This is a genomic window from Actinophytocola oryzae, assembly GCF_004364325.1.
GTDB classification, from domain to species: Bacteria; Actinomycetota; Actinomycetes; order Mycobacteriales; family Pseudonocardiaceae; genus Actinophytocola; species Actinophytocola oryzae.
The window spans coordinates 1-55,259 of the sequence record NZ_SOCP01000011.1 but is presented as its reverse complement, the minus strand read 5'-3'; the positions used below and the strand labels follow the sequence as shown (position 1 = coordinate 55,259).

At 70.4% G+C, this 55,259-nt stretch carries 58 protein-coding genes and 1 pseudogene (1 of these 59 running past the window's edge); 27 read left to right on the top strand and 32 right to left on the bottom strand.

The window, feature by feature from the left end:
• Positions 1–461, top strand: partial view of a dihydrolipoyl dehydrogenase family protein gene (locus tag CLV71_RS27550; RefSeq protein ID WP_133905771.1) — the final stretch only. 919 nt of this gene lie to the left of the window's left edge; only the last 461 of its 1,380 coding nucleotides appear in the window; its start codon lies off the left edge, out of view; its stop codon occupies positions 459–461.
• A 102-nt stretch (positions 462–563) separates the two neighbouring features.
• Here CLV71_RS27550 and CLV71_RS27545 read toward each other — a convergent pair whose 3' ends face one another.
• Genes CLV71_RS27545 through CLV71_RS27520 form a run of 6 tightly spaced genes read right to left on the bottom strand, consistent with a single transcriptional unit; the run spans position 564 to position 6,150 of the window.
• Positions 564–1,640 (bottom strand): Gfo/Idh/MocA family protein, encoded by a 1,077-nt coding sequence (locus CLV71_RS27545; protein WP_133905770.1) that lies wholly within the window; start codon positions 1,638–1,640, stop codon positions 564–566.
• Positions 1,625–2,266, bottom strand: coding sequence for a ThuA domain-containing protein (locus tag CLV71_RS27540; protein WP_208297783.1), 642 nt, complete (start codon positions 2,264–2,266; stop codon positions 1,625–1,627). Before CLV71_RS27540 ends, CLV71_RS27545 begins: the two co-directional genes overlap by 16 nt.
• A 6-nt stretch (positions 2,267–2,272) precedes the next feature.
• Positions 2,273–3,085, bottom strand: a complete 813-nt coding sequence (locus tag CLV71_RS27535; RefSeq protein WP_133905769.1) for an NAD-dependent epimerase/dehydratase family protein — start codon at positions 3,083–3,085, stop codon at positions 2,273–2,275.
• 4 nt (positions 3,086–3,089) lie between these two features.
• The gene (locus CLV71_RS27530; protein WP_208297782.1) at positions 3,090–3,902 is read right to left on the bottom strand and encodes a carbohydrate ABC transporter permease; all 813 of its coding nucleotides are present in this window, start codon (positions 3,900–3,902) and stop codon (positions 3,090–3,092) included.
• Positions 3,899–4,816: a carbohydrate ABC transporter permease gene (locus CLV71_RS27525; protein ID WP_133905768.1), complete on the bottom strand. Its 918-nt coding sequence runs from the start codon at positions 4,814–4,816 to the stop codon at positions 3,899–3,901. Before CLV71_RS27525 ends, CLV71_RS27530 begins: the two co-directional genes overlap by 4 nt.
• Positions 4,804–6,150 carry an ABC transporter substrate-binding protein gene (locus tag CLV71_RS27520; protein ID WP_133905767.1) on the bottom strand — a complete coding sequence of 449 codons (1,347 nt, stop codon included), beginning with the start codon at positions 6,148–6,150 and terminating at the stop codon, positions 4,804–4,806. Before CLV71_RS27520 ends, CLV71_RS27525 begins: the two co-directional genes overlap by 13 nt.
• Positions 6,151–6,260: 110 nt before the next feature.
• Between CLV71_RS27520 and CLV71_RS27515 the strand changes: the two genes are divergently transcribed.
• A complete protein-coding gene (locus CLV71_RS27515) occupies positions 6,261–7,370 on the top strand; it encodes a LacI family DNA-binding transcriptional regulator (protein WP_133905766.1) in 1,110 nt (369 codons plus the stop codon).
• Positions 7,371–7,453: 83 nt separating this feature from the next.
• Complete coding sequence (locus CLV71_RS27510) at positions 7,454–8,656, top strand: glycoside hydrolase family 99 protein (RefSeq protein WP_133905765.1); 1,203 nt, start codon at positions 7,454–7,456, stop codon at positions 8,654–8,656.
• 87 nt (positions 8,657–8,743) lie between these two features.
• Here the strand turns inward: CLV71_RS27510 and CLV71_RS27505 are convergent, their stop codons facing one another.
• Positions 8,744–9,526 carry a metal-dependent hydrolase gene (locus tag CLV71_RS27505; RefSeq protein WP_133905764.1) on the bottom strand — a complete coding sequence of 261 codons (783 nt, stop codon included), beginning with the start codon at positions 9,524–9,526 and terminating at the stop codon, positions 8,744–8,746.
• Positions 9,527–9,644: 118 nt separating this feature from the next.
• Here CLV71_RS27505 and CLV71_RS27500 point away from each other — a divergent pair, with 118 nt between their 5' ends.
• A complete protein-coding gene (locus CLV71_RS27500; RefSeq protein ID WP_133905763.1) occupies positions 9,645–10,883 on the top strand; it encodes a pyroglutamyl-peptidase I in 1,239 nt (412 codons plus the stop codon).
• Here CLV71_RS27500 and CLV71_RS27495 read toward each other — a convergent pair.
• The 5 genes from CLV71_RS27495 to CLV71_RS27475 form a co-directional block, all read right to left on the bottom strand.
• Entirely contained in the window at positions 10,878–11,447 is a 570-nt protein-coding gene (locus tag CLV71_RS27495) for a hypothetical protein (protein ID WP_133905762.1), read from the bottom strand. The two genes, CLV71_RS27500 and CLV71_RS27495, sit on opposite strands and share 6 nt — an antisense overlap.
• On the bottom strand, positions 11,444–12,349 hold the full coding sequence (locus CLV71_RS27490) for an LLM class F420-dependent oxidoreductase (RefSeq protein ID WP_133905761.1): 906 nt from the start codon (positions 12,347–12,349) through the stop codon (positions 11,444–11,446). Before CLV71_RS27490 ends, CLV71_RS27495 begins: the two co-directional genes overlap by 4 nt.
• 19 nt (positions 12,350–12,368) lie before the next feature.
• On the bottom strand, positions 12,369–12,629 hold the full coding sequence (locus tag CLV71_RS27485) for a DUF3040 domain-containing protein (RefSeq protein ID WP_133905760.1): 261 nt from the start codon (positions 12,627–12,629) through the stop codon (positions 12,369–12,371).
• A gap of 133 nt (positions 12,630–12,762) precedes the next feature.
• Positions 12,763–13,104 carry an STAS domain-containing protein gene (locus CLV71_RS27480; protein WP_133905759.1) on the bottom strand — a complete coding sequence of 114 codons (342 nt, stop codon included), beginning with the start codon at positions 13,102–13,104 and terminating at the stop codon, positions 12,763–12,765.
• Between the two features lie 20 nt (positions 13,105–13,124).
• Positions 13,125–15,095, bottom strand: coding sequence for a SpoIIE family protein phosphatase (locus tag CLV71_RS27475; protein ID WP_166664282.1), 1,971 nt, complete (start codon positions 15,093–15,095; stop codon positions 13,125–13,127).
• Between the two features lie 134 nt (positions 15,096–15,229).
• Here CLV71_RS27475 and CLV71_RS27470 point away from each other — a divergent pair, with 134 nt between their 5' ends.
• The 3 genes from CLV71_RS27470 to CLV71_RS27460 are packed head-to-tail and all read left to right on the top strand — an operon-like array spanning position 15,230 to position 20,566.
• Positions 15,230–19,558: a HAMP domain-containing protein gene (locus CLV71_RS27470; RefSeq protein ID WP_133905757.1), complete on the top strand. Its 4,329-nt coding sequence runs from the start codon at positions 15,230–15,232 to the stop codon at positions 19,556–19,558.
• Positions 19,531–20,085 carry a response regulator gene (locus CLV71_RS27465; RefSeq protein ID WP_243866740.1) on the top strand — a complete coding sequence of 185 codons (555 nt, stop codon included), beginning with the start codon at positions 19,531–19,533 and terminating at the stop codon, positions 20,083–20,085. The genes CLV71_RS27470 and CLV71_RS27465 overlap by 28 nt, the downstream gene beginning before the upstream one ends.
• A gap of 19 nt (positions 20,086–20,104) precedes the next feature.
• Positions 20,105–20,566: a DUF1707 SHOCT-like domain-containing protein gene (locus CLV71_RS27460; protein ID WP_133905756.1), complete on the top strand. Its 462-nt coding sequence runs from the start codon at positions 20,105–20,107 to the stop codon at positions 20,564–20,566.
• 38 nt (positions 20,567–20,604) lie between these two features.
• Here the strand turns inward: CLV71_RS27460 and CLV71_RS27455 are convergent, their stop codons facing one another.
• Together CLV71_RS27455 and CLV71_RS27450 are read right to left on the bottom strand one after the other, a co-directional pair.
• Entirely contained in the window at positions 20,605–21,759 is a 1,155-nt protein-coding gene (locus tag CLV71_RS27455; RefSeq protein WP_133905755.1) for a hypothetical protein, read from the bottom strand.
• Entirely contained in the window at positions 21,756–22,322 is a 567-nt protein-coding gene (locus CLV71_RS27450) for an RNA polymerase sigma factor (protein WP_208297781.1), read from the bottom strand. Before CLV71_RS27450 ends, CLV71_RS27455 begins: the two co-directional genes overlap by 4 nt.
• Positions 22,323–22,438: 116 nt before the next feature.
• On the opposite strand from CLV71_RS27450, the gene CLV71_RS27445 reads away from it, so the two are divergent.
• Entirely contained in the window at positions 22,439–22,807 is a 369-nt protein-coding gene (locus tag CLV71_RS27445) for an STAS domain-containing protein (RefSeq protein ID WP_133905753.1), read from the top strand.
• A gap of 10 nt (positions 22,808–22,817) precedes the next feature.
• On the opposite strand, the gene CLV71_RS27440 is transcribed toward CLV71_RS27445, so the two are convergent.
• Positions 22,818–23,291 carry an ATP-binding protein gene (locus CLV71_RS27440; RefSeq protein ID WP_166664281.1) on the bottom strand — a complete coding sequence of 158 codons (474 nt, stop codon included), beginning with the start codon at positions 23,289–23,291 and terminating at the stop codon, positions 22,818–22,820.
• 25 nt (positions 23,292–23,316) lie between these two features.
• A complete protein-coding gene (locus CLV71_RS27435) occupies positions 23,317–23,739 on the bottom strand; it encodes an anti-sigma factor antagonist (protein ID WP_166664280.1) in 423 nt (140 codons plus the stop codon).
• Between the two features lie 33 nt (positions 23,740–23,772).
• On the opposite strand from CLV71_RS27435, the gene CLV71_RS27430 reads away from it, so the two are divergent.
• Entirely contained in the window at positions 23,773–24,438 is a 666-nt protein-coding gene (locus CLV71_RS27430) for an HAD family hydrolase (RefSeq protein WP_133905750.1), read from the top strand.
• 65 nt (positions 24,439–24,503) lie between these two features.
• Positions 24,504–24,767 carry a GlsB/YeaQ/YmgE family stress response membrane protein gene (locus tag CLV71_RS27425; RefSeq protein ID WP_133905749.1) on the top strand — a complete coding sequence of 88 codons (264 nt, stop codon included), beginning with the start codon at positions 24,504–24,506 and terminating at the stop codon, positions 24,765–24,767.
• Here the strand turns inward: CLV71_RS27425 and CLV71_RS27420 are convergent.
• From CLV71_RS27420 to CLV71_RS27395, 6 genes are read right to left on the bottom strand one after another with little or no spacing between them, the layout of a single operon-like run.
• Positions 24,756–25,721 (bottom strand): zinc-binding dehydrogenase, encoded by a 966-nt coding sequence (locus CLV71_RS27420; protein ID WP_133905748.1) that lies wholly within the window; start codon positions 25,719–25,721, stop codon positions 24,756–24,758. The two genes, CLV71_RS27425 and CLV71_RS27420, sit on opposite strands and share 12 nt — an antisense overlap.
• On the bottom strand, positions 25,718–26,080 hold the full coding sequence (locus CLV71_RS27415; RefSeq protein WP_133905747.1) for a hypothetical protein: 363 nt from the start codon (positions 26,078–26,080) through the stop codon (positions 25,718–25,720). The genes CLV71_RS27420 and CLV71_RS27415 overlap by 4 nt, the downstream gene beginning before the upstream one ends.
• Positions 26,077–26,943: a DODA-type extradiol aromatic ring-opening family dioxygenase gene (locus CLV71_RS27410; protein WP_133905746.1), complete on the bottom strand. Its 867-nt coding sequence runs from the start codon at positions 26,941–26,943 to the stop codon at positions 26,077–26,079. Before CLV71_RS27410 ends, CLV71_RS27415 begins: the two co-directional genes overlap by 4 nt.
• Positions 26,936–27,733: a citryl-CoA lyase gene (locus CLV71_RS27405; protein WP_133905745.1), complete on the bottom strand. Its 798-nt coding sequence runs from the start codon at positions 27,731–27,733 to the stop codon at positions 26,936–26,938. Before CLV71_RS27405 ends, CLV71_RS27410 begins: the two co-directional genes overlap by 8 nt.
• Positions 27,726–28,871, bottom strand: coding sequence for a CaiB/BaiF CoA transferase family protein (locus tag CLV71_RS27400; RefSeq protein WP_133905744.1), 1,146 nt, complete (start codon positions 28,869–28,871; stop codon positions 27,726–27,728). Before CLV71_RS27400 ends, CLV71_RS27405 begins: the two co-directional genes overlap by 8 nt.
• Before the next feature lie 59 nt (positions 28,872–28,930).
• Positions 28,931–29,740, bottom strand: coding sequence for an IclR family transcriptional regulator domain-containing protein (locus CLV71_RS27395; protein ID WP_133905743.1), 810 nt, complete (start codon positions 29,738–29,740; stop codon positions 28,931–28,933).
• Positions 29,741–29,840: 100 nt separating this feature from the next.
• Here CLV71_RS27395 and CLV71_RS27390 point away from each other — a divergent pair, with 100 nt between their 5' ends.
• Positions 29,841–31,250 (top strand): amidohydrolase family protein, encoded by a 1,410-nt coding sequence (locus tag CLV71_RS27390; RefSeq protein ID WP_133905742.1) that lies wholly within the window; start codon positions 29,841–29,843, stop codon positions 31,248–31,250.
• A 68-nt stretch (positions 31,251–31,318) separates the two neighbouring features.
• Here the strand turns inward: CLV71_RS27390 and CLV71_RS27385 are convergent, their stop codons facing one another.
• Together CLV71_RS27385 and CLV71_RS27380 are read right to left on the bottom strand one after the other, a co-directional pair.
• A complete protein-coding gene (locus CLV71_RS27385) occupies positions 31,319–31,759 on the bottom strand; it encodes a hypothetical protein (protein ID WP_133905741.1) in 441 nt (146 codons plus the stop codon).
• 86 nt (positions 31,760–31,845) lie between these two features.
• Complete coding sequence (locus CLV71_RS27380; RefSeq protein ID WP_133905740.1) at positions 31,846–33,288, bottom strand: MFS transporter; 1,443 nt, start codon at positions 33,286–33,288, stop codon at positions 31,846–31,848.
• Between the two features lie 129 nt (positions 33,289–33,417).
• Here CLV71_RS27380 and CLV71_RS27375 point away from each other — a divergent pair, with 129 nt between their 5' ends.
• From CLV71_RS27375 to CLV71_RS27355, 5 genes are read left to right on the top strand one after another with little or no spacing between them, the layout of a single operon-like run.
• Positions 33,418–34,596: a cytochrome P450 gene (locus CLV71_RS27375; protein WP_133906041.1), complete on the top strand. Its 1,179-nt coding sequence runs from the start codon at positions 33,418–33,420 to the stop codon at positions 34,594–34,596.
• A gap of 7 nt (positions 34,597–34,603) precedes the next feature.
• The gene (locus CLV71_RS27370) at positions 34,604–35,284 is read left to right on the top strand and encodes a TetR/AcrR family transcriptional regulator (protein ID WP_133905739.1); all 681 of its coding nucleotides are present in this window, start codon (positions 34,604–34,606) and stop codon (positions 35,282–35,284) included.
• Positions 35,281–35,481, top strand: coding sequence for a ferredoxin (locus CLV71_RS27365; protein WP_133905738.1), 201 nt, complete (start codon positions 35,281–35,283; stop codon positions 35,479–35,481). Before CLV71_RS27370 ends, CLV71_RS27365 begins: the two co-directional genes overlap by 4 nt.
• A complete protein-coding gene (locus CLV71_RS27360) occupies positions 35,478–36,659 on the top strand; it encodes an NAD(P)/FAD-dependent oxidoreductase (protein WP_243866739.1) in 1,182 nt (393 codons plus the stop codon). The genes CLV71_RS27365 and CLV71_RS27360 overlap by 4 nt, the downstream gene beginning before the upstream one ends.
• Positions 36,656–37,858, top strand: a complete 1,203-nt coding sequence (locus CLV71_RS27355) for a cytochrome P450 (protein ID WP_133905737.1) — start codon at positions 36,656–36,658, stop codon at positions 37,856–37,858. Before CLV71_RS27360 ends, CLV71_RS27355 begins: the two co-directional genes overlap by 4 nt.
• A gap of 1 nt (position 37,859) precedes the next feature.
• Here the strand turns inward: CLV71_RS27355 and CLV71_RS47965 are convergent, their stop codons facing one another.
• The gene (locus CLV71_RS47965) at positions 37,860–38,021 is read right to left on the bottom strand and encodes a hypothetical protein (RefSeq protein WP_166664279.1); all 162 of its coding nucleotides are present in this window, start codon (positions 38,019–38,021) and stop codon (positions 37,860–37,862) included.
• A 189-nt stretch (positions 38,022–38,210) separates the two neighbouring features.
• On the opposite strand from CLV71_RS47965, the gene CLV71_RS27350 reads away from it, so the two are divergent.
• Positions 38,211–38,792, top strand: a complete 582-nt coding sequence (locus CLV71_RS27350) for a TetR/AcrR family transcriptional regulator (protein WP_133905736.1) — start codon at positions 38,211–38,213, stop codon at positions 38,790–38,792.
• Here the strand turns inward: CLV71_RS27350 and CLV71_RS27345 are convergent.
• On the bottom strand, positions 38,789–39,346 hold the full coding sequence (locus CLV71_RS27345) for an NADPH-dependent F420 reductase (RefSeq protein WP_243866738.1): 558 nt from the start codon (positions 39,344–39,346) through the stop codon (positions 38,789–38,791). The two genes, CLV71_RS27350 and CLV71_RS27345, sit on opposite strands and share 4 nt — an antisense overlap.
• A gap of 57 nt (positions 39,347–39,403) precedes the next feature.
• Between CLV71_RS27345 and CLV71_RS27340 the strand changes: the two genes are divergently transcribed.
• On the top strand, positions 39,404–39,727 hold the full coding sequence (locus tag CLV71_RS27340; protein ID WP_133905735.1) for a winged helix-turn-helix transcriptional regulator: 324 nt from the start codon (positions 39,404–39,406) through the stop codon (positions 39,725–39,727).
• Here CLV71_RS27340 and CLV71_RS27335 read toward each other — a convergent pair.
• From CLV71_RS27335 to CLV71_RS27325, 3 genes are all read right to left on the bottom strand, one after another.
• The gene (locus tag CLV71_RS27335) at positions 39,724–41,037 is read right to left on the bottom strand and encodes an MFS transporter (RefSeq protein ID WP_133905734.1); all 1,314 of its coding nucleotides are present in this window, start codon (positions 41,035–41,037) and stop codon (positions 39,724–39,726) included. The genes CLV71_RS27340 and CLV71_RS27335 overlap by 4 nt on opposite strands.
• A gap of 116 nt (positions 41,038–41,153) precedes the next feature.
• A complete protein-coding gene (locus CLV71_RS27330) occupies positions 41,154–41,741 on the bottom strand; it encodes a GrpB family protein (protein WP_208297780.1) in 588 nt (195 codons plus the stop codon).
• Positions 41,742–41,763: 22 nt separating this feature from the next.
• On the bottom strand, positions 41,764–42,150 hold the full coding sequence (locus CLV71_RS27325; protein WP_133905732.1) for a tautomerase family protein: 387 nt from the start codon (positions 42,148–42,150) through the stop codon (positions 41,764–41,766).
• Between the two features lie 103 nt (positions 42,151–42,253).
• On the opposite strand from CLV71_RS27325, the gene CLV71_RS27320 reads away from it, so the two are divergent.
• From CLV71_RS27320 to CLV71_RS27300, 5 genes are all read left to right on the top strand, one after another.
• On the top strand, positions 42,254–42,664 hold the full coding sequence (locus CLV71_RS27320; RefSeq protein WP_133906038.1) for a MarR family transcriptional regulator: 411 nt from the start codon (positions 42,254–42,256) through the stop codon (positions 42,662–42,664).
• A gap of 105 nt (positions 42,665–42,769) precedes the next feature.
• A complete protein-coding gene (locus CLV71_RS27315) occupies positions 42,770–43,222 on the top strand; it encodes a chorismate mutase (RefSeq protein WP_243866737.1) in 453 nt (150 codons plus the stop codon).
• A gap of 122 nt (positions 43,223–43,344) precedes the next feature.
• On the top strand, positions 43,345–45,129 hold the full coding sequence (locus tag CLV71_RS27310; protein WP_166664278.1) for a toll/interleukin-1 receptor domain-containing protein: 1,785 nt from the start codon (positions 43,345–43,347) through the stop codon (positions 45,127–45,129).
• Positions 45,126–46,772, top strand: coding sequence for a hypothetical protein (locus CLV71_RS27305; RefSeq protein ID WP_133905730.1), 1,647 nt, complete (start codon positions 45,126–45,128; stop codon positions 46,770–46,772). Before CLV71_RS27310 ends, CLV71_RS27305 begins: the two co-directional genes overlap by 4 nt.
• 108 nt (positions 46,773–46,880) lie before the next feature.
• Positions 46,881–47,318, top strand: coding sequence for a DoxX family protein (locus CLV71_RS27300; RefSeq protein WP_133905729.1), 438 nt, complete (start codon positions 46,881–46,883; stop codon positions 47,316–47,318).
• A 387-nt stretch (positions 47,319–47,705) separates the two neighbouring features.
• Here CLV71_RS27300 and CLV71_RS27295 read toward each other — a convergent pair whose 3' ends face one another.
• Complete coding sequence (locus tag CLV71_RS27295) at positions 47,706–49,184, bottom strand: FAD-dependent monooxygenase (RefSeq protein WP_133905728.1); 1,479 nt, start codon at positions 49,182–49,184, stop codon at positions 47,706–47,708.
• A 48-nt stretch (positions 49,185–49,232) separates the two neighbouring features.
• Between CLV71_RS27295 and CLV71_RS27290 the strand changes: the two genes are divergently transcribed.
• Positions 49,233–49,829 (top strand): TetR/AcrR family transcriptional regulator, encoded by a 597-nt coding sequence (locus tag CLV71_RS27290; RefSeq protein WP_208297779.1) that lies wholly within the window; start codon positions 49,233–49,235, stop codon positions 49,827–49,829.
• Positions 49,826–50,713, top strand: coding sequence for an alpha/beta fold hydrolase (locus tag CLV71_RS27285; RefSeq protein WP_133905726.1), 888 nt, complete (start codon positions 49,826–49,828; stop codon positions 50,711–50,713). The genes CLV71_RS27290 and CLV71_RS27285 overlap by 4 nt, the downstream gene beginning before the upstream one ends.
• A gap of 57 nt (positions 50,714–50,770) precedes the next feature.
• On the opposite strand, the pseudogene rho reads toward CLV71_RS27285, so the two are convergent.
• Both rho and CLV71_RS27275 read right to left on the bottom strand, forming a co-directional pair.
• A pseudogene (rho, locus tag CLV71_RS27280) lies at positions 50,771–51,817 on the bottom strand (transcription termination factor Rho); the annotation flags it as partial.
• Positions 51,818–52,002: 185 nt separating this feature from the next.
• Positions 52,003–52,581 (bottom strand): TetR/AcrR family transcriptional regulator, encoded by a 579-nt coding sequence (locus CLV71_RS27275; RefSeq protein WP_133905724.1) that lies wholly within the window; start codon positions 52,579–52,581, stop codon positions 52,003–52,005.
• A gap of 151 nt (positions 52,582–52,732) precedes the next feature.
• Here CLV71_RS27275 and CLV71_RS27270 point away from each other — a divergent pair, with 151 nt between their 5' ends.
• The gene (locus CLV71_RS27270) at positions 52,733–54,397 is read left to right on the top strand and encodes an MFS transporter (protein ID WP_133905723.1); all 1,665 of its coding nucleotides are present in this window, start codon (positions 52,733–52,735) and stop codon (positions 54,395–54,397) included.
• On the top strand, positions 54,394–55,161 hold the full coding sequence (locus CLV71_RS27265) for an MSCRAMM family protein (protein WP_133905722.1): 768 nt from the start codon (positions 54,394–54,396) through the stop codon (positions 55,159–55,161). The genes CLV71_RS27270 and CLV71_RS27265 overlap by 4 nt, the downstream gene beginning before the upstream one ends.
• Positions 55,162–55,259: the final 98 nt, after the last annotated feature.

The window sequence follows — 55,259 nt, the reverse complement described above, 5'->3', positions numbered from 1 at the left end:
TCGGCGACATCACCGGCCACGGCGCGTTCACCCACATGTCGATGTACCAGGCACGGATCGCCGCAGCCGACATCCTCGGCGAGGAGGACGCGGAGACCGCCGACTACCGCGCGACCCCGCGTGTCACGTTCACCGACCCGGAGGTCGGCTCGGTCGGGCTGTCGGAGGCCGCGGCCCGCGCCAAGGGCCTCAACGTGCGGACGGGGATCTCGCAGCTGTCCGACTCGACGCGTGGGTTCATCCACAAGGTCGGCAACGCCGGGTTCATCAAGGTGGTCGAGGACGCCGACCGCGGCGTGCTCGTCGGCGCGACGTCCGTCGGACCGAACGGTGGCGAGGTGCTCGGTGCGCTCGTGGTCGCGGTGCACGCGGAGGTGCCGACCACGCTGCTGCGGCAGATGATCTACGCCTACCCCACGTTCCACCGCGCGATCGAGTCCGCCCTGGCCGCGCTGGCCTAGTGCACTGAAGGACGCCTTCCTGACGCCCAGCGTTACGAAGGCTCCCTTCAGTACTCCCAGCGTTACGAAGGACGCCTTCAGTGCGTTCGGCGTTCGGGGTGGTCAGGCGACGGGCGCCGGGCGCTCCGCCGTGCTCGCGATGTCCTGGGTCGTGCCTTCCTCGGCGGCGCGCAGCAGCGACTCCATGACGTCGAGCACGTGGTAGGCCAGTGCGCCACTGGCCCGGTGGTCCGTGCCGTCCGCCAGGGACTCGGCCAGGTCGGCGAGGCCGATGCCCCGGCCCGCGTTGCGGTGGCCCGCTGACGGGGCGACCGCCGTCCAGCCCGCCGAGTCGGGGCGGCCCGCGGCCTCGGGGGTGAACACGTGCACCTCGCCCGAGAAGTTGTTCGGGTCGGGCACCGACAGCGAGCCGGCCGTGCCGTACACCTCGATGCGCGGCAGGTTCGCCTCCCACACGTCGAAGCTCATCATCAGTGTGGTCAGCGCGCCGCTCGCGTGTTCGAGCGTGCCCGCCACGTGCGTCGGCGTGCTCACCGGGAACGCCGTGCCCGCGCGCGGGCCCCGGCCGATCACGCGCTCGGCCCTCGGCGTCGAGGTCAGGCCCGTGACGCGCCGGACCGGGCCGAGGAGCGTGATCAGCGCGGTCAGGTAGTACGGGCCCATGTCGAACAGCGGGCCGCCGCCCGGCCGGTAGTAGAACTCCGGCGTCGGGTGCCAGCGTTCGTGGCCAGGTGTCACCATGAACGCCGTCGCGGCGACCGGGGTGCCGATCACGCCCTCGTCGACGCAGCGCCGCGCGGTCTGGATGCCGGTGCCCAGCACGGTGTCCGGCGCGCAGCCGACCCGCACGCCCGCCGCCGAAGCCGCGGCGAGCACCGACTGTCCTTCCACAGTGGACAGTGCGAGTGGTTTCTCGCCGTACACGTGCTTTCCGGCCTCGATCGCGGCCAGCGCCACCTCGGCGTGTGCCTGTGGGACGGTCAGGTTCAGCACCACGTCCACGTCGTCCGCCGCGTACAGTGCCTCCGGCGACATCATCCGCACGCCGGGCACCTCGCGTGTCGGGTCCAGGTCCGCCGCCGCGACCAGCGCGACCCCCGGCAGGCGCGGCAGTGTCTCCAGGTACTGGCCGCTGATGTTGCCGATCCCGACCAGCCCGACCCTCAGCGCGTCGCCCACAGCAGACCTCTCCTGATCATCTCGTCCACCGCGGGCAGCTCGAGGTCGGCCATGCGGTGGCCGATGGTCGTCACGAACACCCGGCCCGCGCCGTGCCTGCGCACCCACGTCACCGGCATGGTCGGCGTGCCGATCTCGGGCCGGTCGGGGTCGGGGAGGAAGTCCGTGGTCGCCAGCACCTCGATGCCGGGGTCCGCGTGCATGTAGTACTGCTCGCTGTGGACCTCGAACGTGCCGAGCCCGGCGACGACCGGGTGGTCGCCGACGGTCGTCACCGGGTAGTGCTGGAACTCCTTGTGGTGGTGGATGAACTGGCCACCGGTCAGCAGGTGGTACTCCGGCTGGTCGCGGAACGCGTCCACGATGCCGCCGTGCCAGCCCGCGAACCCGGTGCCCGCACGCACTGCCGCGCGCAGGCCGTCGAGCTGCGGTCTGGTGATGCTGCCCATCGTCCAGCACTGGACGACCAGGTCAAGCCCGGAGAGGTCGTCGAGGTAGGCATCCAGTGTGTCCGAAGTGGACACTTCGAAACTTTCGCTCGCCAGGAACCGTGCGTACCTGTCCGTCGTCGCGACCGGGTCGTGGCCTTCCCAGCCGCCACGCACCAGAAGTGCGTGCTTCGCCACGCGTTGTCACCGCCAACCGCGTTCTGGTCGGAAACCGAGCAGGTCGTAGGCCCGGTCGACCGCGAACACCGTGTCGAAGCCGGCGGGCTCACGTTCGATCATGCTGTCCGGATGGTAGCGGCGCAACAGGTTTGCGGTGTGTTCTCGCGAGGTGGTGTCCGGTGCGGCGACGGTGAGCGCGACCGGACCGGACAGCTCGGCGGTGAGCGCGGCGGCGATCGCACGCGCCGCGTCGGCCGTGTGCAGCCACGCCCACAGCCCCGAACGGTCGACGCCCGGGTCGTCGTGGATCGGCCCGAGATGGCGGGCAAGGCGCTCACCAGCGCCGATGAACGGGAACCGCAGGCTGACCACGGTCATGTCGTACCGGCGGGACGCCGTCGACGCGACCAGCTCGCCGACCTGTTTGGACAGACCGTAGACGTCGTCGCCGACGTAGGGGTGGTCGTCGGTCACCGGCACCCGCAGCGGTGACACCCCTCGGGTCGACCACGCGAAGCCGAACGCCGACGCGCTGGAGATGTTGACCACGCGGGAGATCCCGGCCTCGCCCGCGAGTGTCAGCACGTGGTAGGTCGACTCCACGTTGTTGCCGAAAGTCTCGTGCGGGGGATGGCTGACCGGCTCCGGGATCGCGGCGGCGTGCACGACCGAGTCCATCCCGTCGAGCGCCGCCGCCGCGACGGACGCGTCACGCAGGTCGCCACGCACGTCGCCACGGTCCCGGTCGTGTGCCCGCACGTCGTGGCCGAGCCCGCGCAGGTGGGCGACGACCTCGGTGCCCAGCGTGCCGTTCGCCCCGGTCACCAGGACCTTCATTCACTCAACCCTTCACCGCGCCCACGAGCCCGTTGACGAAATACCGTTGCAGCAGAACGAACAGCACGACCACCGGCAGCACGATGATCAGCGACGCGGCCATGATCACGTTGTACTCGGGGGAGGTCATCGCGGTCAGGCTCTGCAGGCCGAGCGGCAGCGTGTAGGTGTCCGGGTCGTTCAGCGACACCCGGCTCAGCACGTACTCGTTCCACGTCGGCACCGCGGTCAGCACCGCGATCGTGATCAGCGCCGGCTTGCACACCGGCAGGTAGATCGAGAAGAACGTGCGCAGCTCACCCGCGCCGTCGCAGCGCGCGGACTCCCGCAGCGACGCGGGCACCGAGCGGAACGCCCCCGTCAGCAACAGGATCGCGAGCGGCGCGGTGCCGTTGACGAACGGCGCCACGATGCCAAGGCGCGTGCCGAGCAGGCCCAGCTCGCGTTGCAGCAGCACGACCGGCAGCAGCACGGTGATGCCCGGCACGAACAGCAACGCGATGAACCCGCCGTAGATCGCCTTGCGGCCGGGGAAGGTCAGCACCGCGAACGCGTACGCGGCGAGCGAGTACACCACGAGCACCCCGAGCACGGTGGCCGCCGTGACGAGCACGCTGTTCAGGAAGTACCGGGGGAAGTCCAGCTCGGTCCACGTCGTCGAGAACGTGTCGAGCGTGGGGTGGTCCGGCACCAGGCTGGTGTCCGCGAACACGTCGCGGCGGTCCTTGAACGCGCCGGAGATCATCCACGCGAACGGGTAGAGGCTGATGACCGCGTACAGGCCGAGCAGCAGGTACGCGCCGACGCGGGCCTTCACGTCCGGCTCCGCAGCACGCGCAGGTTCACCGCGGCCAGCAGCAACGCGACCACGAACAGCACCCAGCCGAGCGCACTGGCGAGGCCGAGCGTCGGCCGGAGGTCGGAGAAGAACGCCCACTTGTAAGCCTGCAGCCCCAGCACGTTCGTCGTGCCGCCGGGGCCGCCGCCCGTCATGAGCAGGAAGATCTGGAAGCCCTGCAGGGCATCCCGCAACCCGAGCAGGACCACCGCGGCCGTGGTCGGGCGCAGCAGCGGCCAGAGGACCGAGGTCGTCACCCGCCAGTTGCTCGCACCGTCCACGGTGGCCGCGTCGATGACGTTCGGGTCGATGGCCTGCAAAGCCGCGAGGTAGAGCAGGATCGCGACCGGGATCGACGACCACGCCATGACGGCGACGAGCGTCGGCAGCGCGGTCGACGGGTTGCCGAGGAAACCCTGCGGCTGCTGGAGAGAGCCGAGGCCGAGCGCGCCCAGGACGGTGTTGAGCGAGCCCGCCGGCGCGAGGACGTAGGACCACGCGAAGAACACCGCGACCCCGGTCGTCACGTACGGCAGGAAGAACACCGTGCGCAGGGTGGTCCGCAGCAGCCGGATCCGGTTGAGCGCCAACGCGATCGGCAGCCCGACCACCACCGACAGCACCGGCATGCCGATCATCACGAGCAGCGTGCCCCGCGCCGCGTCGTGCACGATCGGGGCCAGTGCCGCGTCCCGGTAGAGGATGTCGAGGTAGTTGTCGACCCCGACCCACAGCCAGTCCCTGGTGAAGCCGTTCCACCGCGCGAAGGACAGCAGTAGACCGTAACCCACCGTGTAGGCGCCCATCAGCCCGAACAGTGCCGCCGCGGGCAGCACGAACGCGTAGCCGGTGAGCGCCTCACGGAGCCGCTGGCGCCTGACTATCCCTGCCATGAGGTGGCCACGATCGACCCCAGCTCACTGTTGGTCTTCGCGATATCCGCCTGGCCGAGCGGGGACATGCGGACCAACGTCTCGCCAGCCGTGGTGTCCACATAGGCCGGTGCGAAGAACGACACGTCCGCCGGGTCGTACGCCCCGTCGTCCGCGCTGCCGAAGACCCCTGTCATGGCACCGAGGTCCGGGCCGAGCGTGTCCGAGTCGAGTTCCACACCAGGCAGGTCGAGCGACGCCTGCGCGAACTTCGCCGCCTGGTCGGTCTTCGTCAGGAACTTCAGCCACTTCAACGCGGACTCGTTCTTGCTCGTCTGACCGGAGATCGCGAGACCGGTCAGCGCGAGCGGCGCGAGGCCCAGCTCACTGGACTCGCCGCCCTCCGCGGGCGGGACACCGAAGTACACGACCTCGTTCGGGTCCATGCCGCCCTGCTTGATCGCGGCGAGGGTGAACGTGCCGCCGAGGTCGAACGCCGCCTTGCCCTCGGCGAACGCGCGGTCGGCGTCGTCGATGGACAGCGTCTGGGTGCCCGGCATCCAGTACGGCGTCAGCTGGTTGTACAGGTCCAGCACCTTCTGGCCGTTCTGGCTGCCCCACGCCTTCGACTTGTCGTCGGAGAAAAGTGCCTGGTAGCCGTCCTTGCCGAGGTAGCCGTAGGCGAGCGGCTCCAGCAGCCAGTTGAAGCCGGTGGTCGGGGACTTCAGCCCGACGGTCAGGCCGCCGTTCTGGGCGTCCTTCGCATGGGTGGCCTGGAGCCACGAGATGAACTCGCCCCAGGTCTTCGGCGTCTTGGTCGGGTCGAGCCCGGCGGCGGTGAGCACGCTCTTGTTGGCGTAGATGACGCCGAACGTGCCGATCGTGAACGGCACCGAGAACCGCTGCCCGGTCTTGATGCCCGCGTCCGGTGCCTCCGGCTTGAGCGAGCGCTGGTAGCGGGCCTCGTCGACCTTGCCGGAGTCCGCGACACCCGCGACGAACTGGCCACGCCAGGCATCGTCCACATCGGAGTCGAAGTCGGCGAGGATGCCGGAGCCGCCGAGCACGAAGTCCTCGCCTGCCGCGTGGACCTCGAAGACGTCGGCGAGGTCGCTGCTCTGCGCGGAGGTCTGCAGCTTGCTCTTGAACACGTCGTCCGGGGTGTACGCCGTGATGTTGACGGTGATGCCGGTCTCCGCCTCGAACTCGGCGGCGGCGGCCTTGAGCGGTTCGACGTGGGCCTGCTTGAAGGTCCACATCTCCAGGGTGTTGGTGTCGCCGGCGTTGTCGTCACTGCCACAGGCCGTGGCGAGCAGGGCGGTGGCGGCAAGCGCGGCGAGAAGTCGGGTACGCACAGGGGTCCTCCAACCTCAGTGTCGGAGTGAAGGGTGGAGCAGACCATATGAGCGGGCCTTTAACATGTCAATGGTTCAATTCCGGGCCTTAACATGTTAAAGTCGTCGGCATGGGCGATGGCGCGCAACCCCTGTACGAGCAGGTCAAGCGGGCGTTGCTGGCCGACATCGCGGCGGGCCGCTTCTCACCGGGCCGCCCGTTCATCACGCAGCGGGAGATCTGCGAGCGCTTCGAGGTCAGCCACGCGACGGCCGTCCGCGCGCTGAACGACCTCGCCGCCGAGGGACACCTCGTGCGCAGACGCGGCCAGGGCACGTTCGTGGCCGAGAAGGACGCGCCGAAGCGCACCGACCGGAACATCGCGTGCGTGCTCCAGCACTACGGCCCACACGTGTCCCAGGTGCTCGCCGGCGTCGAGGCGGCCTGCGCGGAGTTCGGCGACCGCCTGTTCCTGCGCCACTGTGAAGGCGACCTGGCACGAGAAGAACAGGCGCTGCTGCAGGCACTGGACCAGGGCGTCGACGGGATCATCATCTACCCGGCCGACGGCTCGGCGTCGGGCAGGGCCTACGAGGAGGTGCGCAGGCGCGGCGTGCCGCTCGTCATGGTGGACCGCTACCGCCCGGACCTGGCGTGCGACGCGGTGCTGGCGGACAACTTCGCCGCGGGGGAGCAGCTCACCGACGAGCTGATCGCCGCGGGTCACACGGTGATCGCCACGCTGTGGGACGAGGTCGACGTGACCAGTGTCCACGACCGGCTGTCCGGACACGTACACTCCCTGCGGCAGCACGGTATTCCCGTCCGACCGGACCTGACCGTGCTGCGCAGGTACCGGGCGGCACCGCCGGAGGAGCGGCAGGCGTGGCTGGCCCGCCTGTTCGAGGGCCCGCACCCGGCGACGGTCTTCCTGTGCGCCAACGGATACGTGCTCGCCGACGCGGCACAGGACCTGATCGCGCTGGGGTACGAGATCCCCGGCGACGTGGACCTGGCCGGCATGGACGACGCGGGCCCGTTCGATGTGCTTCCCATCACCGCGGCGGCGGTCGTGCTGCCGTCACGGGAGATGGGGGACAAGGCGATGCGACTGCTGCACGACCGCATCACGGGTTCGGGTGAGGGCCCCGAACAGGTGGTGCTGCCGATCACTGTCCGAACGAGACAGTCGGCGGCCGCGCACCTCCGCGTCGTGGGCGCGCCACGCGAGCCCGCGTAGTTTCTGTTCCACCGCAAGAGATCCCCTGCACATGGTCTACAAGGGAGTAGATGATGGAAATCTCTCGGCGCTCACTGATCGGAATGGCGGCCGCCGCAGCCGTCGCGGGCACGGCCGCCACGACCGCCGTGCCGAGGCCGCTGGCGTCACCACCCGGCGACGTGGTCGGCAAGATCACGGTCGGCTACCAGGGCTGGTTCGCCGCGATCGGCGACGGCTCGCCACTCAACGGCTGGTGGCACTGGAGCAACAACTGGGGCCAGCCGCCGTCGTCGTCGAACAAGGCGATCATCTCCTGGCCCGACGTCCGCGAGTACACACGGGTGTACCGCTCGGCGTTCAACAACCTGAACAACGGCCAGCCTGCGAACCTGTACTCGAACTACGACCAGCAGACCGTGGACACGCACTTCAAGTGGATGCAGCAGTACAACTGCGACACCGCGGCACTGCAACGGTTCAACCCGACCGGCGGCGAGGGCCCGATCCGCGACGCGGTGACCGCGAAGGTACGCGCGGCGGCGGAGAAGTACTCGCGCAAGTTCTACATCATGTACGACGTCACGAACTGGACGAACATGCAGTCCGAGATCAAGGCGGACTGGACGAACAAGATGAGGGCGTACACGTCCTCGTCGGCGTACGCCAGGCAGAACGGCAAGCCGGTAGTGGGCATCTGGGGCTTCGGCTTCAACGACGGCGGCCGCCCGTTCACCCCGTCCCAGTGCCAGGACGTGATCAACTGGTTCAAGGGCCAGGGCGTCTACCTGATGGGCGGCGTGCCGACGTGGTGGCGCACGGAGACAGGTGACTCGAGGACCGGCTTCGCGAGCGTGTACCGCTCGTTCAACATGCTGTCGCCGTGGATGGTGGGCCGCATCGGCTCACCAGCCGACTCGGACAACTTCTACAACGTGGCGAACGCCCCGGACCAGGCCGAGTGCAACGCACGAGGCATCGACTACCAGCCATGCGTGCTGCCGGGTGACATGTCACAACGCCACCGCCGCCACGGCGACTTCATGTGGCGCCAGTTCTACAACATGGTCCGCGTAGGCGCACAGGGCATCTACATCTCGATGTTCGACGAGTTCAACGAGGGCAACCAGATCGCGAAGACCGCGGAGAACGCCGGCATGGTCCCGTCGGGCTCCGGCTTCTGGGCACTGGACGAGGACGGCACCCCGTGCTCGTCGGACTACTACCTGCGCCTGACCGGCGACGGTGGCCGGATGCTGAAGCGCCAGATCGCGCTGACGCCGAACCGCCCAACACCAACCGTGTAGGGACAGGGCCGCAAACGCACTGAAGGACGCCTTCCTGACGCTGGGCGTCAGGAAGGCGTCCTTCAGTGCACGGGAAGAGGCAGCCGGTTACTGCGCGGCCGAAGCAGGCGGAGTGAACATCCGGGTCACGAAGTCGACCCCGAAGTCCCAGGCCCCGGGAATCAGCAGCACACCGAGAACGACGAACAAGGGAAAGATCACCAGCCGCTCGACCCGCTTACCCGTACGCAGCCGCAAAGCCTTGGGCGGCCGCAACTCGTACCAGGTCTCACCGGCGATGGGCACGGGGAACAGGAACGGACACCCAGCCTCGGTGATCGCATCCCCGAGACAGTGCGTGAAACACCCGACCGCCACGGCGAACCCCATGATCCCGGACATGTGCCCGAGCGCGGCCAACGGATCGGGCCCAGCCTCGCGCAGCCACCACACCACCCCGGCCGCGGTCACGATCAGCATCCAGTCGCCGAGCGCGTCCTCAGCTAGCAGCAACCCCAGCACCGCGACCGCCGCGACGGCATACGGACCACCAGCCTCCGTGCCGGCACTGGCGGCGAACCCCAGCCCGACGGCGAACAGAACGGTGTGCGACAGGTGCCGGTGCGTGCCGCGCTTGCGCTCGTCGCGGGGCCCCTTCGTGACCTGGTACAACCCGGCCGACGCGTGCCGCAACAGCCACGACAACACCCGGGAGAACGGCCCGAGCAGCTTGGACGCACGGGCGTGCGGGTGGTCGAGGTCGGGCAGCAGCGCGAACCCGGACGTCGTGACGGCGAACAGCACGGTCTGCTCGATCGTCGTGATGCCAACGAACTTCGCGACCCCGAGACCCGCGCACCACCCGGTGAGCGCGTGCGTGCGGCCCATCATCGGTCGCAGACCCCCCCATTGCGTAGATCGAAGATCAATTATGGGGTGTGAACGACTGGGAACCGTGGCGGCGCGCCGGGAACTTGCCGGGTGTTCCGGGGCTCGCCAGGATGGCCGGATGAGAGCCCGCACCCTGCTCGCGGCCGCCGCGTTCGGACTGGCCGGCATGCTCGTGCCGACCGTGACCGCCTCCGCCGCCCCCACCTGCGCCGATCCCTCGGCGCCACTGACCGTCGAGGAACAGCGGCTGGCACAGCCCAAGACAGCCGAAGTGTTGCAGCGCAGTGGTTTTGACCGGTTCGCGCAGGTCTTCACCCCCGCGCTGTGCGCCTACCCCAACGCCCACGTCGCGGAGGTGGCGATCAGGGCGCAGGGCCGCGCACTGTGGGAGGCCGCGGTCGCCCGTGCGCAGGGCCGCCTGCCCGCGGGCACACTGCCGGTCACCGACGACCGCCCGCTCTACTGGGCACGCCTGCAGCTCACGAAGGCGTTGCGGCAGTGGGCTCCCCGCTTCGAGCTGACCCCGGAAGCCCGCACCGGACTGGTCGACGCGCTGGAGCGGTCCTCCCGAGGCCAGGACTCGATCGCCTACCCGGGCCGGGCGCTGCGGATCCTGGTGAGCGGCTTCGACCCCTTCCAGCTGGACCAGGACATCCGCCGCAGCAACCCGTCCGGCGCCACGGCCCTCGCACTGGACGGCACGGTCATCGACACGCCCGCCGGCCGGGCACGCATCGAGACCGCGGTGTTCCCGGTCCTGTGGGACCCGTTCGCGGCCGGGGTGGTGGAGCGGACGTTCGCGCCGGTGCTCGGCCGCGTCGACATGTTCACGACGATCAGCCAGGGCCGCGTCGGCCGGTTCGACGTCGAGCGCTACAACGGCCGCTGGCGCGGTGGCTTCCCGGACAACGACAACATCTCGCGCACGGGTGTCGCCCCGATCCCGCCGGGCGTGCCGACCGTGACACCCGCACCCGAGTTCGTCCCGACCACGTTGCCGTACGCGGCGATCGTGGCCGCCCCGACCGGCCGGTTCCCGGTCTTCGACAACACGTCCGTCACCGAGATCCCGGCGGGCCAGACGGCACCGGTGGTGTCACCGACCGGCCCGACCCCCGGCTCGGTGGCCAGGGCGGGCGGCGGCGGTGACTACCTGTCGAACGAGATCGCCTACCGGGCCACACTGTTGCGGGACGCGCTGGGCCTGCACATCCCCGGTGGCCACCTGCACACGCCGGTGCTGCAGTTCGACCCGGCCAACACGACCGAGCTGACCGACCCGACCTTCGCGACCAACCAGCTCGACATCGTCAACCAGGTGCGTGCCGTCCTCACCGTGGCCGCGGGCACGCTATAACCGCGGCCGCAGGTAGGGAATGAGGTAGCGCAACGTCTGCGCGGCGTTCCGGTCCGCGGCGTCCCCGGCGACGCCGCGGATCACCGCCCACGCAAGGGGGTTCCCGCGCCGGGTGGTGGCCCGCGAGCAGAACCGGGGCACCTCCCCGTCGCCGGTCAGCCCACGGAACACCCGGAACGCCGTGCCGCCGCCGTAGCCCGGCAGGGACGCGGGCTCGCCGGACGCGGCGAAGAACGTCCCGACGGCGCCCTCGACCGGCTCGCGCCCACTGGTGACCACGACGTCGTTCGCCGCGACGGGATGCTCGTGCCCGCCGCCGACGAGCACCACGACGGCCGGGTCGTACCGCGCGCACAGCCCGGCGAGCGCGTTGCTCACCCCGTTCGGCCCGGCGGGCGGCGACACCACGAGGTAGGTGACCCCGCCGGGCACCGCCATCCGCCCGGTGTGGAACCGGCGCTTGTCGGGGATCCTGAGCACGTCGAGCACGGTGCGTGTCTCCTGTGCGAGGACGCTGACGATGCCGACGTGCCAGCCGTCCCCGACCGCCGCCGGCATCCTCACGAGAGCTGCGACCGAACCTCCGACGCGATCAGCTCGACGTGGTCGAGGTCGGTCATGTCCATCAGCTGCAGGTACAGGCGGGTGGCGCCTGCCTCGCCGAACCGGGAGAGCTTGTCCACCACCTCGGCTGGGGAGCCCGCGGCCCCGTTGGCCTTCAGCTCCTCGACGTCACGCCCGATGGCCTTCGCGCGGCGGGCGACCTCGGCGTCGTCCCTGCCGACACACATCGTCACGGCGGCGGAGCAGGTGAGCTTCCGGGTGCCTGCCGCGGCGCGGACGCGGCCGAACTGGGCGGCCGTGTCCTCGACCGAGCGGAACGGCACGTTGAACTCGTCGGCGTAGGCGGCCGCGATGGCAGGCGTGCGTGTCGGGCCGCTGCCGCCGACGATGATCGGGACGGTCTCCTGCACGGGTTTCGGCAGTGCCGGACAGTCCTTCAGCTGGTAGTACCTGCCGTTGAAGTCGAACGTCGAGCCCGAGGGCGTGGCGAACAGGCCCGTCACGATCGCGAGCTGCTCCTCGAGCCTGCCCAGCCGCGCGGACGGGAACGGGATGCCGTACGCGCGGTGCTCCGCCTCGAACCAGCCGCCGCCGAGGCCCAGCTCGACGCGGCCGCCCGACATCTGGTCCACCTGCGCCACCTGGATCGCGAGCACACCGGGCAGCCGGAACGTCGCGGCCGTGACCATCGTGCCGAGCCGGATGGTCGAGGTCTCGCGGGCGAGGCCTGCCAGGGTGAGCCACGCGTCCGTCGGGCCGGGCATGCCGTCGCCCGACATCGCCAGGTAGTGGTCGGAGCGGAAGTAGCCGGAGAACCCGAGGGCCTCGGCCGCCCTGGCCAGGGTCAGCTGCGTGTCGTAGGACGCACCCTGCTGTGGCTCGGTCATGATGCGGAGATCCATGACCGCCATTCTGCGTGGCCTACCTGCGTGCCGCCAGGTGCAGACAGGCTCCCGCGCCGAGCACGAGGATGCCCAGCACCATGAAGGACGCGATCGCCGCGACCAGCCCGAACAGGAAGAGCAGGCCACCGGTCACGTCGACGGCCACCCGGCCGATCCTGCGGTGCTTGCGCCGTTCCGGCGCCTCGTGGTCGCGCAACATCTGGGTGAGGCGTGGGTCGGACGCCTCGAACCACTCCTGGATCGCTCTGAGCTGCCGGTCCTCGTCATGACTGAGCATTGCGGACTCCCGCGCGCGTCACGTGGTGAGCCCCACCGCCCACCTTGTTCCCCTCGGATTACCCAATAGTGGGAGGTGAAACACGGATGAGCAACGTTTCGTCACAGGCACGCTACAGGCGCTCAGCGAACAGTCAGGTATGCCGCAAGGCTTGCTCCACCGAGTCGTACATGGCGAAGAACTCCGTCGTCTTCGTGAGCTCCATCGTGCGGCGGACCCGGCGGCCCGCCACGAGCAGCAGGCGGGTACCCCGGTCCTCGGCCAGTGTCATGGCCCGCATGATCGCGGCGAGGCCGACCGACCCGAAGAAGGTCACCTCGGACAGGTCGATCACGAGGGTGGGCGCGGCCGCGACGTGCTCGGCGACGGCGGTCTCCAGACCCGTCACCGTCACCAGGTCGATCTCTCCCAGCACCGACAGCAACACGCAGTTCGGTCCCGGCCGCTCGGTCCGCAGCTGGACTGGGTTGGACACGGGGCAAAAGCCTAATTCAGCTACCGGGTCGCGCGCGCGGCGGGGACCTGGACGGCGACTATCGCGATGTCGTCGCGGTGGGGCTCGGCCGAGAAGTCCTCGACCGCCATCCGCACGGCCGTGATCAGCCCGTCGGCGGTGCGGTTGCCCGCCCTGCGCAACGCCTTCGCGAGCCTGCCCTGCCCGAACAGCTCGGCGCCGCGCCGGTGCTCGGTGACGCCGTCGGTGAAGAACACCAGCGTGTCGCCCGCGAGCAGCACGTGCCTGGTCGGGTGCACCGCGAACCTGCGCACCAGACCGACCGCGCTGCCGTGCCTGCCGAGGTAGGACACGTTGCCGTCGGCGTAGACGAGCGCCGGCTGCTCGTGCCCGGCCAGCACCAGCTCCACCTCGACGGACGGGGGGTCGGTCTGCTGCCTGGTGATCATCGCCAGCGCGACGGTCGCGAACTGCGACGGGTCGCCCGCCTCCAGCATCATCTCGTTGAGCAGCTCGAACGTCCGCTGCAGCGGCTGGCCGTCGCGCAGGAGGACACGCAGCACGTCCCGCACGAGTCCGGTGCGGGCCGCCGCGCGGGGGCCCTTGCCGCACACGTCGCCCACCACGGCGAACCAGCGGTCGGCACCGAGGGTGAGCACGTCGTAGAAGTCGCCGCCGACGTCGGCCCCCGTGCTCTCCGGCAGGTACGCCGCCGCGAACTCCACCCCGTCGGCCTTGGGCATCGCGCGGGGGAGCAGCGCGTGCTGCAGTGCCTGCGAGGTCGCCACGTGCGCGCTGTCGCGCTGGGCGTTGTCGACGGCCTGCGCGGCCCGGCGCGCCAGCTCGGTGACGATCAGCAGCTCCTCGGGCCGGTGCGACCGCTCGCCGGGCCGTCCGACGCTGATCGTGCCGATGGCGCGGCCGCCGACCCGCAGCGGCATCGCGACCCCGTCGAACGGCGTGCCGAGTGCCGCGGCGTCGGCGCCGTCGTCGAGCAGCACACACAGCGCGCCGTCCGGCTCGGCGAGCGGCGCCAGCTCGGCACGCAGGTCGGCCAGCAGGTCCTCGTCCACGTGCGTCATCGCCTCCAGCCCGAGCCGCCCGCGCGGGTCGAGCAGGTGCAGCGCGCACCAGCGGCCAAGCCGGGGCACCAGCACCTGCGGCACGATCGCGGCGGTGAGGCGCACGTCGAGGGAGTTGGAGAACATCTCCGTGGCCTCGGCGAGGTAGGTCATCCACATCCAGCGCTCGCGGTCGGCGTTGTGCTGGGTGTCCGCCTCGACGGCCAGCGCGATCCGCAGCGCGGTCAGCTCGGCCAGCTCGGCGGCGGCAGGCGTGGCGAGCGACTCGTCGCCGTGCACGACCACCCGCCCGGCCCTGGGCGGGGTGAGCGGCAGCGGCACGACGACCTCCGCGTGCTTCGTGCGGTCGCCGCAGCCCGCCAGCTCCTCGGTGCCGGTCTCCGTGTCGAGCAGGACCGCGACGCCCGCCGCGCCGAGGACGTCGCCGAGGCGGCGGGTCAGCTCGGTCAGCACGACCGGCAGCGGCGTGTCGTCGGCCAGCGGCAGGTGCGCCAGCCAGCGGGTCCGCTCCGGATCGGGCCACGACGTCGGCGCCTCGACGGTGCGGGCGGGCGGGTCGGGCTCGACGGTGCCGAGCGTGAACCACACGTGGTGGCCCCTGCGGTCGTGTCGGCTGCCCCACGCGTCGGCCACGCCGTCGACGAGGGTCAGGCCACGTCCGCCCGGCTGGACGGCCCTGCGCAGCTCCATCGGCGAGGGGCCCTGGTCGGTGACGGTGATCGTCACCGCGCCGCCGTCCAGCACGACCAGCTCGATCGTGAAGCCGGTGCCGCCGTGCAGCACGGCGTTCTCGCAGAGTTCGCTGGCCAGCAGCACCGCGTCGTCGGCGACGTCGTCGCGTCTCGCCCTGGCGAGCGTCGCACGGACGAACCGGCGAGCCGCACTGGGCGCACCGGCGTCTCCTGGGAACTGGGCTCGTCGCGAGAACACGCCCCGAGTGTGCCTGGTATCGGAGCGTGCGCGCCCGCGCACCGTGTCAACCAGCACACGCGCCTAGACTCCTCTGAGCGGAGCTTGCGGAGCGAGCATCGGCACCGTCAGCGCGAACCCACTGGAGGCGACCCATGGGAGCACCGGAAGTCACGGCCTCCGAGCACGACGAGCACGGCGACCTGGACGGCCTGCTCACCGAGCTCGTCGGAGCCATGGCCGGCGTTCGGCAGGGCTCGTTCGACGTGCGGCTCAACCGGCGGTCCGGGCTGGCCGGCCAGGTCGTGGACGGGTTCAACGCCCTGGCCGAGGCGCAGGAGCGGCGCAACCGCGACCTGCTGCGGATCAGCCGTGTCGTCGGCCGCGAGGGCAGGATGCTCGAGCGGATGGACGAGGACCAGCTCGACGGCGGGTGGCGCTCGGGTGCCGCGGCCGTGAACTCGCTGATCGACGACCTCGCCAGGCCGACCTCGGAGATCGCCCGCGTGATCGCGGCGGTCGCGGAGGGTGATCTCTCCCAGCACATGGCGCTGGAGATCGAGGGCCGTCCGCTGCGTGGCGAGTTCAACCGGATCGGGCGAACAGTCAACACGATGGTGGACCAGCTGTCGTCGTTCGCCGTCGAGGTGACCCGCGTGTCCCGCGAGGTCGGCACCGAGGGCAGGCTCGGCGGCCAGGCGGACGTGCACGGCGTGTCCGGCACCTGGCGGGCGCTGACGGACTCCGTGAACACGATGGCCTCGAACCTCACCAACCAGGTTCGGTCGATCTCCTCCGCCGCCAAGGCCATCGCGCAGGGTGACCTCTCGCGCAAGATCACCGTGAGCGCGCGGGGTGAGATCGCGGAGCTGGCCGAGACGATCAACTCGCTGACCGACACGCTGCGGGTCTTCGCGCACGAGGTCACGCGCGTGGCCCGCGAGGTGGGCACCGAGGGCCGTCTGGGTGGCCAGGCGACCGTGCCGAACGTGGCAGGTACGTGGAAGGACCTCACGGACGCGGTGAACCAGCTCGCCGCCAACCTGACCGACCAGGTCCGCAACATCGCCCAGGTCACCACGGCGGTGGCGAAGGGCGACCTCTCGCAGAAGATCACCGTGGACGCGCGTGGCGAGATCGTGGCCCTCATGGACACCGTGAACACGATGGTGGACCAGTTGTCGTCGTTCGCGGACGAGGTCACGCGTGTGGCGCGTGAGGTGGGTACGGAGGGGAAGCTGGGCGGTCAGGCGCAGGTGGAGGGCGTGTCCGGGACGTGGCGCAACCTCACCGAGAGCGTCAACCAGCTGGCCTCCAACCTCACCGGCCAGGTCCGCAACATCGCGCAGGTGACGACCGCGGTGGCGAAGGGTGACCTGTCGCAGAAGATCACGGTGGACGCGCAGGGTGAGATCCTGGAGCTGAAGTCCACGGTGAACACGATGGTGGACCAGTTGTCGTCGTTCGCGGACGAGGTCACGCGTGTGGCGCGTGAGGTGGGTACGGAAGGGAAGCTGGGCGGTCAGGCCCAGGTGCAGGGCGTGGCGGGCACCTGGCGGAACCTGACCGACAACGTGAACTACATGGCGTCGAACCTGACCAACCAGGTGCGGAACATCGCCCAGGTCTCGACGGCCGTCGCCGAAGGTGACCTCGGCCAGAAGATCACCGTCGACGCGCAGGGTGAGATCCTCGCGCTGAAGTCCACGGTGAACACGATGGTGGATCAGCTGTCGTCGTTCGCGGACGAGGTCACGCGTGTGGCGCGTGAGGTGGGTACGGAAGGAAAGCTGGGTGGTCAGGCGCAGGTTCGCGGCGTGGCGGGCACCTGGCGCGACCTCACGGACACCGTGAACTACATGGCGTCCAACCTCACCGGCCAGGTCCGCAACATCGCGCAGGTGACGACCGCGGTGGCGAAGGGTGACCTGTCGCAGAAGATCACGGTGGACGCGCAGGGTGAGATCCTGGAGCTGAAGTCCACGGTGAACACGATGGTGGATCAGCTGTCGTCGTTCGCGGACGAGGTCACGCGTGTGGCCCGAGAGGTGGGTACGGAAGGAAAGCTCGGCGGTCAGGCGCAGGTGAAGGGTGTCGCGGGCACCTGGCGGGACCTGACCGACAACGTGAACTACATGGCGTCCAACCTGACGAGCCAGGTCCGCAACATCGCCCAGGTCGCCACCGCGGTGGCCGAGGGCGACCTGTCGCAGAAGATCACCGTCGACGCGCAGGGTGAGATCCTCGCGCTGAAGTCCACGGTGAACACGATGGTGGATCAGCTGTCGTCGTTCGCGGACGAGGTCACCCGTGTGGCGCGTGAGGTGGGTACCGAAGGGAAGCTCGGTGGCCAGGCGCAGGTGAAGGGCGTGTCCGGGACGTGGCGCAACCTCACCGAGAACGTCAACCAGCTCGCGTCGACGCTGACGATCCAGCTGCGGGCGATCGCGGGCGTGTCGACGGCCGTGACGCGGGGTGACCTGACCCAGCAGATCGGTGTGCAGGCCAGCGGCGAGGTCGCGGACCTCAAGGACAACATCAACCAGATGATCGTCACGCTCCGCGAGACGACAATGCAGAACAAGAACCAGAGCTGGCTCGACTCCAACCTCGCCCGCATCGGCGGTCTCCTGCAGGGACAGCGTGACCTCACCGCCGTCTGCCAGATGATCATGAACGAGGTCGTGCCGCTGGTGAGCGGCCAGGCGGGTGCGTTCTTCCTCAACCCCGGCAGCGGTGACCCGGAAACCTCGCAGGAGTGGCGCCTCTACGGCTCCTACGGCCTGGGCTCCGACGACCTGCCGATCCGCTTCGGCCGGGGCGAGGGGCTCGTCGGCCAGTCCGCCGAGACCAAGCAGCCCGTCGTCATGCGTGACTCCAAGGCGAACTTCGCGCCCATCCGGTCGGGCATCGGCACGTTCACGCCGACCGCGCTGGTCGTGACCCCCGTGCTGTTCGAGGGCGAGACCGTCGGCGTGCTGGAGATCGGCTCGGTCACCGACTACTCCGAGCTGTCCCTGACCTTCCTGGACCGGCTCGCGCTGACGATCGGCATCGCGATCAACACGATCCGCGCGAACGTCCGCACCGAGGAGCTGCTCGCGCAGTCGCAGCGCCTCGCGGAGGAGCTGCGCGACCAGTCCGCCGAGCTGCAGCGCACCAACGCGGAGCTGGAGGACAAGGCGGCACTGCTCGGCGAGCAGAACCGCAACATCGAGATCAAGAACCTGGAGATCGAGGCCGCCCGCCGCCGCGTGGAGGAGAACGCGCAGCAGCTGGCCGTCGCGAGCCAGTACAAGTCCGAGTTCTTCGCCAACATGAGCCACGAGCTGCGCACGCCCCTCAACTCGCTGCTGCTGCTCGCGAGGCTCCTGGCCGACAACCCGGAGAAGAACCTGTCGCCCAAGCAGATCGAGTTCGCCAACACCATCCACAACGCCGGTTCCGACCTGCTCGCGCTGATCGACGACATCCTGGACCTGTCCAAGATCGAGGCGGGCCGCGTGACCATCCACCCGGGACCGGTCGACCTCGCGGAGGTCGCGGCCGTCGCGCGGCGCGCACTGGTGGCACAGGCGGAGGAGAAGGGCCTCGACCTCGAGGTGCTGGTGGCGGAGGACACCCCGACCTCGATGGTCACCGACATCCAGCGCCTGCAACAGATCCTGCGCAACCTGCTGTCCAACGCGGTCAAGTTCACCGAGCGCGGCACGGTCACGCTGACGATCTCGCCGGGCCGCACCGGTGACGAGATCGCGTTCTCCGTCAACGACACCGGCATCGGCATCTCCGACGAGAAGTTCGAGATGATCTTCGAGGCGTTCCAGCAGGCCGACGGCACCACGAGCCGCCGCTACGGCGGCACCGGCCTCGGCCTGTCGATCTCCAAGGAGCTGGCGAGGCTGCTCGGCGGCGCGATCACCGTCGAGTCCGAGCTGGGCGTCGGGTCGACGTTCACGCTGTTCGTGCCGGTCGCCGTGCCGGGCGGGGACCGCAAGCGCACCACGCCGCTCGCCGAGTCCGAGGACGGCCTGCCGCCGATCGGCACCCCGATCCTGCGCCCGACCGTCGGCGCACCGGCTGTCGCGCGCGAGCTGACCGGGGTGTCCGTGCTGATCGTGGACGACGACGTGCGCAACGCGTTCGCGCTGACCTCCGCGCTGGAGCTGCACGGCATGACCGTCCTCTACGCGGACAACGGCGCGGACGGCGTCCGGCTGCTCACCGAGCACCCCGAGATCGACATCGTGCTGATGGACGCGATGATGCCCAACATGGACGGCAACGAGACGACCCGTCAGATCCGCCAGCTCGGCACCGGCGCCGAACGGACACCGGTGGTGTTCCTCACCGCGAAGGCCATGGCGGAGGACCGTGAGGCGAGCTTCGCGGCCGGTGCCGACGACTACGTGACAAAACCGGTCGACCTCGACCAGCTGCTCGATGTCGTGTCCTCGTGGGTCCTCAGGGGCGCGGCACGGTGACGGCGAAGGCGCTGCTCGTCGACGACCGCAGGGAGAACCTCGTCGCGCTGGAGGCGATCCTGCAGGGCCTCGCGGTGGAGACCGTCGCGGTGACCAGCGGCGAGGAGGCACTGAAGCGCTTACTGGTCGACGACTACGCGGTGATCCTGCTCGACGCGTCGATGCCCACGATGGACGGCTTCGAGGTCGCCACGCACATCAAGCAACGCGAGCGGACCAGGCACATCCCGATCATCTTCCTGACCGCGCTGGACTACGACGCCCGCCTCGCCTTCCGCGGCTACCAGATCGGCGCGGTCGACTTCATCACCAAGCCGTTCGACCCGTGGGTGCTGCGGTCGAAGGTCGCGGTGTTCATCGACCTGTGGCAGAAGAGCGCCGAGCTGACCTCGCAGGCCATGGACCAGCTGGCGCTCTCCGACGCGCTGACCAGGGCCCTGTCCCTCCTGGCGGCGAACGACTCCGACGGCGCGGCCTCGGTACTGCGTGCGGCGCAGGCGAAACACGCGGTGCCACGCCTGCGCTGAGGGTGCATAGAATCTCGCCATGGCAACGGCGGAGATCCGCGTCAGCGACGAGGAGCGGGACTCGGCCGTCACGACCCTCGGCGTGCACCTGTCGACCGGCAGGCTCGAGCTGGCCGAGTACGAGGAGCGGTGCGGGAAGGCCGTCGCGGCACGGACCAGGGGTGAGCTGGAGGAGCTGTTCACCGACCTGCCCGCGCCGCACCCGGACCTCAGCTCCGCGGCGCCGCCCCAGCTGATCCAGAAGGCGGGCCAGCTCGTCAGCCCGGCCACCAGGGGCCGAAAGAACGAGCTGGTGGAGACCCCGGCGAGCAAGGCGCTGGAGGTCGTCGCGGGGGTCGCCTTCGTCTTCGGCATCCCGGGGGCCATCCTGCTGACGATCTTCGCCGGGGCGTGGTGGGTGTTCCTCCCGGTCGTGTTCGTCGTGATGGTCGCGGGCGGCACCTCGGACGCGCTCAAGAAGAAGCCCCACCCGGGCGCCTGACCGACGCCCGGGTGGAGCCTCATCCCGGTGACGGCGGCTCAGTGGGTGGCCCGGACCCTGTCGACCACCACCGGGTTGGCCACCGACGAGTAGTTCACGACCGAGCCCCGCGGGAGCCCCGACGAGTCGGTCTCGGTGATCTCCCGCATGCCGATGAACTGGCCCGTGGCCGGGTCGATGATCAGGTCGGTCCGGATGCCGTCCCGGGACAGGCCGAAGGCCGTGCCCTTCTTGCCGTCCAGGTTGGCGAACTGCTCGGTGATCCGCAGGCCCGGCATGAGGGCGAGTGCCCGGTACAGCGCGGCCCGCAGGTCGGCCGACGCGAAGCCGGAGTCCAGCGCGAGGTCGACGTTGTCGAGGAACGCCTTGTCCGGGTGGGGCAGGGTCATCAGGTTCTCCCGGCGCAGCAGGTCGTGGAGCTGCCGGGGGTCGCGGGGCAGCGCGGCCACGAACGCGGGACTCAGCCGGCCGGACAACCACCTGGCGCCGTCGGTGCAGCCGGGAGGGGCGTACTCGCTGCTCTCCCGCCGCGGCATCGGGAACCCGACCGCCCGTCCCCGTTCGTCGTCGCCGACCAACCACCTGTACCGGCCGGTGGTGGTGTTGCGCCACAGGCAGTTCTGCGTGAGGTCGGCAGGCACCCAGTGCTCGGTCGTGGTCTCCTGGAGGAGCCGTAGGTCGCCGCCGGGCAGCTTCTTGCAGGGGCGAAGCTTCGCGTCGTCATCGTCCAACCTGACCACCGGGCCCCCCTTCCCGGGCGGGAGCTGACAGTTCCCCCGCTCGTACTCCTGCATGACCTCACCCAGAGCCCAGCGGTGCGTGATGGTGTAGCGGAACTGGCCCGGCCGGATCGGCTCGTCGACGGGGTTGATCCGGTCCGCGGCGGCGTTGAGCTGCGCGGCGGCGGTCGCGACCGGGGCGGCGCCGTCCGTTCTGGCGGCCTGCACGACCGGCACCGCCGCGGCCAGCGCGACCGCGGCGGCGGCGGAGGCGACCAGCCTGCGTGGCAGGCTGCGGAGCAACCGCTTCTTCCGCAATGGTGTAACGGAAATGTACGGCTCGGTCGCGACGACCGGCACAGGGGCGTCGATGTGCGTCGCGAGCCGGGTACGGCCCGCGTCGAACGCCTCTTCGGACATCTCCGGCACGTCCGTGCGCAGACCGGCGAGCAGCTCGTCGATGGGATCGGTCATCCGTCGTCTCCTTCTCGTGAGAGGTGTGCGCGCAGCCTGGTCCGCGCGCGGTGCAGTCGAGTTCGGACGGTCCGGGCGTCCAGCTCCAGTGCGACGGCGATCTCGGCCGGGCGCAGGCCTGCCCACGCCACGAGCAACAGCACGTCGCGTTCCTCGGCACGCAGCCCGGCCAGCCCAGCAGCCAGCTCACGAGCCGCGCGCCCGGCGTCCACCCTGGACGCGCTCGTCGCGTCCGCCGCCTCGGCCACGGTCGCCCGACCCGCGGCCAAAGCCATGGCACGCAACGTGTTCGCCTCGGTTCGGGCGTGCCTGCGGGACAGGTTCGTCGCGATGCCGAACAGCCACGCGCGGGCGGGGCCGCGTGCCGGGTCGTAGCGCGCCCGCTGCTCCCACGCGACGAGGAACGTCTCCGCGACGAGGTCGTCCGCCGCGGTGGGATCCAGCCTGCGGCTCAGATAGTGGTGCAGGTCACGAGCGTGGGAGTCGTACAGCAGGGTCAGCGCGGTGCCCGCGGCGCGGCCGGAGAGGTCGGGGCGGTCGGCAGCCACGTCGGTGGTCGTCACACCCTTACTTGCCGGGGGCGTCGCTGATCGTTCCCGGGGGCCCGTTCGGCCCTTTGTGCGACCGGCGACCGCGTGGCCACTGTCCTCGTCAGAGCCCACCGTGCAAGATACGGGTCATGTCCAACGCCCCCCAGCCCCCGGGTGACCAGTTCGGCGTCACTGTCGACATCGAGCAGCACGGCAGCGCCGTGGTGCTGCGTGTCGCAGGCGAGCTCGACCTCCTGACCACCCCGACGCTGGCCGCGGCGTGCGCGCAGGAGCTGAAGAAACGTCCGCCCGTACTGGTGATCGACCTGACCGGCGTCACCTTCCTCGCCTCCGTCGGCATGTCGGCCATCGTCGCCGCGCACGAGGAGGGCGGCGACCACACGAAGGTGCGTGTCGTCGGTGGCACACGAGACACCATGCGTCCGATCCGGGTGACGGGGCTGGACAACCTGCTGTCCGTCTACCCGGCACTCCCGGCGGCCCTGGAGGGCGCCTGACCCGCGCCGCTCACATGGGGACGGGGCGGCTGTGCATCACGACGCTCGTGCCGCCGGCGCCGCCCTCGATGCTCAGGTGCTCCACGCAGGCACGCATCAGCCGGATGCCCTGGCCCCTCGTGGTGGGGCCCTCGTCGGTCGGCGGCAGCCACACGCCACTGTCCCGGACGGTGAACTCGACGTGCCGCGAACCGTCCGGGGCGCGCCTGATCGTGCCGGTGAGGGCCACGGTGTCGTCGCCCGGCGCGTCGTCGGGGCCCATCCGGTAGCCGTGTTCGATGCTGTTGCTGACCGCCTCGTTGACCGCCAGCACCAGGTCGTCGGTCTGGGCCGGTGACCAGTGGTTGGCTCTCAGCCAGGTGCGCACCTGGTCCCGCGCCACGGACGGCGAGATCCAGTCGGCGGCGAGGACCAGGTCCAAGGTCTGCGCGACGTCTGCGCGCGTGGGCTCGTTACCCAGCTGACGCTCGGAGCTTGGCGGCACGGTCGTATTGTCCCAGCTTTTGGTGCTACCGCAGATCGCCGGCGGCGATCGCGTCGTCCACCGTGTGGTGGAGCGCGAGAATCTGGTCGAGTCCGGCGATCTCGATCGGCCGGATCACCTGCCGAGCCTGGTCGACCACGACCCGCAACGGCTGAACTCCCTGGTGGCGGGCGGCTTCGCGCGCGGTGTCGCGCAACGTGCGCAGCCCGACCGAACCGATGAAACGCACTCGTGTGAGATCGAGCACCAGGCTGCGGCCGGCCAGGCCGCGGAAGGCCTCCGCGACCGCTGTGGACAGCCGTGGCGCGGTCAGCCCGTCGACGTCGCCCTCGACCGTCAGGATCAGGATGTGGTCCCGTTCCTCGGCCCGGACGGTCATGAGCTGCTCGCGGTCCGGTCTCTCGTCCGCGACCCCGTCGGGGGTGAGCTCGTCACTGGCAGGTTTCACGAGATGGCAGGGTACTCGGGGCATACTGCGGGCATGGGGATGGACGCGTTGGTGTTCGACTTCGACGGGCTCCTGATGGACACCGAGACCACGTCGCTGCTCGCGTGGCAGGACCTCTGGCGCTGGCACGGGCTGGAGCTGGACGTGGCGGGCTTCTTCGCGCGGCACGGGGGAGACGTCACGGCGGAGCGTTACGCGGCCCTGGCCGCCGCCGTGGGCCCCGCCTACGACCAGGACGCGAGCCACGCCCGTCGCCAGGCCGTCCGCACGGAGCTCTACGCCGCGCTGGAACTGTCCGCGGGCATCGGACCGTGGCTCGACGACGCCGAGGCGCTGGGGATCCGGCTCGCGGTGGCGAGCAGCTCACCCCGTGAGTGGATCGACGGCCACCTGGACCGCATCGGTCAGCGTGACCGTTTCGAGCTGCTCGCGTGCGGCGACGAGGTCCGTGCCGCGAAGCCGGCCCCGGACGTCTACCTGCTGGCGCTGTCCCGCCTCGGTGTGCCGGCCGAACGCGCGCTGGCCTTCGAGGACACCGTCCACGGGGTGGCCGCGGCACAGGCGGCCGGCCTGCGCTGTGTCGCGATCCCGCACCCGAACGCGGACCCGGCGCTGTTCACCACCGCGGACGTCCTGTTGACCAGTGCGGCCGAGATCTCTCTCGAGTCGGTCATCGCCAGGGCAGAGCGCCGACAGTGAGGAAAACCCACGTTTGTCCGGAGGCGTGCCGGGTATCTCCAGTGTCGACGACACAGGAGGTTTCAATGATCGGCTTCATCGTCGCAGGCCTCATCATCGGAGCGCTGGCGCGCCTCATCAAGCCGGGCAAGCAAAACCTGGGCATCATCGCGACGCTGCTGCTCGGGCTGGTCGGCTCCGTGATCGGCGGTACGATCGCGAACCTGCTCGGCACCGGCGACATCATGGAACTGAACGTGCTGGGCTTCATCGTCGCCGTGATCGCGTCGGTGCTGCTCATCGGTGTCGCCGAGTCCCTCTCGGGCTCGCGTCACAAGTCATACCGCTGACGGCACCACCACCGAACGTACCGAGGCCGTCCCGGTCGCGTGCCCTGCCCACGCGACCGGGACGTTCTGTGGGGTGACCGTCTCGTGGGCCACGGTCAGCGAGCCGTCCGCCACCCTGTCCGCCACCAGCGTGATCGCCGCCGCGGTCTGGTCCCGCGTCAGCTCGTTGTTCGTGTAACCCAGCAGGCGCAACGACTTGCTCCGCAGCAGCGAGGACGTCACCGGGCTCGTCTCCGACGCGGCCGAGCCCAGGTTCACCCACCGCCCGCCGGCCCGCAGCACGCGGGCCGCCGCGACGGCGGGCACCCCGAACAGCGGGTCGAGCACCAGGTCCACCGGGCCGTCCACTTCGGACTCGAAGCGTCGGGTCAGCTCGTCGCCGTCCGAGGTGTCGAGCATGACGACCGCGTCCGCCCCGACGGCTTCCGCCCTGGCGCGGCCCTGCGGGGAGTGGGCGCCCGCCACGACTCGCCGCGCACCCGCGGCCTTCGCGAGCTGGACCGCGGACTGGCCGACGACCCCGCCGCCGCCGAGCACGATCACCTGCTCGCCCGCCGTCAGCTCGCCACGCCACGTCAGCGCCAGGTGCGCGGCGACCGCCGACAACCCGAGGGCCGCCATCAGCACCGGGTCGGTGCCTTCCGGCAGTGCCACCAGGTCGTCGGACGGGATGGCGACCGTGGCGGCCATGCTGCCGTCACCCGGCCGCATCCCGGCCGTGGTCGGGAACCAGAACGTGCGCCCCTCGTGCACGCCTACTCCCTGCACGCCGGGGATGTACGGCGTGGCCGGCACCCCGAAGTACGACTTGCCGGACGCGCACAGCAGGTCCAGCGGTGTGATCGGTGCGGCCGTCACGTCGACGAGCACCTCGCCCGGTTGCAGCCCCGGCGTCTCCCACTCGATGACCTTCGGCGGTTCGCCGGGGGAGTGGACCGCGATGGCCCAGGTCATGTCGTGATGTCCGGGTAGGGCAGGGACATGTGTGCGAGCTTGCGCGCGTACTCCAGCTGGAAGCCCAGTGGTTCGGCGTGGTCGCGTTCGAACATCGCGATGAACAGCGTCAGCGTCAGGAACGGGTGCGCGCCCAGCTCGAAGAGCTTCGGGTAGTCGTGGGTGGCGAGTGCGGTGCGCTCGTCGTCCTCGAACCGCAGCCAGGACGACGACTCGCCGAGGTGACAGGCCAGGATCCTGTTGGCCTCACTGGACTCCCACCACTCGACCGTCCCCTGTGGATCCTCGCGGTACCGCTCGACGAGGTCGGGATCGCGATCGACGGTGAACAGGAACTTGTTCAACAGATACTTGCTCATGCCTCCGGAACCCCTTTCGGGTACCAGGTGAAGTAGGCCTCCATCGTGTGGAACAGGTCGTACGTGTCGACGTAGTCCGCCTTCTGGCCCTCGCCCGCGACACCCATCATCAGCATGAAGTCCATGAACCCGTGCGTGGCGTTGCCCGGCTGGTGCAGGCTTTCCAGTGTCACCTCGGCGCAGCACTCGTCGAGGTCGCCGGAGGAGATCCACTCGACGGCCCTGCGGTCGAACTCGGGGTCCGGCCCGTGCGGCCCGAACTGTCTCGGCCCGCCCAGCTCCAGCGACAGGTGCCCGGTGCCGATCACCGCGACCCGCTGGTCGGACGGCCACGACTCGACGAGCTGCCGGATCGTCTTCCCCAGCTGCACGAACCGCTTCGGCTGCGGCAGCGGCGGCGCGAAGATGTTGGTGTAGACAGGCACGATCGGCAGGTCGTTCTGCGGGCGCAGCGTGATGATCGGGCACGTGATCGAGTGGTCGATCCGCAGCTCGTTGGAGAACGCGAGGTCGAACCCGGCGTCGAGGCCCTCCCGCAGGATGTAGCTCGACAGGTCCTCCTGGCCCTTCATCACCATGCGCGGCAGGCCGAACTCGCGTTCCTCGTTGTACCAGTTGGCGTCGTACACCGGCGCCTTGCCGACGAGGAACTGCGGCATGTTGTCCAACCACAGCTGGTGGAAGTGGTCGGAGCCGACCATCACGAGCACGTCGGGTCGTGCCCTGGTGAGCGTCTCCCGGAACGCCTCCACCTTGCGCACCCACTCGTCCGCGAACGGCGGCCGTTCCTCGCCGACCGACGTGCTGGCCCGGTAGTAGAACGGGTGGTGCGTGGACGCGATGACCGCGACCAGCTCAGCCATGCGAACCTCCGTCGACGTGTGGCGTGGGGGGAACGGACGCGTTGTTGAGGTCGACCGACAGGAAGATCTCGTTGGCGACGGGGTTGCGCAGCTCCTCGGCGAGCTGCCCGATCAGCCCTGCCGTCCGTGCCAGCAGGGCGAAGCCACGGAGGAGCTCCAGTGGCAGTCCCAGGTCGGCGAGCGCGGCCCCGCACACCCCGGCCCCGTTGAGCGGCAACGTCCTGCCGAGCACCTGGGGGTGCACGCGCCCGATCGCCTCGAACAGCGAGAGGTGCGGCCCGAACAGGCCCTCCTCGCGGGTGATCTCGAAGAGCCGTCTCGTGCGGGGGTCGCCGTTCTTGTGCACGTGGTGACCGAGCCCGGGGATGCGCTTTCCCTGCTGGCCCTCGAGGATCTCCAGGGCCAGCTCGTCCCAGCCCGCCGGCTCCAGTGGCAGCTGGACCTTCCGCAGCTGCTCGTGCAGGAACCGGCCGCAGTCCTCGGTCACGCCGAGGAACCGCGACCCGCCGCCGAGCAGCCCTGCCGCGAGCGCACCCTGCACGGAGTCCGGCGCGGACAGGTAGGTCAGGCGTGTGACGATCGCGGTCGGCGTGAACCCGTGGTCGGCGAGCGCGGCCAACACCGCCTCGAACACCCGGGTCTCACCGGCGGTCGGCCGACGCTGGGTGGCGAGCCAGAACGACAGCTCGCCGAACCCGACCTTGCCCATCACGTCCTGCGCGAGGTCCGTGCCGAGCAGCGAGATCTTGTCGAGCGAGGACGCCCCGAGTGCTGTCGGATACTCATTCATCCTTGTCCCCCAACCACTTGCGGATCTCCTCACCATGTTCGTCGAGTTCCGGCGGGGGTAACGCGTAGCTCACGGGGGTCGAGGAGAAGCGGATGGGGTGGCGGGTGGTCGGCACGGCACGGTCGCCCTCGCCGACGGTCACGATCGGCTCCAGCTCGAACCGTTCCGCCATCGCGAAACCGCCGTCGATCGTGTTGATCGGTCCACACGGGACACCCGCGGCGACGAGCAGGTCGAACCACTCGACGGCACCCCGCGTGACGAGCCGTTCGACCAGCAGCGGCCGAAGCTCCTCCCGGTTGGCCGTGCGACCCGCGTTCTCGGTGAAGCGGGGGTCGTCGGCGACCTCGGGGATGCCGAGCACCACGCACAGCTTGCGGAACTGGCGGTCGTTCGCGGCCGAGATGATCAGGTCGTTGTCCTTGGTGGGCAACGGCTCGTACGGGAACACGCTCGGGTGCGCGTTGCCCATCCGGAAGGGCACGACCCCGCCCGCCGCGTACGCCGAGCTGTGGTTCACGAGCCCGGTGAGCGCGGAGGACAGCAGGTTCACCTCGACCTTCTGACCCTGACCCGACCGGTCACGGTGGCGCAGCGCGGCGAGGATGCCGATCACCGCGTGGTTCCCGGCCATCACGTCGAAGACGGAGATGCCCGCGCGGTAGGGCGGCCCGTCCGGCTCGCCGGTGAGGCTCATCAGCCCCGAGATGGCCTGGACCATGAGGTCGTAGCCGGGCACGTCCCGCCCGGCGCCCGTGCCGAACCCGGTGATCGACGCGAACACGATGCCGGGGTTCGTCTCGCGGACGTCGTCGTAGCCGAGGCCGAAGCGGTCGATGCCGCCCGGCCTGAAGTTCTCGATCAGGACGTCCGCGCGGCGGGCCAGCTCGCGGGCGGCCGTCAGGTCGGCCTCGTCCCGCAGGTCGAGCGCGATGGACCGCTTGCCCCGGTTGATGCCCAGGTAGTACGTCGAGGTCCCCTCGCGCACCGGCGGCATCCAGGTGCGGGTGTCGTCCCCGCCCGGCCCCTCCACCTTGATCACGTCGGCACCCATGTCCGCCAGGAGCATCGTGGCGTAGGGCCCGGCGAGGATCCGGGAGAAGTCGGCGACGAGTATCCCGTCGAGCGGGCCCTTCATAAGCCTCCGACCGTTCAGCGGACATCTGTCCGAAAGTCTTGGCCCGGTCGTGGCCGCTGTCAAGAGGCGGCGGTGCGCGTCACGTGCGGGACCTCGGCGAGCCTGGCGAAGTCCGCGCTGATCTCGCCCGCCGCCCGCAGCAGCAGCGGGAGGTGGTGGCCGAGCAGGTGGTCGACGGTCGTCTCGGCCGCGTGGGTGTTCACGTTCAACGCCCCGACGACCCGGCCCGCGCCGTCACGCAGGGGCACCGCCACCGAGCGGATCCCCAGCGCGAGCTGCTGGTCGGTGAGCGCCCAGCCGCGGGCCCGCACCTCGCGCAGGACCTCCTCGCGCTCCTCGCGTGCCGGGCACCAGCGGGGGACCAGCCCCGAGCGCGTCGGCTCCGCGAGCACGGCGTCCACCTCGGAGGGCTCCAGCGCGGCGAGCAGCACCTTGCCCAGCGAGGTCTGCAGGGCGGGGAACCGGGTGCCGATCTGCACGGCGAGCGCGACGATCTTCGGCACGGCCACGCGTGCGACGTAGACGATGTCCGAACCGTCGAGCTGCGCGATCGAACAGGACTCGTCGGTCGCGGCGGACAACGCCTCCATGTGCGGCCGGGCGATGTCCCAGAGCCCCTGCGAACGCACGTAGGCGACCCCGAGGTCCAGCACCCTCGGCGTCAGCGCGTAGCCGGAGCCCTCGGTCCGCACGAACCCGAGCTCGGTGAGCGTCAGCAGGATCCGCCGGACGGTCGGCCTCGCGAGCCCCGTGGCCGAGGCGATGTCGGCGAGCGACATCACCGGGCGCCCCGGGGTGAACGCGGTGATGACCTCCAGGCCTCGTGCCAACGCCTCGATGAAGTCCGGTCCGGCACCTTCCCTCGGCATTGTGTCGGCTCCTCGGCGGTTGACTTCCCGGTAGTGCTGGCTCAGAGTAACCCCCGTACCAACCGGCATGCGGACACTTGTCCGATCAAGGGGTTCAACGATGAACGAGTCAGGATCCGTGCTCTTGCGGGGCGGCACCGTGCTGCCCATGGACGACGCCCGCTCGGTGCTCGCCGACACCGACGTCCTCGTGCGCGACGACAGGATCGCCGAGATCGGCCAGAACCTCCCCGCCCCGGACGGCGCCACGGTGGTCGACGCCAGTGACGGCATCGTCATGCCGGGCATGATCGACACGCACCGGCACATGTGGCAGACGGCCATGCGAGGGTACGGCGCGGACTGGACGCTGACCCAGTACTTCGTCTGGTACTACCTGGAGCACGGCAGGCTGTTCCGGCCGGAGGACGTCCACGCGGGCAACCTGCTCGCCGCGATCGAGGCCATCGACGCGGGCGTCACCACGGTCGTCGACTGGTCGCACGGCCTGCAGACCACCGACCACGCGGACGCGGCGGTCGACGCGCTGGAGGCAGTGCCGGGCCGGTTCGTGCTGGCCTACGGCAACATCCAGCAGCCGCCCGCGGTGTGGTCGTCGGCGCCGGAGTTCCGCGACTTCGTGAACCGCCGCATCACCGGCAGCGACATGCTGGGCTTCCAGCTGGCGTTCGACGTCACCGGCGATCCCGAGTTCCCGGAGAAGGGCGCGTTCGAGGCCGCCCGCGAGCTGGGTGTGCCCGTGACGACGCACGCGGGCGTGTGGGGCGCGACGAACGACGACGGCATCCGCCTGATGCACGACCACGGCTTCATGACCCCGGAGACGGTGTACGTGCACTCGGCGTCACTGTCGGTCGACTCGTACCACCGGATCGCGGCGACGGGCGGCTCGGTCTCGGTGTCCACGGAGAGCGAGCAGAGTGCCGGGCAGGGCTACCCACCCACGTGGGCGATCCGCGCACATGGCATCCCGGTGTCGCTGTCGATGGACACGAGCGTGTGGTGGAGCGGCGACCTGTTCTCCGCCATGCGCACGACGTTGGGCGCCGACCGTTCGCGGGCGCACCTGGAGGCCCACGCGAAGAACGAGACGGTCACCAACCACGCGCTGCGGGCGGACGAGGTGGTCGCGTGGGCGACCCGAGGCGGCGCCGACGCGATCGGCCGGTCGGATCTCGGTGTCCTGGCCCCCGGCAGGAAGGCCGACGTGGTGTTGATCAAGAACGAGCACTCGCCGGTGTCGTTCCCCCTGCTCAACCCGTACGGTCACGTGGTGTTCCAGGCCCAGCGCGGCGACGTGCACACGGTGCTGGTCAACGGCCGCGTCGTGAAGCACGAACACCGGCTGGTGGACGTCGACCTGGCCGCGGCCCGCGCCGAGGTCGAGCGCACGGTCGAGTACCTGCGCTCGGAGATGGGCGAGGAGGCCTGGGTGGCAGGCATGCACCCGGAGATTCCCGAGTCGAAGGCCATCGACAACCCGTACCAGTACAGCGACTACCGCCGCTGACCCCTCCGCCCGTCCCCGGCTCGCACTGAAGGACGCCTTCGTAACGCTGGGCGTTACGAAGGCGTCCTTCAGTGCATTGGGGCCATGCCGTGCGAGCCCATCGACTTGTCCTGTTCGATGCTGCCGCCCAGCTCGTCCTGGAGCTTCACCAGCGCGTCGTCGGACGAGGTGGTCAGGATCCAGCGCTCGCCGACCAGGTAGCTGTTGCCGTAGATGATGGCGTTGTCGTACCAGTCCTTCTGGTTCTTGTCGGTGACGAAGTCGAGCATCATGTAGTTCGTCTTGTCGACCTTGCACGCGGCCTGCCGGAAGTCGGCCGTCCTGCCCTGGAACTCCGGCGTACACCCGACCGTCGCGGCGAGCTGCTCGACCGTGTACGGCTTGGTCGGCTTCGGCGGCGGTGTCGACTGCGTGGTGGCCACGGGAGCCGTCTGTGCCGGCACCCCACAGCCGGCGACCACCACCAGCGCACACAGCGCGGCGGCGAGTCCGGACAGACGTGGGCTCATACCTCTCTACACGTGCGCGAGCCCCGTCGCGTTCACCCGAAGTCGCGTTCCGGGTGCCGCGACACCGACCCGTCGCGCCGCGCGCCTCACCGGATCGCGGGGACCGCCTCGCTGTCGCGATCCACCGTCACCCGTTCGGGGCGGCCACGTCCGGGGATGAACGCCGCCACCACGAGCGCCAGCAGCGCCGCGCCGCTGCCCAGCGCCATGATCAGGCGGAACCCGTCCTGCGACGGCACGGCCACCGGCCCCAGCGCGATCGTCAGGTGCGAGAGGATCACCCCGGCCACGGCACTCGAGACCGACGTGCCGATCGCGCGCATCAACGTGTTCAGGCTGTTGGCCGCCGCCGTCTCCGACACCGGCACCGCGCCCATGATCAGCGCCGGCATCGACCCGTACGCGAACCCGATGCCCGCGCCGATCAACGCCGACACCACCACCAGCTGCCAGATGGCCGACATCAGCACCACGCCGAGCCCGTACCCGACCGCCACCACGACCGCGCCGACCATGAGCGTCACCTTCGGCCCACGCGCCCGCGACAGCCGCGCGGACACCGGCGCCGTCGCCATCATCACCAGCCCCGACGGCACCAGCACCAACCCGGTGACCAGCAGCGACTGCCCCAGGCCGTACCCGGTCAGCGTCGGCAGCTGCAGCAGCTGCGGCAGCACCAGCGACATCGCGAACATGGCGAACGCGAACACCACCGAGGCGAGGTTCGTCAGCAGCACCTGCCGCCGGGCGGTGGTCCGCAGGTCCACCAGCGGCCTGCGCACCCGCAGCTCGAACCAGCCCCACAGCAGCAGGACAACCACCGTCGCCGCGAACAGCCCGAGCGTCGCACCGGAGGTCCAGCCCCAGTCCGCGCCCTTCGAGATCGCCAGCAGCAGGCACACGAGCGCGGCAGACAACCCGAGCGCGCCGACGACGTCGAACCGGCCGCCCGTCCGCACGCTCGACTCCGGCACGAGCGTCGCCACGAGCACGGTCACCACCGCGCCGAGTGCCGCGGCGGTCCAGAACAGCACGTGCCAGTCGGTGTTCTCCACGAGCAGCGCCGACGCGGGCAGGCCGAGCGCACCGCCGACCCCGAGGGACGCGCTCATCATCGCCGTCGCCGCGCCGAGGCGTTCGGCGGGCAGCTCGTCGCGCATGATGCTGATGCCCAGCGGGATCACCCCCGCCGCGAGGCCCTGGAACACCCGTCCGACGACCATCGGCAGCAGGGTGGACGACAGCCCGGCCACGACCGAGCCCGCGACCAGCAGGCAGAGGCTGACCAGCAGCATCCGGCGCTTCCCGTACATGTCACCGAGCCGCCCGACGACCGGCGTCGCGACGGCGCTGGCCAGCAGCGTCGCGGTGATCACCCACGTGGCGTCGGCAGGCGACGCGCCGAGCAGCTCCGGCAGCCGGGGGACCAGTGGGATCACCAGCGTCTGCATGAGCGATACGACGATCCCGCCGAAGGCGAGCACCGCCACGACGACGTTCGGCCGGGGTGCGGCCTTCTGCAGGGACATTCGTGCCCTTTCGGGTGATCTGGGTAAAATTAAGTCAGCTGATTGACTTAGAGAATACTATGGTGGCACGGTGTGAGTGACTGAACACGGAACACCGAGGAGTCACCTGTGGAGCTGCCGCGCTACCCGATGTCCAGCGACGCCGCGTTGGAGCCGCCCGCGGAGTGGGCGCGGCTGCGTGAGCAGTGCCCGGTCGCGAAGGTGACGTTGCCCAGCGGTGACGAGGCCACGCTGGTCACCCGCTACGCCGACGTCAGGGCGGTCCTGGCCGACCCCCGGTTCACCCGGCCGTCGACGGGCAGGGGCGCGCGGGTCGCGGACGTCGAGTCGGGCGGGGTGTTCAACAGCGAGATGGCCGTCGTCCTGCCCCAGCACGGCGAGGAGCACCTGCGGTGGCGCCGGATGATCGGCAGGTGGTTCACGGCGAGGCGGATGAACGCGCTGCGGCCGGGTATCGAGGCCATGGCCGAGCAGCTGGTCGACGAGATGGTTGCCAAGGGCGCACCCGCGGACCTCAAGGCGGGCCTCGGGTTCCCGCTGCCCGTGTGGGTCATCTGCGACATGCTCGGCGTGCCGGACACCGACCGGGACCGCTTCGCGCACTGGTCGGACATGCTGCTGAGCATGACCCGCTTCACCCAGGACGAGATGGCCGCCGCGCAGCGGGACTTCGGCGCGTACATGGCGGGCCACATCGCCGCCAAGCGGGACGAGCCGGGCGACGACCTGCTCAGCGCGCTGATCGAGGAGAAGGACGCCGACGGCGAGCCGCTGTCCGACGTGGTCCTCATCGCGACCGGCATCGGCCTGCTCGTCGCCGGGCACGAGACCACCGCGAACATGATCGCCAAGATGGTCGGCATGCTCCTCGCCGACCGGAGCCGGTGGGAGGCGCTCGTGGCCGACCGGTCGCTCGTGCGGCCCGCGGTCGAGGAGTCGCTGCGGCTGGATGCCAACTCGGGCTTCGGGATGCTGCGCTACCTCACCGAGGACCTCGAGCTGTCCGGCGAGGTGCTGGCGAGCGGCACGACCGCGGTCTGCAGCATGGCCGCCGCCAACCGCGACGAGCGCGCGTTCACCGGGGCCGAGGAGATGGACCTGCGGCGCAGCCCCAACCCGCACCTCGCGTTCGGCGCAGGCGCGCACGCGTGCATCGGGCAGCCGCTCGCGCGCACCGAGCTGCAGGCCGTGCTCGAGGTGCTGCTGCGCAGGCTGCCGTCGCTGGAGCTGGCCGTCGACGTGGCGGACCTGCGGCGGGTCGAGGGACTCGTCGTGGGCGGGCTGAGAGAACTACCAGTGCGGTGGTGAACACGTGATGAGCAGGACGACCGGCAACGAGGCCGGCCACAGGGCGTTACGGGCACACGCGACGAGGGAGCTGATCCTGACCGCGGCGGAACGGCTGTTCGCCGAGCACGGCGTGTTCGCCGTGTCCAACCGGCAGGTCAGCGAGGCCGCCGGGCAGGGCAACAACACGGCCGTCGGCTACCACTTCGGCACCAAGGCAGACCTGGTGCGGGCCATCGCCCGCAGGCACTCCGCGCCGATCGAGGAGATCCGCCAGCGCATGGTCGCCGAGATCGGGGACAGCACGGACCTGCGCGACTGGCTGTCGTGCCTGATCCGGCCGGTCGTCGAGCACCTGGCCGAGGTCGGCAGCCCGACCTGGTTCGCGCGGTTCGGCGCGCAGATCATGACCGACCCGTCGCTGCGGACGATCATGGTCGAGGAGTCGCAGTCGTCGCCGTCGCTGGTGCGGATCGTCGAGGCGCTCCACCGGTGCCTGCCCGACCTGCCGGCCGAGGTGCGGGCCGAGCGCAGCGACATGGCCCGCCAGCTCCTCGTGCACATGACCGCCGAGCGGGAGCGCGCGCTCGCCGACGGCACACCGACACCACGCGCGAGCTGGGACGAGGCGGCGACGGGGATCGTCGACGCCCTCGTCGGGATGTGGCAGGCACCGCACACCACACGAGAAGGGGATGTCACGGCATGAAGGTCTCGGTCGACCAGGAGAAGTGCTGTGGGGCGGGCACGTGCGTGCTGCTCGCGCCGGACGTGTTCGACCAGCGGGACGAGGACGGGATCGTGGTGCTGCTGGAGCCCAGGCCCGCCGAGGACCTGCACGAGATCGTGCGTGAGGCCGCGAGCGTGTGCCCGGGGTCCGCGATCTCGGTCGGCGAGGACGGGTGACGCCGGACGGCGTACTGGTGGTCGGTGCGTCCTCGGCAGGCCTGGCCACCGCGGAAGCCTTGCGTCGCAAAGGGTACACAGGGCCGCTGACCATCCTGGGTGCCGAGGAGCACCTGCCCTACGACCGTCCGCCGATGTCCAAGCAGGTCCTTTCCGGACAGTGGGAGCCCGAGCGGTCCCGGTTGCGGCCCGCGGAGGTACTGTCCACACTGGACGCCACGTTCGTGCTCGGCGACCCCGCGGTGCGGTTCTCCTCGGCGTCGCGTGTCGTGTCGACGGCGTCGGGCCGCGAGCTGACGGCGGAGGCCGTCGTGCTGGCGACGGGTCTGCGGCCACGCACGCTGTCCGGGCAGGACGGCCTCGCGGGTGTGCACGTGCTCAGGACGCTCGACCACGCGCTGGCCCTGCGGGTGGACCTGTTGTCCGGCGGGCGGGTCGTGGTCGTCGGTGACGGCGTGCTCGGCGCCGAGATCGCGGCCACCGCGCGGGGCATGGGCTGCGCGGTCACGATGGCGGGCCCGCAGGAGGCGCCGCTCGCCTACCAGTTCGGCCCGTTGCCCGCCCGCCTGCTCGCCGAGCTGCACTCGGACAACGGGGTGGAGCTGCGGCTCGGTGCCGGCGTCACCGGACTGTCCTCATCGGACGGCCGGGTGACCGGCGTGTGCCTGTCCACCGGCGAGGTCCTGCCCGCGGACGTGGTCGTCGTGGCCTTCGGCGCCGCGCCCGCCACGGAATGGCTCTCGGGCAGCGGGCTGCTGTGCGACAACGGGATCGTGTGCGACTCCCGCTGCCGCGCGGCCGACGGGGTCTACGCGGCGGGCGACGTGGCGAGGTGGCACCACGAGACGCTCGACGTGCTGCTGCGCCTGGAGAACCGGACCAACGCCACCGAGCAGGGTGTGGCCGTGGCCGCCAACATCCTCGGCGCGGACCGGCCCTACACGCCCGTGCCGTACTTCTGGACCGACCAGTTCGACGCCAGGATCCACGTCCACGGGATCCTCCACGCGGACGCCGAGGTGTCCATCGTGGACGGTGACCTCGCCGACCGCCGCTTCGTCGCGGCCTACCGCCGCGGTGGCACGGTGATCGGCGTACTCGGCTGGAACATGCCCAAACAAGCCCGCCTGCGCCGTCAGGAAGTCGGGGGCTCGGTACCAGTGGGAGGAATGCGATGACCAGCACGTTGCCGGTGTTCCCCGGGGCCAGGGCGGAGAAGTGCCCGTTCGACCCGCCGCCCGCGATCCGCTCGCTGCAGGAGGAGGCACCGCTCACGCGGGTCCGGCTGCCCGACGGCACCACGCCGTGGCTCGTGACCCGCTTCGCCGACCAGAAGGCGCTGCTGTCCGACCCGCGCATCAGCTCGGACGTCACCCGGCCGGGCTACCCGGCGCAGGTGGCGATCGAGGACCGGGGCAAGGCACCCGTCAGCTTCATCCTCATGGACGACCCGGAGCACAAACGGCTGCGCCGCATGGTGACCGCGCCGTTCGCCATCAGGCGGATCGAGGCCATGCGCCCAGGCGTGCAGCAGATCGTCGACGACCTGATCGACGCCATGCTGGCCGGCCCGAACCCCGTGGACCTGGTGCAGGCGTTCGCGCTGCCGGTGCCGTCGCTGGTGATCTGCCGGCTGCTCGGCGTGCCCTACACCGACCACGACTTCTTCCAGGACAACAGCAAGGTCCTCATCAACCGCGACGTGAGCCCGCAGGAGCGGCAGGCGGCGGGTGGTCGTCTGTTCGACTACCTCGACGACCTGCTGGGCGAGAAGATCGCGCGCCCCGGCGACGACCTGCTGTCCGGCCTGGTCGAGCGGATCGCCGCGGGTGAGCTGACCCGCGAGGACGCGGCGCAGATGGGCGTGCTCATGCTGATCGCGGGCCACGAGACGACCGCGAACATGATCGCGCTCGGCACGCTGGCGCTGCTGGAGCACCCGGACCAGCTGGCGCTGCTGCGGTCCTCGCCCGACCCGGCCCTGGTCGCGTCGGCGGTCGAGGAGCTGTTGCGGTACCTGCACATCACCCACAACGGCCGCCGCCGCGTCGCGGTCGAGGACATCGAGCTGGCAGGCGAGACCATCCGGGCCGGTGAGGGCGTCATCCTGGCGGGCGACATCGGCAACCGCGACCCGTCCGTGTTCGCCGACCCGGACCGGCTGGACCTGACCCGCAACGCCCGCCAGCACGTGGCGTTCGGCTTCGGCGTGCACCAGTGCCTCGGGCAGCCGCTGGCGCGGATGGAGCTGCGGGTCGTCTACGGCACGCTCTACCGCCGCATCCCGACGCTCGCGCTGGCCACGACCGTCGACCAGGTCCCGTTCAAGCACGACGGATCGGTGTACGGCGTGTACGAGCTGCCGGTGACCTGGTAGGTCACTCCACGACGCTGTGCATGAAGTCGATGATGGCGCTCAGTCCGTCGCCGATCCAGCCGAGGATCGACTGGACACCGTCGCCGAGCTGGGTGGGGTGCGCGACCAGCGCGTACACGAGCACACCGATCGCGGCGAGGATGACGACCTTCTTGGGTTTCATGCGCGCCTCGCCTCGGACATGTGGTTCCTTTCCCGTTCGGTTGGGTTCGACGGTAGGGGATGGTGCCCGTAGGTGATCAATAGCCCCAACAGGTGACAATACGCACTCAGATGGTAGCTGCCACCGGACCGAAACGCCGCGCCCGCGCGAAACCGGGAGAAGTGGATCAAGCCCGTTAAGGTCACCCCCATGCGGGTCAGGCGGCGTCTTCGGCCGGAGGAGCGGCGACAGCAGTTGATCGACGTGGCGATCGGGCTGTACAGCAGGCGGCCGTTCGAACAGGTGTCCGTCGACGACATCGCCGACGCGGCGCAGGTCTCGCGGGCCCTGTTCTACCGCTACTTCAACGGGCCCGCGGACCTGTTCGCCGCCGCGTCCCGGTTCGCGGTCGACGGGCTGCTGGTCCGCCTCAGGGCACCGCGCGACGGCACCCCCGAGCGGCTACGCCTCGGCGTCGAGGAGTTCCTCGACTTCGCGACCCAGCACGAGGCCGCGTTCGTCGCCGTGGTGCGGAACTCGTCGGCGATCTCGTCGGAGACCGGCACACTCGTCGACGAGGTGCGCCACGCCATCCTCGACCTCGTCAGGGGCGGGGTGGGGATCACCGGCCCCGCCCCGCTCGTCGACCTCACGATCTGGTGCTGGGCGGCGGCCATGGAGGAGGCCATGCTCTGCTGGCTGCGTGACCCCGTCCTCGGCAAGGACGCGTTCGTGGACTGGATGTCCCGCCAGCTGACGGGAATGCTCGTGGCCACCGCCAGGCACCACTAGCCGAGCGGCGGCGTCAGCACGGCCTGCGCGTCGAGCCCCGCGAACCACAGCCCGATGGCGAACGCGGCCGTGGCCTCGAGCAACGCCGCCCGCTCCGGGCCGCCCGCGTCGAAGGGCGTGCAGCCGAGGTCGGCCGCCAGCGGCGCCACCCGGGCGACCGCGTCGGGCGGCCCGCGCATCGGCACCGCGAGCGGCCTGCCGCCGAACACCCGCGACGGCAGCCGCCACGCGCTCTCGTGGCACAGGTTGAACGCCTTCACCACCCGGAGGTCCGGCCGCGCGGCCACGGCGGCCGCGTACGGGTGCCCGACGCCGTCGGGGGTCACCAGGTTGGTGCAGTCGATCACCAGGCCGCCGGTGGGCACGTGGGCCAGCACCTCGACCACTGCCGTGGCGGGCACCGCGAGCAGCGTGACGTCCCCGAACCGCCCCGCCTCCGCGAGCGAGACCGGTCCCGACCGGCCGCCCGCCAGCACCCGGTGGCCCGCCGCCCGCCAACCGGCGCCGAGGCCGGCCGCCATGTTGCCCGTTCCGAGAATCCCTATGTTGGACACGGACGCGGACGATAGGCGGCCCGATGCCTACCGATCGGTGCCCGACGAGGGAGGACCATGGAGTACCTGGCCGACTGCAGGGCGCGCCTGGCGTTCGACCTGCTGGCGAACACGTGGAACGGCGTCGTGGTCTGGGCGCTGCGGCACGGCCCGCAGCGCCCGGTCACCCTCAGGAAGCGGATCGGCGGCATCAGCGCCAAGGTGCTCAACGAGACGCTGCGGCGTCTCGAGGACAGCGGGCTGGTCGTCCGCCAGGCCTACCGGGAGGCCCCGCCGCGCGTGGAGTACCGCCTGACCAGGCTCGGCGAGAGCCTGCTCGGTCCACTGGAGACACTCGGCACCTGGGCCGAGACCCACGGCGACGAGGTCGTCGTGCGCTAGACGGACACGAGCCGCCGCTGGGCACGTGCCGTGGCCAGCGCGCGGTCCTTGGTCTCGGCGAGGGCGCAGGTGCAGAAGAAGCTCAGCACCGCGAACGCGGAGAGGAGGACGCCGATCGCGATGCTGCCGTAGGACGCGGTCAGGGCGGGTGCCAGCAGGGGAGGAACCGCGCCGCCTGCGACGCCTGCGAGGTTGTAGGCGAGGCCCGCGCCCGTGTAGCGGTAGCGGGTCTCGAACAACTCGGGCAGGAAGGCGCCGGTCGGGGCGTAGCACACGCCGACGATGCCGAGTGTCACGACGAGCCCGAAGCCGAACGCGAGCGTGGAACCCGTGTCCAGCAGGGGGAAGAGCAGCACCCCCCAGACGACGCCGACGGCCCCGGCGGCCATGATCAGCCGACGGCGGCCGAAGCGGTCGGACATGCGGCCGGTGACGATCGTGAGCACGCCGGCGACCACGGCGGCGATGATCCCGGCGACGAGCACGGTCGGCCGGCTCTGGCCGGCGCCGTCGGGGTTCACGCCGTAGCTGGTGAGGTAGGTGGTGCCCATGTTGAAGAACGAGAACACGATCGTCAGCGAGCCCGCGGCGAGGAGCACCTCACGTGGCTGGCGGCGGACGGCCTCCCGGAACGGCTGCCGGGCGGTGACCTTCTCCTGCCGGAAGATCGGCGTCTCCTCGATCCGCAGCCGGACGTAGAGACCGACGACGACGAGCAGGGCGCTCAGCACGAAGGGGATGCGCCAGCCGTAGTCGACGAACGCGGCGTCCGTGTCGCCCATGACGAGCCCGGTGACGAGGAAGGTCACGCTGGCCATGCCGAACGCGAGGAAGGCGCCGATCTGGGGGAAGGTCGCGTACCGGCCGCGTTGGCCCGGTGGGGCGTACTCGGCCGTGAGGAGGCTGGCCCCGGCCCACTCACCGCCGACCGCGAGCCCCTGGGTGAACCGCAGTGCCACGAGAATGACGGGCGCGGCGACGCCGATGGCCGACGCACTGGGCAGGAGCCCGATCAACGTCGTGGCGATCCCCATGAGCAGCAGTGTGGAGATGAGCGTGCGCTTGCGCCCGACGCGGTCGCCGAAGTGTCCGAAGAGGACAGCCCCGACGGGCCGCGCGACGAACGCGACGGCGAAGGTGGCGAAGGAGGCGACGGCACCCGCGGCCGGGCCGAGGGCGGGGAAGAACACCGTGGGGAAGACCAGCGCCGCCGCGGTGCCGTAGATGAAGAAGTCGTAGAACTCGATGGTGGTGCCCACACAGCTCGCGACCGCGATCCGCCGCATGGGCACCGTGCGCCCGGAAACCATCCGAACCTCCACGGAAGTCGGCTTGAGAAAAGGACCTTGCCAGCCCCGAACCGAATTCCGGTCGCATCTGTCTTGCTCGTCGGGAAAGGGCCGCGCGAGCCGTGCGTCGCGGGCTCCTACAGCATTCCCGCCGCGCGGAAGAGGCGGTCGTAGATCTCGCGGATGGTGTCCTGCTTGCGGGCGTTGTAGTCCATGACGTGTCCGCCGCCCGGTATCGCCGCGCGTTTCGCGTCCTCGTAGCGGGTGCGGTCTTCCGGGTGTTCGCGCAGCCAGTCGCGGAACATGCGGTGTCGGACGAGTTCCGGGCTGTCCGGGCCGAACACGTGGAGGTTCACGCGGGGGTCGGCCAGTCGCAGACACCGGTGCTCGTGCCAGGACGGCTCCCGGATCGTGAGCGTGTAGCCGATTCGCGCCAGCTGGGGAACGTACCGGTCTTCCCGGCGGGGGTCGGCCACGGTCAGGTCGATGTCGATGACGTCCTTGGCGGCCAGCCCCTCCACGGAGGTCGACCCGACGTGCTCGACGTCGAGCACCACCTCGCCGAGCGCGGCGCGGACCTGCGTCGCCACGGCCTCGTAGCGGTGCGGCCAATCGGGGTCGTAGGCGACGATCGTGATCGTCTCCGGTGGTGGCGGGCCGTTCACCCAGGGGTTCTCGGACGGGTCGGCGTCCTCGTGGCGGGTGATCTCCTCGAAGGTGGGCACTCGTGCCAACCTAGACCGCTTCCTACCGCGTGGCCACGACACCGCCGATGCCGGTGCGGTCGGCCGGGGTGCCGACGAGTTCCACGCTCACACCGGAACGGACGCGTTCGCCGAACACGGTGACGACCGCGTCCGTGACTCCGGACACCAGTCTCGACACGATCTCCGGCGCGTCCGGGCGACTGAACGCGGCTTCCTTGATGCCGAACGTCACGCTCGGCGAGGGCGCCTCCGCCGGCCTGCCGCCGACGCCCCACCGGTTCGGTGGCAGCCCGATCAGGTGCACGACCGCGATCTCCCGTGCCCAGTCCCCGTACACGTCGACGACCGCGTCGGTCAACGCCTCGATCAGGTCGACCTCGCGGCCGACGAGGTCGTCTTCGAGGACGTGCACGGTCAGATGGGGCATGGCAGCTCCTCTATAATAGCAAAGCATCTTTGTTATTAAAGGTAATCGAGGAGGTGGGCGGGTGTCAACGCCCGACCCCGCGGACGACACCGTCCGGGAGCTGATGCTGGTGATGCCCCGGCTGGTGGGCAGGATCAAACGCCTGCCGCTGCCCGAGCAGCTGCGGACACTCGACCTGGCCCCGAGACACCTGTCCCTGCTGTCCCTGCTCCTGCTCGACGGCCCGCAGACCGTCTCGCAACTGGCCGAGAGCCTGAGCGTCGCTCCCACCACCGTCAGCCTGATCGTGAGCGAGCTGAGCCGCAAAGGCGTGCTGGAACGGCGCGAGGACGACGCCGACCGGCGCCGGCGCATCATCGACATCAGCTCGGGGAGCCGACCGGCCATCTCCCAGTGGCTCTCGCCCGGTGCACGTGCCTGGCGCCAGGCGCTCGGGCCGCTGACCCCGGCGCAACGGCGGATGTTCGTCGACACCCTGCTCGCCTACGAGTCCGCCTTCACCTCGGCGGACTGAGACGCGGCTACCGGCACCCGATCGGGGGATGAATCCCCACGTGGTGGACATGCCTCGGGATTCCTGCGAGAGATGGGTCAGTCACCTCGGGAAAGGCGGATTCCGGTGTCCACTCGAATACTTCGCTCCCTGACGCGGGCCGGGCTGGTCACCTCGGTGCTGTGCGGTTCGTTGGCGACTGGCGTGATGCCTGCCGCGGCGGTCCAGGCGTCCTCCGGTGGTGGGCCGGCGCCGGTGGTGGGCCTCGCCGCCGAGCGGGTCCTACTTGCCGACAAGGTCGCCGCCGCCAAGTTCGGTACGAGCACGCCGGTCGAGGATCCCGTGCGGGAGCAGCAGGTGCTCGACCAGGCGGCGGCACTCGCCGCGGAGGCGGGCATCGACGTGTCCGACACCGTCGAGTTCGTCGGTCAGCTGGCCGCGACGGAGGACCTGCGCAGCTCGACGACGCGATGCGCGATCTCGCTGGTCCTCGCCGAGTCGGCGATCGACCACCGCTACGGTCTCGACCGGCTGCACGAGCGTGCACTGTGGGGTGCGGTCACGCCGTTGTGCGCGTGATTCTTCGGATATCCGCCTGGATCGGAAACGAACGCGGCACCCACGGCGACATGCCGCATGGGATGACTTTGGTCGGGCCCGGGAAGAAATGCCCGCAGGCGGATCCGAGGCTGGGGTGTGTCGTGAGTGGCTGTTTGTTCGTCAACTACCGTGGCATGGACAGCCACAGTTATGGCGCCCTGCTGTACACCGACCTGATTCGCAGGTTCGGCGAGGACCTGGTGTTTTTCGACGCCGAGTCGATTTCGGCCGGCGAGGACTATGTCCGGGAGTTGTTGACGCAGGTTCGGTCGTCGCGGCTGGTGTTGGCGGTGATCGGGCCGGACTGGCTCACTGCCACCGATGGCGAGGGCAGGCGGGCGATCGACAGTCCCGGTGACTGGATTCGCCGCGAGTTGGCGGAGGCGTTCGCGGCCGGGGTGCGGGTGATCCCGGTGTTGGTCGACGACGCGATCCTGCCGACCGCCGAGGTTCTGCCCCGCGACATCGCGGAGTTGGGCAGGTGCCAGGCCCGGCACCTGCGTCGCCGGGAGTTCGTCAAGGATCTGGAGCGCCTCGCTGCCGACCTTGTCGCGATCGACCCCGAACTCGCCGGAATCGAAGCGCGTAGGCGGCCGCGGTCGGGTGCTTCGCTGATCGCCAGCACCGGTTCCGGCACGACCATCCAGGCTGCCGGGGACATCGGCGGTCGAACCAACGTGCGGTGTGAGAAGGCAGCCGGCCCGGCGCCGACGATGACGGCCAGCACGGGCTCGGGCACGACCATCCAGGCCGGCGGGGACATCAGCGGCAGGATCAGGCTCGTCACCTTCCTGAGCATCGAGATGCCCCGGATGGTGCGCAACGCGATCGTCACGGTGTTGGTGGTCGCGTTGCTGGGCGGTGCGACGGCTGCCGTGGTGACGTGGGTCCTGCCGGAGTTCGCGCCGATCTACAAGACCGAGTTCCTCGTCGACCTGTCCGCGGCGGGCGCCGATCCGTCCGAGGTCGAGGAGAGTGTCGACTCGTTGCGCAGGGCGATGGGGAACTCCGGTGACGACGACGCCGTCGCGCTGCGGACCTTCGGCGGCGAATGCGGCTCCGACGGCAACACCACCCAGCTGGTCGGGTTCGGGACCGGCAACCGCGACGAGATCGGGGACGCGGTGACCGGCGCGCGGGTCACGGGAGCGGCGACACTGCTGCGTGGTGTGATCGAGGCGGCGGCCGACTTCCACGAGCCGTTCTCGCAGGATGCCAAGCAGGTCAACAGGATCGTGGTGGTCACGCGCAACGGGATCGACGCGTGCGACGACGACGCCGACTTCGTCGAACGGGAGATGCGGGACCGGTTGGCGGCCTCGGGCCTGACGGTGGAGTTCCGCTTCGTCGGGTACCGGCTCGACGACGAGCACAGGAGCGGCCTCGACCGGTTGGCGGGAAGCGCCGACGCACCGCCACCCGTGCTCGCCGAGGACCCCGAGGAGCTCCGGGCCGCGTTGGACTGGATCGCCAACGTCGAGCCGGTCCTGCGGTCGGCGAGCGAGGTCGTCGACATCCTCAACCCCGTCTCCGAGCAGGTCAACGACGCGGCGCAGGCCGTCGTCGACGGCAGGCTGGACGTCGCCGAGCGCACGCTGTCCGCCGTCGAGCCGGTCACCGCGGACGCCGAGTTCGACAACCTCGGGAGCAGGGCGAAGACACCGGAGACCGTCGAGGTCCACGACCGCGCACTGGCGCTGCGCGACCGGCAGCGCAACGCCGTCGACGCGGTGTCCGCCCTGCTGGAGGTCGCCAGGGAAGGCAGGCCGTTCACGGCGGAGCTGGCGGCCTTCCGGCGCGAGGCCGACCTCTACAACACCGAGGTCGACGCCCTGAACACACTGCTGGCCCGGCTTCGGGCCGCCGGACCGGGAGGACGCCGGTGAACAGGCGCGTGCTCGTCCCGCTGGTCGTCGTGCTCGTCGCCGCGGCGTGCGTGGCGGGTTACGTCTTCGTCCTCGCGGCACCCGACTACCGGACCGCGGTGCTGGTGGATGCCTCGGCGCCCGGCACCGGGCTCGACGAGGTCGCGGGTGCGGTGCGGTCGGTCGCGGGCAACAGCGGCGACTCCGACGCGCTCAGCCTGCGCCGCTTCGGCGGCGAGTGCGGCAGCCCGGACAACAGCGTGGAGATCGCCGACAGTCCGGCCGAGATCGCCGAGGCGGTCGGCGCGCTCACGCCGTCCGGCAAGGCCACGATGGTCGACGGCGTCATGGCGGCCATCGACGGTTTCAGCGGCCTGCTGAAGCGCAGGGGCAGCGTCCGCAACCGGATCGTGGTCGTCTCGACCTCGGGTCTCGACGCCTGCACCGGCGACCCCTCCCGCGCACGCCGGGCCATCGACGACCGACTGGCCGAGGAAGGGCTGGACCTGGACATCAGGATCGTCGGATACCGGGTGCCGAAGGACCGGCAGGAGAGGTTGACGCAGTTCGGGGGCGCCGACGACACCGCGTTCGCCGACAGCGCCGCCGACCTGGCCATCGTCCTGGACCAACTCGTCGTCCCGGACTCGCCCGAGGCGAGTCCGATCAGCGCCCCGGCGCCCCAACCCGAGCCCGGCTATGCCTTCACCACCCTCGACCGCATGGGGATCGTCCGGGGGACGGAGGTGGTCGCCGAGGTCGCGGGTGACTTCACCACCGGCGGTCCCGACTACACCAGGGACGGGCATTTCGCGTTCGCGGTGACCCCCGCGGGCGTCGCCACCATCGACGTCCGGTCGGGCGCCGACCGGGTCGTGCCCTGCGGGGGGTGCTTCGATGCGGTGGCGACGGCGGACAGCGTGATCAGCTGGCTGGCGGGCAACGTCGTGACCACCCTCGACCTCGCCGACGCGGCCGCCCGTCCCGAGCCCGGGGTCACGGTCCTGCCCGACCGCCAGGTCGACGAGGCCAACAGGGTCCTGCCGCTGCGGATTCTGGCGAGTCAGGACGGGAAGACCCTCGTGGACGCACCCGACGGGGTGTCGGCCTACGGGGGAGGGGCGGAGAACCTGTACCTCGTGGGCTCGGGCGGTGACGTGGTCTCGGTGGGCACCGCGCAGGGCAACGTCGCGATCTCGGGTGCGACGTTCTCCCCGGACGGGCGCACGGTCGCCTATGTCGCCGCAGGTCATGCGGGGGCGTGCGAGACTCGGTCGTCGGTCGTGCTGATCGACCTCGACACGGGTGTGCACACCGAGACGCCGACAGTGGGAGACGCGACCGACGAGGGATCCGGGATCAGGGACCTCTGGTACGACCAGGACGGCGACCTGAACATGATCTACACCTCGTGGCGCTGCGACGCGAGCGGCGGCCCGATCGTGTCGGTGACGCTGCCGGAGGGTCGGTGGCGGCTCGGGAGTTCCGGGTGGACGCGGGGGGAAGGGGACTCCGACGGCAACGCCAGGGAGGTCGCACCCGGCTTCCGCGCGGTGCTGGTCAGTCCAGGCCAGGAGGCGTTGGGCAACGAGCTGTACTCCGAGGTCGACGGCGACCGCACCAAGGTCGCCGACGACGTCCTGTACATCGCGGTCCCGGACTGACGACACCGAGAACCGACTGTCGCGTGTGTCCGTCTAGAGGTGTGGAGGAGCTGTCACGGGGACCTATGTGCTCTCCGCGGGCTTCACTCGAAGCGGAGAGGAATGCCCATGGCCAGTAGGTCCGTTGCCAGTCGCCCGTATGCCAGCCGACCGATCGCGGTCGCCGTCGACGTTCTCATGTGGACGACGCAGGCGATCCTCGCGGCCTACTTCGTCTACAGCGCCTCCCTGCTGTTCGGCGACGAGCTGGTCGGCAAGTTCGCCGAGATTGGTGTCGGGCAGTGGTTGCGTTACGTCACCGGTGTGCTGGAGCTGGCCGGTGCGATCGGGCTCGTGGTCCCGTTCCTGTGCGGACTCGCGGGGCTCGGGCTCGCCGGGGTGATGGCCGGGGCCGTCGGCACGGAGCTGTTCCTCCTGGCCGAAGGCGATGCCCTCCTGCCCGCCGTGCTCGGCGGCCTCGCCGTCGTGGTCGCCATCGCCCGATGGGGGAGCGTGCGCACCGCACTCACCAGGGTCGGCCTCCGCCACGCCGACGAACCGCACTGAAGGACGCCTTCGTAACGCTGGGCGCGTCCGGTGCACTGAAGGACGCCTTCGTAACGCTCAGCGCACTGAAGGGCGCCTTCGTAACGTTGGGCGCGCCCGGTGTACTGATGGGCGCCTTCGTAACGTTGGGCACGCGCTGCGTACTGAAGGACGCCTTCGTAACGCCCGGTGTACTGATGGGCGCCTTCGTAGCGTTGGGCACGCGCTGCGTACTGATGGACGCCTTCGTAACGCCCGGTGTACTGATGGGCGCCTTCGTAACGTTGGGCGCGCGCTGCGTACTGAAGGACGCCTTCGTAACGCCCGGTGCACTGAAGGACGCCTTCGTAGCGTTTCGGCACGTCCGGTGTACTGAAGGGCGCCTTCGTTACGTTCGGCGTTGCGAAGTCAGTGCCTGGTCGTCTCGCCGAACCACTTCGTCAGTGCCTCGGCCAGGTGGTCGCCGCCTGCCCAGGCCACGATGCCGTCGGGGCGGACCAGCAGGCCCGGCAGCTCGGGGTGTTCCGGGCAGGTCGTCCTGACCGCGTCCGCCACCGTGGTCGGTAGACCGCCCAGGTCCAGCAGCAGACCCCTGCCGTCGTGGAGGTGGTCGCCGAGGCGGGTGCCGTCGCCCAGTTCCAGGTCCGGTGCGCTGCGGCCGACCCACGGGTGGTCGCCGGGCAGGTCGTAGCTCTGCCACACCCCGCTGATCTTCTTGACGAAGTACGTCGTCCCCGCCGTCGTGTCGACGAGGTCCGCGACCACTGCCCGCAGCGCCCGCGCGTGCGAGTCCGGCCGCATCAGCGCTATCTGCGCGCGGGTCCACTCGAGCACCCATGCCCCGATCGGGTGTCGCTCGGACGTGTACGTGTCCAGGACCTCCTCGGGCAGGCGCTTGTCGACCACCGCGGCGAGCTTCCAGCCCAGGTTGACCGCGTCGCCGACGCCGAGGTTGAGTCCCTGCCCGCCGAACGGCGAGTGCACGTGCGCGGCGTCGCCCGCCAGCAGCACCCGACCCAGCCGATAGGTGGTGGCCTGGCGCGCGTTGTCGGTGAACCGGGTCGCCGAGTTGACCTTCGTGATGGTCACGTCCACACCGGACACCGCCCGGATGCTCTCCTCCAGCTCCCCCGGGGTGACCGGCGTGTCCCGGTACTCGGGCGGACCGTCGAACTCGACCGTCAGGACCCGGCCGGGCATCGGGCCGTGCGCGTAGATCCCGGTCGGCGTGGTGATCCAGCCGAGACCGAGGCCCTCCGCGCCGGTCATCTCGACCATCGCCTGGTGACCGGTGATCTCCGGCGGGGTGCCGGGGAACTCGAAACCGGCGAGCTTGCGGACCGTGCCGCGCCCGCCGTCGCAGCCGACCAGCCAGCCCGCCTCCACCGTCCCCGCGCTCGTGTGGACGCTCACCTGCTCGCCCGTGTCGAAGCCGGTGACCTCGACACCCTTGCGGACCTCGGCACCCAGCTCGACGGCACGTTCCAGCAGGATCGCCTCCAGCTGCGCCTGTGTCACGAACCCGATCCGGTCGACGGGTCCGTGCCCGTTCAGCTCGGGGTCCGACTCGTCGAGGTTGTTGCCGGACAGGCTCAGCGCGGCGAAGTGGCCCGCGAAGCGGGGCGGGGGAGCGGCGTCCTTGGCGCGGTCCTTCATGAACGCGCGGAACATGCCCATGTTCTGCTCCTGTGCCGCCGCGAGGCGGGGGAGCAGGCCGCGCCGGTAGAAGGCCTCGGCGGCGGGGACGTTGACCGACCCGGCCTTGACCGTCAGGTCCGGCTCGGGGAGCCGCTCGAGGACGAGGACCGAGACGTCGTGCAGCCGCAGCTCACAGGCCAGCATCAGACCGGTCGGCCCGGCCCCGGAGATGATCACGTCGTAACTCATGCCTGAAACTTTACCCGACTCAAAATTGAGTTGGGTATAGTGATGGCCGTGACGTCCTTGCGGGAACGGAAGAAGGCCGAGACTAGGCAGCGCATCGCCGATGTCGCCACGCCCATGTTCGTGCGGCGCGGCTTCGACAACGTGACGGTCACCGAGATAGCCGAGGCGGCGGGCGTGTCGAAGGTGACGGTGTTCAACTACTTCCCGCGCAAGGAGGACATCCTCTTCGACCGCTTCCCGCAGGCCCGTGAGCTGCTGACCGGGGCGGTCGAGGGCCGTGGCCAGGACGAGACGCCGGTGTCGGCACTGCGGCGCCTGTTCGTCGGCCTGGCCGAGGAGGGCCACCCGCTCGGCGGCTTCCAGGACCGCTATGTCCCGTTCTGGCACACGGTCCTGGCGTCCCCGGCGCTGCGGGCCAGGGCCCGTGAGGCGATCGACGAGTTCGAGTCACACCTGACCACGCTGCTGACCGACATCGACCCCACCCCGAAGCTGACCGCGGCACTGGTACTGGCCACGTTCCGCGCCGTCTACAGCACGACCGCCACCCGAATGCTGTCCGGCGAGAAGTCGGCCGACGTGACCCCCGGGCACATCGCCGCGCTCGAGGCGGCGTTCGACACGCTGGCAGGAGGCCTGCGATGACACAGACCGGCACGATCCGCACCGACGGCGCGACTCTGTACTACGAGAGGAGGGGAACCGGCCCCGCGCTGCTGATGATCTCGGGCGGCGGCGGTGACGCCGGCTACTACAGCGGCGTGGCCGACAGCCTCGCCGACGAGTACACGGTCCTGACCTACGACCGGCGCGGCAACTCCCGCAGCCGGGTCGACGACCCGACCCGCCCGATGGTCATGGCGGAACAGTCCGCGGACGCCCTGGCAGTCCTGTCCCACAACGAGGCCGCGACGGCGCTCGTCTTCGGCGGCAGCGGCGGCGCACTCATAACACTGGACCTCGCGGCGAGGCACGGTGCCGTGCTGGAGGGCGCGATCGTCCACGAGCCACCGGTGTTCGCCCACCTGTCCGCCGCGACGCTCGACATCTTCGCCGAGATCAGGCGGATCGCCGACCGTGAGGGCCCGTGGCCCGCGTACGCCCGGTTCATCACGACCATCGACCACGAGGACAGCCCGGCGCTGATCCGCAACCCGGTCGGCAGGCGGATGGTCGCGACGCTGATGCGCGTCGGGTCGAAGGTGGCCGCCCACGGACCCGGCGGCCTCCGTGACGTGGCGAGGTTCATGGGCAACGGGGAGTACCTCGTCACCAACGAGCTGGATCCGTTCATGGCCTTCGAGCCGGACTACGAGGCACTGCGGTCGGCGGAGTTCCCGATCGTGCCGGCCGTCGGTGAGGAGAGCCGCCGGTACTACCCCGGCCAGGGCGCGGAAGAGGTGGCGAAACGCCTGGACGCCCGGGTCGTGGAGTTCCCCGGGCACCACGCGGGATACACCGAGCACCCCGAGGAGTTCGCCGTGACCCTGCGGCGGACCCTGGCGACGCTGCGGGAACCGGCGCACTGACGGCGAACCTCGAGCGGCAGGCCGTCCGGGACGCGTACCTGAAGAGCAGTAAGGGGTTTACCGAACGCCGGCGAGGAACTCGGCGTTGGTCTGGGTCCGCCGCAGGCCCTCGATCAGCAGGTCGACAGCGGAGTCCCGGCCGGCGAGTGACCGCCGGACCAGCTGGGTGGCGGCCAGCTCCTCGGGCGACATCAGCAGTTCTTCCTTGCGGGTGCCGGAAGCGCGGACGTCGACGGCCGGGAACACGCGCCGCTCGGCCGCCTTGCGGTCCAGCCGTAGCTCGGCGTTGCCGGTGCCCTTGAACTCCTCGAACAGCACCGAGTCGCCGAGGGAGCCGGTGTCGACGAGTGCCGAGGCGAAGATGGTGAGCGACCCGCCACCCTCGATGTTCCTCGCCGCGCCGAGGAAACGCTTGGGTGGCAGCAGGGCGGAGGAGTCGACCCCGCCGCTGAGTGTCCTGCCGTTGGTCGGCGCGGCCAGGTTGTAGGCCCGGCCGAGCCTGGTGAGCGAGTCGAGCAGCACGACGACGTCCCGGCCCTGCTCGACGAGCCGCTTGGCCCGCTCGATGGCCAGTTCGGCGACGGCGACGTGCTCGTGGGGTGGTTGGTCGAAGGTGGCGGCGACCACCTCGGCGGGCACGCCGCGGGACAGATCGGTGACCTCCTCCGGCCGTTCCCCGACGAGCACGAACATGACATGGCATTCGGGATGGTTCTTCGCGATCCCGTGCGCGATCGCACGCAGTTGGGTGGTCTTGCCCGACTTGGGCGGCGACACGATCAACGCGCGCTGTCCCTTCCCGACCGGCATCACCAGGTCGGCGACGCGGGTGGCGAGCAGGTGCGGCTCGGTCTCCAGTCGCAGTCTCTCGTTGGGGTACAGGGGAGTCAGGTCGGCGAACGAGGTGCGCCGGTGCCCGGGCCTGCGCCCGTTGACCGACTCGACCCCGACGAGTTTGCCGCCCTGGGCCTGCCCTTCGACGAGATCGCCTCGCCGCAGGTCGTGCTCGCGGACGAGTCCACTGGGGACCGACAGGTCGTCGGGTGCGGGCAGCCAACCAGCCACCCGCAGGAACGTCCTGCCACGGTTGACATCGATGATTCCATTGCTGGACATGGGAAATCCTCCACATGGGATAGGCGGAACAACCCTCGGGACGGCTGCGGACGACACACGCGGCCGGTGGGGAGAAGGTGATCCGAGAAACTTCTCTCGCGGGGCCGGATGGCCGCGCCACGAGAGGCAGACACCGCGAAGACTACCCGAAGATGGTTGGTTCGTGCAACGGGTCAGGGTTCGAGCAGCGGTGCGACCATGCGGTTCACCTGTGCCACAAGGACTTCCCGGTCCGCCGTGGACAGCGCCCTGGTCCCGACCTTGTGCCGGAGGAACCCGACGCCGACGAGTACGGCGGCGAACAGTTCGGCACGCAGCGCGGCCTCCGGCCCCTCGAGCCGGGCGGCGAGCCGGGTGGCGAACGACGTCTCGATCCGGTGCTGCAGCACCGCACGCACCGTCTGGTCGTTCGCGGCGGCGACCAGACGGGACAGTTCGCTCGCGTCCTCCGAGGTCACCACGTCGAGGATCCGCTCCAGCAGCACGCGGGGGAGGTCGGCGAGCGGCGTGGTCAGGATGATGTCCTCCGGGGTGTCGGCGTCCGAGGACGCCGCCTCGGCGAACAGCTTCTCCTTCGACCCGAAGTAGCGGTACACGAGTGCCTGGTTGACGCCTGCCGCCGACGCGACGTCACGGGTGCTGGTGCCTTCGACGCCGTGCTCGACCATCAGCGTCCGCGCCGCGGCCAGCAGCGCGGCGCGGGTCGCGGCGGCGTCCCGCCGCCGGGGTCTCGTCATCGGACCGGCGTCCATGGCAGCTCTCCCGGTAAAGAAGTAGTCAAATGACGACTTTACCCCAGACCTGCGAGAACGTCATGTGTCCGGGCTCACCGCCAATTAAGTAGTCGGTTGACGACTTCAGTCGTAGAGTCGAAGTAGTCAAGTGACTACATGAGGAGCCCGAGTGTCAGAGACAGAACAGCGGCGCGACCAGCACCCCACGGCGGTGCTGTTGGTGCTCGCCCTATCGACGTTCGTGATCGTCGTGATGCAGAGCCTGGTGCTGCCGATCCTGCCCAGCCTCGCCGACTCGCTGAACGTCTCCACCGCGGACGCCTCGTGGGTCGTGACGGTCAACCTGCTCTCCGCCGCCGTGTTCACACCGATCCTCGGCTCGCTCGGCGACGCGCTCGGCCGCAAACGGGTCCTCATCGTCACGCTCGTCCTGGTCACAGCCGGGTCCGTGCTCGCGGCCTCGTCCCACGTGCTGAACGTCGTGCTGGCGGGCCGGGTCCTGCAGGGCATGGGCTTCGCCGCGATGCCGCTCGCCATCGGGATCGTGCGGTCGATCTTCCCGCCGCACCGGGTGCCGTCGAGCCTCGCGTTGCTGAGTGCGCTGACGGGCATCGGCGCGGGCGCCGGCCTGCTGTTCTCCGGCATCCTCGTCAACGTCGGCGTCAGCGCGCAGGGCATGTTCTGGATCTCCGCCGCGGCCACCGCGGTCGGCCTGCTCGGCGTCGTGTTCCTGGTCCGCCTGCCCGAGACGGCCTCGAAGTTCACGGTCGACGTCTGGGGCGCGCTGACCCTCGCGGGTGGCCTGGTCTGCGTCGTGCTCGGCATCAACCGCGGCCCGAGCTGGGGTTGGGGTTCCGGCACCGTCCTCGGCCTGTTCGCGGGCGGCGTCGTGCTGCTGGCGGTGTGGATGTTCGTCGAGACCAGGGTCCGCGTGCCGCTCGTCGACATGACGATGATGCGCAACCCGATCGTGCTCGGCACCAACCTCACCGCGTTCCTCGCGGGCGCGGGCATGTTCGGCGCGTTCGTCCTGGTACTGCAGTACGTCCAGACGCCGAGCCAGTTCGGCTACGGCTTCGGCTCCGACGCACTCGGCGCGGGCCTGACGCTGCTGCCGCTGACCGCGGGCACGCTCACCGCGGCAGTGCTCGTCGCGAACCTGATCCGCCACGTCGGTCCCAAGTGGCCGCTCGCCATCGGCATGGTCGTCGCCGCGGGCACCTTCGCGTTCATGGCCGCCTTCCACGCCGAGCACTGGCAGTTCTACGTCGCGAGCGGCATGCTCGGCCTCGGGCTCGGCCTGGCGATGGGCTCCATGCCCGCGCTCCTGAACACCGCGGTCGCGCCGGAGAAGACCAGCGTCGCCAACAGCATCAACTCGACCCTGCGTTCGGTCGGCGGCTCGATCGGCACGGCCATCGCGACGGCGATCCTCGCCTCCCGGACACTGCCGAGGCTGCCACTGCCCACAGTGGACGCCTACGTCCTGGCCTTCTGGGTGGCGGGCGGGATCTGCGTCCTCGCGGTCGTCGCCGCGCTGCTGGTGCCCTACCGCCACGGGCGGGCGACCCCGAACACCCGCACGGTGACGGGTGCGGTGATCGGCGCCGCCCAGCCCGCACCCGCGGTCGTCACCGTGACCGCGCACGGCGCCGACGGCAGCGTCGTCGCCACCACGACCGCGGACTCCGACGGCGGCTACCGCCTCGACGGTGTGCCCGCCGAACCACTGACGCTCGTCGCCGCCGAGCACCCGGCCGTCAACCAGGAGGTGACGGTGCGGGTCGGCGTCGACGAAACCCTCGACATCAACCTCGGGAGGACCACGTCATGACGCACAGCTGGCCGGTACAGCAGGACGTCGGCACGAGCGTGACCGGCCGCGTGCACGGCGCGCTGCGCCCGCTGCCCGCCACGATCCTCACCCTGACCGACCGCACCGGTGCCCAGGTGGCCAGGGGCAGCAGCGGCCCGAACGGCGAGTTCCAGTTCGCGGGCCTCGCGCCGGGCAGCTACGTCGTGATCTTCTCCCGCACCGGCTACCAGCCGCACGCGGAGGTGGTCGTGCCCAGCGCCGTCCCGCTCGACGTCACGCTCGAGCCGGTCACCAGCGTGCACGGCACCGTGCACGACCGGGACACCGGCCGGCCCGTCGGCGCGGCGACCGTCACGGCCGTCGGACCCGGCGGCGAGGTCGTCGCCAGCACGGAGTCGGAGCCGGACGGCACCTACCGCGTCACGGGCATCGACGCCGACGCCGTCACGCTCGTCGTGGCCGCGCCCGGCGCCGACGCCCTGGCGGTCGAGGTCGACCTCGACCGCGCCACCGAGCAGCGCGTGGACCTCGCGCTCGACACGTTCAGCACGCTGACCGGCACCGTCACCGTCGACGGCCGCCCGGTCGAGCACCTGCACCTCGCGCTGTACGGGCGCGACGGGCGGCCCGCCGCGGCGACGGTCACCGACCACACGGGTGCCTACCGCTTCGAGCGGGTGAAGGCCGGTCAGTACACGCTCGCCAGCATCGCGGGCCCCGCCCACGCGGTCGCGCTGGCATCGCACGCGACGACCGCCGACGTCACCATGACCCGCGGCTAGGACCAATGCCACTGATTTAGGTGGTGACAGGGCCGGTAGCCTGCCGTCTTGTGGATCTTGAGGCGGGCGGTGACGCGGGTCGGAGCTTGGTCGACCGG

Bases quoted from the DNA above. Each gene is read 5' to 3' on its own strand.
- CLV71_RS27460 (WP_133905756.1), top strand. From the start codon at position 20,105: ATGGCAACGGCGGAGATCCGCGTCAGCGACGAGGAGCGGGACTCGGCC.
- CLV71_RS27525 (WP_133905768.1), bottom strand. From the start codon at position 4,816: ATGGCAGGGATAGTCAGGCGCCAGCGGCTCCGTGAGGCGCTCACCGGC.
- CLV71_RS27285 (WP_133905726.1), top strand. From the start codon at position 49,826: ATGACACAGACCGGCACGATCCGCACCGACGGCGCGACTCTGTACTAC.
- CLV71_RS27535 (WP_133905769.1), bottom strand. From the start codon at position 3,085: ATGAAGGTCCTGGTGACCGGGGCGAACGGCACGCTGGGCACCGAGGTC.
- CLV71_RS27340 (WP_133905735.1), top strand. From the start codon at position 39,404: ATGGAGTACCTGGCCGACTGCAGGGCGCGCCTGGCGTTCGACCTGCTG.
- CLV71_RS27385 (WP_133905741.1), bottom strand. From the start codon at position 31,759: ATGAGCCCACGTCTGTCCGGACTCGCCGCCGCGCTGTGTGCGCTGGTG.
- CLV71_RS27470 (WP_133905757.1), top strand. From the start codon at position 15,230: ATGGGAGCACCGGAAGTCACGGCCTCCGAGCACGACGAGCACGGCGAC.
- CLV71_RS27265 (WP_133905722.1), top strand. From the start codon at position 54,394: ATGACGCACAGCTGGCCGGTACAGCAGGACGTCGGCACGAGCGTGACC.
- CLV71_RS27375 (WP_133906041.1), top strand. From the start codon at position 33,418: ATGTCCAGCGACGCCGCGTTGGAGCCGCCCGCGGAGTGGGCGCGGCTG.
- CLV71_RS27365 (WP_133905738.1), top strand. From the start codon at position 35,281: ATGAAGGTCTCGGTCGACCAGGAGAAGTGCTGTGGGGCGGGCACGTGC.
- CLV71_RS27350 (WP_133905736.1), top strand. From the start codon at position 38,211: ATGCGGGTCAGGCGGCGTCTTCGGCCGGAGGAGCGGCGACAGCAGTTG.
- CLV71_RS27415 (WP_133905747.1), bottom strand. From the start codon at position 26,080: ATGAGCAAGTATCTGTTGAACAAGTTCCTGTTCACCGTCGATCGCGAT.
- CLV71_RS27380 (WP_133905740.1), bottom strand. From the start codon at position 33,288: ATGTCCCTGCAGAAGGCCGCACCCCGGCCGAACGTCGTCGTGGCGGTG.
- CLV71_RS27275 (WP_133905724.1), bottom strand. From the start codon at position 52,581: ATGGACGCCGGTCCGATGACGAGACCCCGGCGGCGGGACGCCGCCGCG.
- CLV71_RS27420 (WP_133905748.1), bottom strand. From the start codon at position 25,721: ATGACCTGGGCCATCGCGGTCCACTCCCCCGGCGAACCGCCGAAGGTC.
- CLV71_RS27425 (WP_133905749.1), top strand. From the start codon at position 24,504: ATGATCGGCTTCATCGTCGCAGGCCTCATCATCGGAGCGCTGGCGCGC.
- CLV71_RS27405 (WP_133905745.1), bottom strand. From the start codon at position 27,733: ATGAATGAGTATCCGACAGCACTCGGGGCGTCCTCGCTCGACAAGATC.
- CLV71_RS27400 (WP_133905744.1), bottom strand. From the start codon at position 28,871: ATGAAGGGCCCGCTCGACGGGATACTCGTCGCCGACTTCTCCCGGATC.
- CLV71_RS27515 (WP_133905766.1), top strand. From the start codon at position 6,261: ATGGGCGATGGCGCGCAACCCCTGTACGAGCAGGTCAAGCGGGCGTTG.
- CLV71_RS27390 (WP_133905742.1), top strand. From the start codon at position 29,841: ATGAACGAGTCAGGATCCGTGCTCTTGCGGGGCGGCACCGTGCTGCCC.
- CLV71_RS27320 (WP_133906038.1), top strand. From the start codon at position 42,254: ATGCTGGTGATGCCCCGGCTGGTGGGCAGGATCAAACGCCTGCCGCTG.
- CLV71_RS27445 (WP_133905753.1), top strand. From the start codon at position 22,439: ATGTCCAACGCCCCCCAGCCCCCGGGTGACCAGTTCGGCGTCACTGTC.
- CLV71_RS27510 (WP_133905765.1), top strand. From the start codon at position 7,454: ATGGCGGCCGCCGCAGCCGTCGCGGGCACGGCCGCCACGACCGCCGTG.
- CLV71_RS27335 (WP_133905734.1), bottom strand. From the start codon at position 41,037: ATGGTTTCCGGGCGCACGGTGCCCATGCGGCGGATCGCGGTCGCGAGC.
- CLV71_RS27355 (WP_133905737.1), top strand. From the start codon at position 36,656: ATGACCAGCACGTTGCCGGTGTTCCCCGGGGCCAGGGCGGAGAAGTGC.
- CLV71_RS27395 (WP_133905743.1), bottom strand. From the start codon at position 29,740: ATGCCGAGGGAAGGTGCCGGACCGGACTTCATCGAGGCGTTGGCACGA.
- CLV71_RS27500 (WP_133905763.1), top strand. From the start codon at position 9,645: ATGAGAGCCCGCACCCTGCTCGCGGCCGCCGCGTTCGGACTGGCCGGC.
- CLV71_RS27505 (WP_133905764.1), bottom strand. From the start codon at position 9,526: ATGATGGGCCGCACGCACGCGCTCACCGGGTGGTGCGCGGGTCTCGGG.
- CLV71_RS27295 (WP_133905728.1), bottom strand. From the start codon at position 49,184: ATGAGTTACGACGTGATCATCTCCGGGGCCGGGCCGACCGGTCTGATG.
- CLV71_RS27430 (WP_133905750.1), top strand. From the start codon at position 23,773: ATGGGGATGGACGCGTTGGTGTTCGACTTCGACGGGCTCCTGATGGAC.
- CLV71_RS27325 (WP_133905732.1), bottom strand. From the start codon at position 42,150: ATGCCCCATCTGACCGTGCACGTCCTCGAAGACGACCTCGTCGGCCGC.
- CLV71_RS27370 (WP_133905739.1), top strand. From the start codon at position 34,604: ATGAGCAGGACGACCGGCAACGAGGCCGGCCACAGGGCGTTACGGGCA.
- CLV71_RS47965 (WP_166664279.1), bottom strand. From the start codon at position 38,021: ATGAAACCCAAGAAGGTCGTCATCCTCGCCGCGATCGGTGTGCTCGTG.
- CLV71_RS27455 (WP_133905755.1), bottom strand. From the start codon at position 21,759: ATGACCGATCCCATCGACGAGCTGCTCGCCGGTCTGCGCACGGACGTG.
- CLV71_RS27410 (WP_133905746.1), bottom strand. From the start codon at position 26,943: ATGGCTGAGCTGGTCGCGGTCATCGCGTCCACGCACCACCCGTTCTAC.
- CLV71_RS27485 (WP_133905760.1), bottom strand. From the start codon at position 12,629: ATGCTCAGTCATGACGAGGACCGGCAGCTCAGAGCGATCCAGGAGTGG.
- CLV71_RS27490 (WP_133905761.1), bottom strand. From the start codon at position 12,349: ATGGATCTCCGCATCATGACCGAGCCACAGCAGGGTGCGTCCTACGAC.
- CLV71_RS27300 (WP_133905729.1), top strand. From the start codon at position 46,881: ATGGCCAGTAGGTCCGTTGCCAGTCGCCCGTATGCCAGCCGACCGATC.